Raw genomic sequence first — 57671 nt, 5'->3', positions numbered from 1 at the left:
CTTGAGCGCCTGGAAGCTGCCGATCGGACGACCGAACTGGACCCGCTCCTTGGTGTATTCGACTGTCAGTTCCAAGGCCCGGGTGGCGGCGCCGATCTGTTCGGCGGCCAGCAGCAGCAACGCGATATCGGCCAGGCCGGGGTCGGTGCCGAGAGCGACGGTGTCGGTGGCCTGCACCTTCGCCAGCCGCCGGGTGGGGTCCATCGTCGACAGGGCGTCCGTATCGAAACTGGTCCAGCGCTGCAGTTCCCCGTCGTTGGCAGCGACGACGATCTCGGCGGTGTCGCCGTTGAGCACATAGTCGGGGTCGAAGACGACGGCGCCGATCACCGCGCCGGCAGCGAGCTGTTCCAGTGCATCAGCGTCTGGGTCTTCTGACGCCAGCAGTGCCAGCTCGGCCAGGGTGGTACCCAACAGCGGCGTCGGGACCAGGTTGCGTCCCAGCTCGGCCATCACCGCGGCCGCGTCCGCCAGCTCGCCGCCGGCCCCGCCGTGTTCCTCCGGTACGACGAGCGCGGCGACCCCGACCTGTTCGCACAGCATGGTCCACAGCGCTTCGTCGTACCCGCGCGCGGAATCCATCGCAGCGCGAACTGCCTCCGGCCCAGCATGTTTGGCGACCAGGTCCCGGACGGTCTGAGTCAGCAGCGTGCGTTCCTCGCTCATGTGAATGCCTCCAGTACACGTCGGCGGTGGGTGGTGGGATCGCCCCAGGCCGAGCGCAGCGCCTGCACCCGCAACAGCAGCAGCGAGAGGTCGTGCTCCTGGGTGAAACCGATGGCGCCGTGGGTCTGCAATCCGGAGCGGGCCGCCAGTAACCCGGCCTCGGCGGCCGCGACTTTGGCGGCGCTGACATCGCGGGCGGTGTCCGACGACCCGGAACCCAGCGAGAGCGCCGCGCCGTACACCAGTGGTCGGGCCAACTCCACGGCGATGTGGACGTCGGCCAGCTTGTGTTTGATCGCCTGGTAGGAACCGATCACCCGGCCGAATTGTGTTCGCTGCTTGGCATATTCGACGGACTTGTCCAGCAGCGCCTGGCCCGCTCCCACCAGTTGAGCGGCCGTTGCCAGCACGCCGAACTCGACGGCCCGGTCCACATCGGCATCCCACGGATCGCCAGTTGCGGTGACGTCGAACAATCGACGACTCGGGTCCACCGAGGCATGGCTGTCCGCCGCGGCCGCGGCACTGGCCCGGCCGTCGGCGGTGGCCAGGATCAGACCGGCGAAGTCGGCGTTGACCGCGCGCGGTTGCAGGGGAGGTGCGGCGACGGTGGCAATGAGTTCACCGGAGACGAGCTCTCCACTGCGCTCATCTGCAGTGAGCAGAATCGGTGCAACAGCTACGGATTCAGTGATGGGACCCGGTACGCCCCAATACCCGAGGCGCTCGCAGGCCACTACCAGATCCGTCGGGTGAGCACCGATGCCGTCGTAGTCCTCGGGCACCATCAGCGCGGTGACGCCGAGATCGGCGAGGGTGGACCAGATCTTGCGGCCGGGATCGGTGTTGCCGTCGGACCAGGCGCGTACTGCGGCGGGCACGTCGGCCGCGCCCAGGGCCGCATCGATGCTGGCGGCGAAGTCGCGCTGCTGGTCGTCCAGATCGAATTTCACTTCGCCCCCTTCGCTTCCCGTGGCAGGCCAAGAAGCCGCTCGGCGATGATGTTTCTTTGAATCTCGTTGGTACCGGCATAGATCGGGCCACCGAGGGCGAACAGATAGCCTTCGGTCCACGAGTCGGCCAGCTCGCCGTCGGCGCCGCGCAGGTCCAGCGCGGTCTGATGTAACGCGACGTCCAGGTCGGACCAGAACACTTTGGTGATGGACGATTCCGCTCCGAGCTCACCGCCCGCGGCGAGCCGGGTGACGGTGCCGAAGGTGTGCAACCGGTAGGCCTGCGCCTTGATCCAGGCGTCCGCGACGCGGTCGATGAAGGCGGGATCTTTCTCTGCCTGCCACAGCTGCACCAGGCGCTCGGCCGGTGCCAGGAAACGGGCCGGGCTGCGCAGTGACATCCCGCGCTCGTTGCTCGATGTGCTCATCGCCGAGCGCCAGCCGTCGTTGGCCTCGCCGATGATGTCGTCGTCGGGAACGAATACATCGTCGAGGAAGATTTCACCGAACCCGGTATCGCCACCCAATTGGGCGATCGGCCGAACCGTGATGCCGTCGGCTTTGAGGTCGAACATGAAGTAGGTCAGCCCGTGGTGGCGTTGCGCCTCGGGGTCGGAGCGGAACAGACCGAACGCCCGGTCGCCGAACGGTGCCCGCGAACTCCAGATCTTCTGCCCGTTCAGCTTCCAGCCGCCGTCGGTCTTCGTTGCCGTCGAGCGCAGCGACGCCAGGTCGCTACCCGACTCGGGCTCTGACCATGCCTGCGCCCAGATCTCTTCTCCGCTGGCCATTTTCGGCAGCACGCGGTCGAGCTGTTCCTTGGTGCCGTGCGAGAACAGCGTCGGGGCCAGCATCGAGGTGCCATTGGCGCTGGCCCGGCCGGGCGCGCCGGCACGGAAGTACTCTTCCTCGTACACGATCCACTCCAGCAGGGTCGCGTCGCGGCCGCCGTACTCCTTGGGCCAGGCGATCACCGACAGTCCGGCGTCGAACAGCACCTTGTCCCAGCGTCGGTGCTGTTCGAAACCCTCGGCGGTGTCATAGGACTCGGTCGGGAAGTGCGCCTTGTTCGCGGCCAGGAAATCGCGGACTTCCGTCCGGAATTCGTCCGCAGAGTCACCAAAGTCGAGGTCCATCAGGCCCTTTCCCGTAGCAGTGGTTTGACGACCTTGCCGCCGGGGTTGCGAGGCAACACCTCGACGAACCGCACCGATCGTGGTGCCTTGAAATTGGCCAGATGCTCACGCGTGTAGGCGATCACAGACTGCTCGTCGAGTTCCGCGCCGGGTCTACGCACGATGAACGCCCGGCCGACCTCACCGAGACGGTCGTCGGGCACGCCGATGACGGCGGCGTCGGCGACGCCGTCGAGACGGGCGAGCACCTGCTCGATTTCGGCGGGATAGACGTTGAAGCCGCCGCAGATGTACATGTCCTTGAGGCGGTCGGTGATCCGCAGATTGCCCGCCGCGTCCACACCGCCGACGTCGCCGGTATGCAACCATCCCTCGCTGTCGATGGCCGCTTCCGTGGCGGCCGGGTCGTCGAGGTAGCCGAGCATCACGTTGGGTCCGCGCAGCAGCACCTCGCCGGTGCTTGGCTCCTCACCGTTCGTCGCTGCCCCATCGATGCGCAGTTCGAAATCCGCGATCGGGCGCCCGCAGGTGGTGGCCACGGTGACCGCGTTGTCGTCGGACCGGCACATCGTGCCGAAACCACTTGCCTCGGTGAGCCCGTAGGCGGTGAGCACGATGTCGATGTCGAGTTCGGACTGCATCCGTTCGATCAGCACCACGGGCACGGTGGCAGCTCCGGTCACCGCGAACCTCAACGAAGACAGGTCGTAGTCGCCGCGGCGCGGATGGTCGAGCAGTGTCTGGTAGATCGTCGGCGGTCCGGGCAGCACGGTGGCCCGATGGTCCTGGACTGCGCGCATGGCGCGTTCGGGATCGAAGGTCAGCATCGGGATCAAGGTCGCGCCGGTTTGCAGGCAGACCAGGATGCCGGCCTTGTAGCCGAAGTTGTGGAAGAACGGGTTGATGCACAGATAGCGATCGGCGCTGGTGACCTCGCCGCAGGCGGCCCATGCCGCCGGTGCCGACAGCGACTGACGGTGTGCGCACAGCACGCCCTTGCTGCGCCCGGTGGTACCGGAGGTGAAGAGGATGTCGGAGACGTCATCGGGAGCGACAGCCGCCGCGCGGGCGTCGGCGGCGTCCAGGTCGACCCCGCGCGCCACGAACTCGTCCCAGTTGCCGTCATCGCTGTCCAGCGGCACCCGGACGATATGGCGCAACGCAGGCAAGGCCGCGCGGTCCAGATCGGCGACGCGGTCGGCGCCGAGGAACTCACCCATCGCGATCAGCAACGGCGCCTCGGTGCGGGCGAGAATGTCGCCGGCCTCGCTGGCGGTGTATCGGGTGTTGAGGGGGACCACCACAGCGCCGGCGTAATGCGTGGCGAGGCAGGCGACCACCCAGTGCCAGGTGTTCGGTGACCAGATCGCAACCCGGTCGCCGACGCCGACACCGAGGTCGATCATCGCTGCCGCGGCCTGACGGACCTCGGCCCGCAACCCGGCATAGGTGAGGGTTTTCTCGGCTGTGACCAGCGCATGGTGATCGGGAAGCTCGCGTGCGATGCGGTCCAGCACGGCGGGCGTGGTCTGCTGACCGCTCGTCATCGATAGTCCCCTAACAAAGCAAGTGCTTGGTAGGTTAGCCTACAGGTTATGGAAGAGGTCCAGAAGTTCCGGGCCGAGGTCCGCGAGTGGCTGGCCGACAATCTTGTCGGCGAATTCGCGGGACTGAAGGGCCTTGGCGGCCCCGGCCGCGAGGATGAGGCGTTCGAGGAACGGCTGGCGTGGAACCGCCATCTCGCCAAGGCGGGCCTGACCTGCCTGGGCTGGCCGGTCGAGCACGGCGGTCGCGGTCTATCGGTTGCCCACCGGGTGGCCTTCTACGAGGAGTACGCCCTCGCCGACGCCCCGGACAAGGTGAACCACTTCGGCGAGGAGTTGCTCGGGCCGACGCTGATCGCCTACGGAACCCCTGAGCAGCAGCAGCGGTTCCTACCACACATCCTTGACGTGACCGAGCTGTGGTGCCAAGGCTATTCGGAACCCGGAGCGGGGAGTGACCTCGCGAATGTCTCCACCACGGCGGTGCTCGACGGTGGGGGTGAGCAGTGGCTCATCAATGGCCAGAAGGTATGGACGTCGATGGCACACCTGTCGCAGTGGTGCTTCGTGGTCGCCCGGACCGAGAAGGGGTCCAAGCGGCACGCCGGTCTGTCCTATCTGCTGGTGCCGCTGGATCAACCCGGCGTCGAGATTCGCCCGATCGTCCAGCTGACCGGGACTGCGGATTTCAACGAGGTCTTTTTCGACGACGCCCGTACCGATGCCGATTTGGTGGTCGGTGCGCCCGGTGACGGTTGGCGTGTCGCGATGGGTACGTTGACCTTCGAGCGTGGCGTGTCCACGTTGGGCCAGCAGATCCGTTATGCGCGTGAGCTTTCCGGCTTGGTCAAGGTGGCCGAGGGCAACGGCGCAGCCGATGATCCGCTGATCAGGGAACGCCTCACCAGATCCTGGATGGGGCTGCGGGCGATGCGCTCCTATGCGCTGGCCACGATGGACGTGGAACGTCCCGGGCAGGACAACATTTCGAAACTGTTGTGGGCGAACTGGCATCGCGACCTCGGCGAGTTGGCCATGGACATCAGAGGTAAAGCTGGGCTGGTGGCCTCCGGCGGTGAGTTTGACGAGTGGCAACACCTGTTCCTGTTCTCCCGCGCCGACACCATCTACGGCGGTTCCAACGAGGTCCAGCGCAACATCATCGCCGAGCGGGTGCTCGGCCTCCCGAGGGAAGTCAAGGGCTAATGAGTCTCGCCGAGGTACCGAAAGAGATTGACGGACACGGACTTCTGATCGGCAAGGTGGTCCTCGTTACCGCGGCTGCGGGGACCGGGATCGGGTCGTCCGCCGCCAGGCGCGCCCTGGCCGAAGGAGCCGACGTGGTGGTCTCCGACTTCCATGAGCGGCGGTTGGGGGAGACGCGCGACGAGCTCGCCGGGCTCGGGCTGGGTCGCGTCGATGCGGTGGTCTGCGATGTGACGTCGACTCCCGCTGTCGACGCACTGATCGCCGCCGCCGCCGAGAAGATGGGCCGGATCGACGTACTGATCAACAATGCGGGCCTCGGGGGCCAGACTCCCGTCATCGACATGACCGACGACGAGTGGGATCGCGTGTTGAACGTGACGTTGACGTCGGTGATGCGGGCCACCCGGGCCGCGCTGCGCTATTTCCGCGATGCCGGCCACGGCGGCGTCATCGTCAACAATGCCAGCGTGCTGGGCTGGCGCGCGCAGCATTCGCAATCTCACTACGCGGCGGCCAAAGCCGGTGTGATGGCGTTGACCCGTTGCAGCGCAATCGAAGCCGTCGAGTATGGCGTGCGGATCAACGCCGTGTCTCCGAGTATTGCCCGACACAAATTCCTGGAGAAGACATCGTCGGCCGACCTGCTCGATCGGTTGGCGTCCGACGAAGCCTTCGGCCGCGCGGCCGAACCCTGGGAGGTGGCGGCCACGATGGCATTCCTGGCCAGCGACTACTCCAGCTACTTGACCGGCGAAGTGATTTCGGTGTCCAGCCAGCGGGCCTGATCGTCAGGTGATCATCGCGGTAGCCAAGCAAGCGCTTGGTTGATACCCTTCAGTGATGGACAAGGAAGCGCCGACCCGTCGCGACGAGCTGCTCGGGCTCGCCGCGACGATGTTCGCCGAGCGCGGCCTGCGTGCGACGACGGTGCGGGACATCGCCGATTCCGCGGGCATTCTGTCCGGCAGCCTGTATCACCACTTCTCCTCGAAAGAGGAGATGGTCGACGAGGTGCTGCGCGGCTTCTTGGATTGGCTCTTCGAGTCCTATCAGCGGATCATCGACACCGAGCCCAATCCGATGGAGCGGCTCAAGGGTCTGTTCATGGCCTCGTTCGACGCGATCGAGAACCACCACGCCCAGGTCGTGATCTATCAGGACGAGGCCAAACGCCTGTCGTCGCAGCCGCGGTTCGCCTATGTCGATGAACGCAACAAAGAGCAGCGCAAGATGTGGCTCGATGTCCTCAATCAGGGCATCCAGGAGGGTTATTTCCGGCCCGATATCGACGTCGACCTGGTGTACCGGTTCATCCGCGACACCACCTGGGTGTCCGTGCGCTGGTATCAGCCAGGCGGGCCATTGACGGCCGTCGAGGTGGGGCGCCAGTACCTGTCCATCGTTCTCGGCGGAATCACCACAAGCAGAAGGAGTGAGGACTGAGATGACCTCAACGTCGCAAGCGTATGTCGTCGAAGCTGTGCGCACGGCAGTCGGAAAGCGCAACGGAGGGCTGGCCGGTGTGCATCCGGTCGATTTGGGCGCGGCGATCTGGCGCGGACTGTTCGAGCGCACTGACGTCGATCCCGGTGCGGTGGACGATGTCATCGCCGGCTGTGTCGACGCCATCGGCGGTCAGGCCGGCAATATCGCCCGGCTGTCCTGGTTGGCCGCCGGGTTCCCCGAAGAAGTGCCAGGGGTCACGGTGGACAGGCAGTGCGGCTCCAGTCAGCAAGCCATTTCCTTTGGGGCACAGGCGATCATGTCCGGCACGGCTGATCTGATCGTGGCCGGCGGCATTCAGAACATGAGTCAGATCCCGATCTCCTCGGCGATGATCGTCGGGGAGCAGTTCGGCTTCACCTCGCCCACCAACGAGTCGAAGAGCTGGCTGCATCGCTACGGCGATCAGGAGATCTCGCAGTTCCGCGGCTCGGAAATGATCGCCGAGAAATGGGGTCTCTCCCGTGAGGAGATGGAGCGGTACTCGCTGACCAGCCATGAGCGGGCATTCGCCGCGATCCGGGGCGGGCACTTCGACAACGAAATCCTCCCGGTGGATGGCTTCGCGATCGACGAGGGGCCGCGCGAATCGTCACTGGAGAAGATGGCCGGCCTCAAGACGCTCGTCGAGGGTGGTCGGTTGACCGCAGCGATGGCCAGCCAGATCTCTGACGGTGCAAGTGCGGTGCTCTTGGCATCCGAGCAGGCGGTAAAGGACCACAACCTCACGCCGCGTGCCCGCATCCACCACATCAGTGCCCGCGGTGCCGATCCGGTGCTGATGCTGACGGGGCCGATCCCGGCAACGCGTTATGCGTTACAGAAGACCGGCCTTTCGATCGACGATATCGACACCGTCGAAATCAACGAGGCGTTCGCGCCAGTGGTGATGGCCTGGCTCAAGGAGATCAAGGCCGATCCCGAGAAGGTGAATCCCAGCGGCGGCGGGATCGCGCTCGGACATCCGCTCGGTGCGACCGGCGCAAAGCTGTTCACCACGATGCTCAACACTCTGGAGCGCACCGGCGGTCGCTACGGTCTGCAGACCATGTGCGAGGGTGGCGGTACCGCCAACGTGACGATCATCGAACGCCTCTGACCTCAGACCAGGCCCACCCCGGCCAGCGCCAATAGCCAGCTGGCGAAGCTGCCGACCAGGAAGTACTCCGTCACCTCGTCGATCCCCGACCCGCTGCTGTCGGTACCGTCGCGGCGCTGGGCGTTCAGTTCGGGAAACCGGATGATGCCCTTGGCGGCGATCACCGCGGTCGCCGCCGCCAACTGTCCGGCCAGTCCCAGGCAGAGGATGAGTAACCGCTCCATCGGGCCGAGCAGTCGCCCACCCTTGAGCCGGTCCGATGGCTGCGGCTCGCCGGCGGGCCGGACGGCGCCGACCGAGCCAAGGATCAACCGCACCAACTGATTCCCGGTGACGAGCTGGACCAGTACGACCCCTACCACCAGAACCGCGTGAGTGGGATCGATGCTGTTCAACCCGACCCAGGGCAGCCACCGACCGACCAATCCGGCGGCAGGCGATGCCCAGCCCGACAAAATGCCCAGGATGACGATCGCCGCGCCGAACACCAACAGGGGTGCGGTCGGGCGGGTGCCGTCGCGCTCGGTGCGCGCGCAGAGCACCACCCAGCCGACGACGGCGGCCGCGCTGACCACGACCAGCACGAGGTCGCCGAAATGCCACAGTCCGGCCACCAGCGCGCAGCCGAGTGCGGCCACCGGTCCGCAGATCAGCGTCGGCCACCACCTGTCGGTCACGCGTCGGCAGATATCGGCGATCCCTACCGCAACGAAGAAGACGGCAATGGCACTCATTCGACGCGCCGAAGTTCTTGTGACGCAGCCATAATCAGGTCGAGCCCGGCACGGCCGGCGCGCTGCGACACCGCTGATGCGCTGATGCCCTCCGCCACGGCCAACTCCCTTTTCGTCCGGCCCGCCCGCAACCCCGACAGGATCCGTTGCGACCGTTCGTCGAGCGATCCAAGCAGATGGTCCCGACACATCAGCGCCGCGTTGACGGCGTTCGCATCGGGACCGGTGGACTCGTCCGTGCGGAACGCGGTCCGGACCAGGGCCAGACCGGGTTGGGTCTGCGCGGCCGCGGTCCACTCGATGGCCTCACGGGCCGCCCACCACCCTGGGCCGTCCTGGATCCCGGTGGCCTCGTCGAGCACCGTGACGGCACCCCACCCGATACCGAACCGGATATCGACGTCCGGGGCCAGCGCAAGACGGATCGACAGCGCGGCGTCGATGGCATCGCCGACGGTGCGATACGCGCCTTGGAATTCGTCGCCCACCGTCAGCGCCGGCGGATCGATCGCCCGGCCGGCAGCCTCGGCCAGGGCGGCGGTGATCGCCCGGTGCAATCCGGCTCGGTCGGGTGCCGACCGTGAGCCGACGACGTCACCGATGACGGCAGCGTAGAGCCGGGACTGTCCTGGTGAAGAGCTTACCTTCACATCCGTCATATGAAGACTATAGCTTCATTCTGTTCGAATGAAGTAAATAACTTCACCTAGGCGGCGCGAGTGGCAAATCTACGACGTTTCCCGGCTCGAATCCGTCGTGAGATTCACAGTCCCGTCAGTCGACCACCAGGGCCGACGCCGCCTGTAGGTGCTTGATGGCGTCGCCGACGATGGTGTCGATCAGCTCAGCGCAGGAGGGCAGATCGTCGACGATGCCGGCCACTTGACCGGAGGCCAGCACACCGGCTTCGGTGTTGCCCTCGACCAGACCTGCCTTCAACAGCATCGGGGTATTGGCGGCCATCACGATCTGCGACCAGGTCAGCTCTTTGCCGTGGCGCATGGCCAGACCGTCGGAGATCATCGACCGCCAGCTCATCCCCGACATCTTCTTGAACTTCGCCGCGTTGCCGATCGCGGCGCTGAATCCCCGCACGCGGGAGCCGCTTTCCAGCTTTTCGACCAGTCCGGTCCGCAATACGCGGTGCGGCATGCCGTCGACACGCGTCGATACCACTGTGCCGCCTAGCGTGGAGTCGAGATACTGCTGCTTGACCGAATCGGGCACCGTCGAATCGGACGTCAACAGGAATCGGGTGCCCATGGCGACGCCGGCTGCGCCGTACGACAGTGCCGCGGCCAGGCCGCGGCCGTCGAAGAAGCCGCCTGCTGCGATCACGGGAATGCTGTTGTCCTTCAACGCATCCAGCACCGACGGCAGCAGCAAAGTGGTGGCGACCGGTCCGGTGTGTCCGCCACCCTCGCCGCCCTGGACGATGACGGCATCGGCACCCCAGCCGGCGACCTTGCGCGCGTGTTTGGCCGCACCGACTGACGGAATAACCACCAGGCCCGCATCTTTGAGCCGAGCGATCAGGTCGGGCTTCGGTGCCAGCGCAAAGGAGGCGACTTTGACGCCTTCGCGGATCAGCAGGTCGACACGCTCGCCGGCGTCGCCGGCGTCGGCCCGCATGTTGATCCCGAACGGCTTGTCGGTGCTCGCCTTGACCTTCCCGACGGCGACGGCCAGCTCAGCCAGCGTCATGGTCGCCGAGGCCAGGATGCCCAGCCCGCCGGCATTGGAGGTGGCCGCAACCAGGCGGGCGCCGGCCACCCAGCCCATCCCGGTCTGCACGACGGGATGGGCGATACCGAGCAGCTCGGTCAGGGGGGTGCGCAGTGTACTCATCGGACTTCTTTGTCCCGCAGTGACTTCGGGTCGAGTTTGGCCAACAGCTCGAGCTCGTCAGCGGTGGGCAGTCGGGTGGTTTCCGCTTCGTCGAGTCCATGCACCTCGAACGACGTGGCCTCGCGGACGGCGTCCGGCTCCACGCCGGGATGCAGTGACAGCGCGCGCATCTGATGCTCCGGGCCGGAGAAGTCGAACACCCCGAGATTGGAGACCACGCGGAAGACGTTGACGAACCGGTACGCCGGATTGTCGGGGTCGACCTTGTCCCAACCGATACCGGAGACGATGTCGACGGTATCGGTGAACACCCTGGGGGAGTGGTTGCCCACCCAGTAACTGGTGGCGTGGTTGATGGTGTTGCCGGGCGCCCCTCGGACACCGAACATCTGCCGGGTCGGGTGCTGCAGTGGCCCGAATGCCGACAGGTTCTGATTGCCGTACCGGTCGATCTGGTTGGCGCCCATGACCACATGGCGCCGGCCCCAGGCCAGGGTCTCGAAGACCCGGCCGAACGGCATCCAGCCTTCGATGGCCGCGGGTGCGCCGATCGCCGGTGTATCGGCGATCAGCGATGCCTCACCGTCGGAGAGCAGGATGTCGGGCGAAAATGTCAGGCGCGCGAGCCTGGCGCCGATCGACACGACCGTCGTCATCGGACTGACCATGATCTCGCCTGCATCGCGGAACAATTCGGCGCAGGCGATGACGCACACCTCGGCACGGGTCACTTCATTCACTGTTTCTTCTCCTGCGCCTCGGCGAACGCCCGCACCGCCTGCTGGTAGTCGGCTTCGCTGCCCGACAGGTAGGTCGAGACGAACTGTTGCCAGGTCTCGTCGCTGCCAGCTGCTTCGGCGTAATGCCGTTGGAACTTCTCGTCGCGGCCGTAATCGGGTGCGGCCGTGGTGAAGTGCGAACCCAGGGGCGCCTCCACGACGGAGTCCACCATCATCCGGTTGATCAGCAGCGCCTGCGGGGGCACCGACTTCACCAGTTCCTCAGTGGGAACCAGCTTCTCGACCGACAGGAAGCGGCGCTGCGCGGACATCAAGAACAGGTCGTCGAAATACGGATCGATCCCGGTGTAAGCCGCATTACCCTGGGCATCACCGAGATTCATGTGCACGAAGGCGGCATCCAGCGTCAGGGCCGGCATGGCGACCAGCTCTTCGTATTTCTCGGAGGCTGAGCCGTCCTCGGTAGGATACGGCGACTTGACGGTCTTGAGCTCGTCGCCCCAGAACGCCCGTACGTCGCTGCCCAGTCCAGCCCGGATCGGCAGGAACGGTAACCGTTGAGCGGCCGCCTGCAGGCCGCAACGCAGCATCCCCTCGTCCATTTCGCGTGCTTCGATGGCCCCACTGGTGCGGGCCTTGGCGAACCAGGGATCGTAGAACGGGGGCGAGTCCAGGGACACGAAGCCGTAGTAGACGCGCTTGACCTTGCCCGCCGAGCACAGCAGTCCGAGGTCGGGCCCGCCGTAGGTGACCACGGTCAGATCGGTGACGTCCGTGCGCAGTAACGCGCGAACGAATGCCATCGGTTTACGTCGTGATCCCCAGCCGCCCAGTCCGACGGTCATGCCACTGCGCAGTGCGGCCACCGCCTCGTCGAGGGTCGTTCTCTTGTCTTTCACTTCTTCCCCTGTCGCTTCGCTCCTGCCCGCCGAATCATTTCTTTCCTTTAGCCGTTCCCGCGAACGCATCACGGTGTTCATCGGAGACGCCGGCCAGATTGAGTTCGAACGTAAACCCTTGTTCCATGCGGTAACTGGAGTTCACTCGCTGAACGTCGATCAGGTTGAGTGCTTCCTTGGCGGCCCGGATCACCCGGGTGTCCTTGATGGCGATATCACGGGCCACCCGCAATGCGGCTTCATCGAGATCGGCGCGCGGCACCACCTCGTGCACCGAGCCGAAGTGATGCAGCGTGGCCGCGTCGACGGTGGCGGCAGTGAAGAACAGTCGCCGCATCATGTGCTGCGGTACCAGCCGGGACAGGTGGGTGGCGGCACCGAGCGCACCGCGCTCGACCTCGGGCAGCCCGAAGATGGCGTCTTCGGAGGCGACGATGACGTCGGCGTTGCCGACGAGACCGATACCGCCGCCGACACAGAAGCCGTTGACAGCGGCCACCACCGGTACTTCGCATTCGTATACGGCCCGGAAGGCGTGGAAGCAGCCGCGATTGGCGTCGATGAGTGCGCCGAAGCCTTCGGTGTTCTGCATTTCCTTGATGTCGACACCGGCATTGAAACCGCGGCCCTCCGACCGCAGGATCACCACGTGCGTGGAGCGGTCGCGGCCGGCCGCGGTGATGGCGTCGCCGAGTTCGAACCAGCCCGCTGACGGGATGGCGTTGACGGGCGGATAGTCGACGGTCACCGAGACGATGCCCGGTTCGACTGTGGTGGACGTGATCGTCATGGAGATTCCTGGGTCGCTTCGGGGGGTCTAGTACCTGAGCAAGCACTTGCTTGGTACGCTAGCACAGTGACCGAGACGGTTGAGGGCGTTCCGTTCAATCTCGGACTCGCCGGACGGGTGGTGCTGGTAACCGGCGGAGTCCGAGGTGTGGGCGCCGGTATCAGCGCCGTCTTCGCAGGGCAGGGCGCGACGGTGGTGACTTGTGCCCGACGCCCGGTCGAGGGGCTGCCGTATGAGTTCCACTCCTGCGACGTCCGCGACGACGACTCCGTGGCCGCGTTGATCGCCGCCGTCGTGGCCACGCACGGCCGTCTCGATATCGTCGTCAACAACGCGGGGGGATCGCCCTATGTGTTGGCCGCCGACGCGTCGGCGAAATTCAGCACCAAGATTATCGAGCTGAACCTGCTTGGCCCGCTTTTTGTTTCGCAACACGCGAATGAGCAGATGCAAACCCAGCCGGGCGGCGGCACGATCGTCAACATCGCCAGTGTCAGCGGCCGCCGGCCGACCCCGGGGACCGCGGCCTACGGAGCGGCCAAGGCCGGAATCGAAAGCCTCACCACCACGCTGGCTGTCGAATGGGCGCCGAAGGTGCGAGTCAATTCCGTGGTGGTGGGCATGGTCGAGACCGAGCAGTCCGAACTGTTCTACGGCGACGCGGAATCGATTGCCGCGATCTCGGCCAACGTGCCTCTGGGCCGGCTCGCGAAGCCTGCCGATGTGGGCTGGGCGGCGGCCTTCCTGGCCTCCGATGCGGCGTCCTATATCAGCGGCGCGTCACTGGAAGTACATGGTGGCGGCGAACCGCCGCACTATCTCGCGACCACCAGCGCTATCAAATAATCAGGGAGACAACAGATATGGGTGTGGTTGACGGCCGGGTCGTAATCGTCACTGGTGCCGGAGGCGGAATCGGGCGCGCACACGCGCTGGCATTCGCCGCCGAAGGCGCCCGTGTGGTGGTCAACGATATCGGTGTGGGTCTGGACGGTTCACCGGCCGGCGGCGGCAGTGCCGCCCAGAACGTGGTGGACGAGATCGTCGCTGCCGGTGGAGAAGCCGTGACCAGCGGGGCGAATGTCGCGGACTGGGAGCAGGCAGCCGGCCTGATCCAGACCGCCGTCGATACCTTCGGCGGCCTCGATGTTCTGGTCAACAACGCCGGCATCGTCCGCGACCGGATGTTCGCCAACACCAGCGAGGACGAGTTCGACGCCGTCATCGCTGTCCACCTCAAAGGCCATTTCGCCACCATGCGCCATGCCGCGGCGTACTGGCGCGCACAGTCGAAGGCGGGCGACGCTGTCGATGCCCGCATCATCAACACCAGTTCCGGTGCCGGGTTACAGGGCAGCGTCGGGCAGGCCAATTACAGTGCGGCGAAAGCCGGTATCGCCGCGCTGACCCTGGTGGCTTCGGCGGAGATGGGGCGCTATGGCGTCACCGTCAATGCGATTGCGCCGTCCGCGCGCACCCGGATGACCGAGACCGTCTTCGCCGACATGATGTCCACCCAGGGCGCCGAGTTCGACGCGATGGCCCCCGAGAACATCTCGCCGTTGGTGGTCTGGCTGGGCAGCGTCGCCTCCCGTGATGTCACCGGCCGGATGTTCGAGGTCGAGGGCGGGATCATCCGGGTCGCCGAGGGGTGGGCGCACGGCGAGGAGATCGACAAGGGGGCCCGCTGGGATCCCGCCGAACTCAGCACCGTCATCCCCGAATTGCTGGCCAAGTCGCGTCCGCCGGTGCCGGTCTTCGGCACCTGAAAGACCACAAAGTCGGCCCCGCCTCATCATGAGGCGGGGCCGACTTCGTATGCACTGTCAGGCAGCGGCTTTCGCTGATCTGGCGCCGGTGCCCTTCTTGCCAGACGGGGCGGGCTTGGTTGCTGATCCCGTGTTACCGTCGTCGGCGGCGGAGGCCTTGTCGCCGGTACTGGCGGCTGCCTTGAGCGTGGATATCGGCGTCGACTTGTTGCCATCGCTGAGGTCGGTTGCGCCGGTGGACTTCGTCCCCGAAACCTTGGGCTCCACCGCGGTCTGGGCGCTGGTCGTGGTCGGCGAGCCGAGCTGAACCGACTTCGTCGCGGCCGGGGGTGCGGTGTTGGCCTGTCCCAGCCCGCCCAGGGCGGCGGCGATGTCCTGCACGCTCTTGACGACGAATGTGCCTGTCGCAGCGACGACATCGGAGACACCCTGCTGGACTCCGGCGACGATGCCGGGGCCGTCGAGGTTCAGGATCGGCAGCCGCAGGTTGTAGAGCGCGGTCTGCGGAGCGACGATCAGATCTCGGAAGTTCACGAACAGCTGCGTCGGCAGTGTCGCCGGTCCGACCGCGGTGCCTGCCCAACTCTTCAGGGTCCAGCCGCCCTGACCATTGCTGTCGACCACGACGACGTCGGTGTTGTTCAGCGGGTGCGTCAGGGCGAGCGTGATATCAGGGTTGTCGACGTTCATCAGCGTCCAGAACATGATTGTCGCGCCGTGGTCGAACACCAACGGGGTTTCGCTGCCGGAATCCTGGATCTGAGCCAGCGCGCCATTGACCCGTGCCTCGAACTCGTTACCGTCCTCGCCGCCCGGGATCCGAGCGAAGCGCAGTCCGAGCGTCCACATGATGGGGGCCAAGATGTAGCCGATCCGTCCGATGCCGCTCGTTTGTGACGAGCCCTCGAAGAAACCGGCGTTGATCTCCTGCAGCCCGTTGAGAACGACGACGTTGTCGCTGAAGACGGGATGGTACGGATCCGTCGAGATCGTGACGGCGTTCTGATTGCCGCCGTGATACTTGTCGGCCGCGAACGGTGTTGCCGTCTGCTGCGTCCGGATCATGGTGGAGGCGAACACCGCATCGTAATCGGCGGGATCAAGTGTGCCGGCAACGGTATTGGCCTGCTCCCACCCCGCGGTGGTGAGCGGCGGTCCTGGCGTCTTGGTGTCGATGTACCCGGAGGCGTTGCCTTCCGACTCGCCGTGCCGGACCCACGTGATCGTCATGGCATCGGCCGGGAGTGCGATTCCGACGAGAAGGGCTAGCGCCGCGATGACAGCCGTGGCCACACCGAGGACCCTCCGGGTGATCGATTCCTGCATCAAATACTCCATCTGTAAGGGCATAGGCATGACCTCACAAACTACGCACAGCTGTGTGGCCGCGATCACACTAACACTTACGCTACGGATGGTAGCGGAATTGCGATTTTATTGGCGCGCAGGTGGGTAAAAAGCTAGATCCACGGCCCGGGAGGCCGTGGATCTTAGGTGTTCGGCTGACGGGTTCGCCCTACGGATCGCAGATGACGATGGGGATTTTGCGGTCCGTGTACGACCGGTAGTTCACGAAATCCGGATACATCTCGTCCAGCTTGGGCCAGTATTCGTCGCGCTCGGCATCGGTGGCATCGCGCGCGGTCAGACTGAAGGTCCCGGCCTTGGTCTGGAATGTCATCGCAGGATTTGCCTGCAGATTCAGGTACCACATCGGATTGGTGGCGCGGCCACCCTGCGACGCGACGAGGATGATGCGCTGGCCTTCTTGCAGGAACAGTAGCGGGCTATCCCGTGGCTCACCGGACTTGCGGCCCGTGGTGGTCAGGATGCCGACCTCGGAGCCTTTGAGGAACTTGTTCCCGAACTTGCCGTTGGTCTTCTTGAAGATGAAGGTCTGCGCCTTCGACATCCACTTGATCGCGGTCCCGACCTTCGCCGAGTTCAGGCTTTCGATCTGTTTGGGCTTGAGTGGGCGGGACGGGTTGGGCAATGGAGTGATCCTCTTTCTTTCGACTGCGAAGTCAGTCGGCTACGAAGTCAGGAACGGCCGGATGGTGGCCCGGATGTGGTGGATCTGCGCCGTGCCGGATACCGAGTCGGCCGGGATGAGGAACACCTCGTCGATGTGCGCACCGACTCGGCGGCCGGCCAGCGACGGTTTGGTCGTCAGGTCGAAACTGGCCCGCACCTCGTCGCCGACAACGGTGAACTCCGGGGCTGTCGCGGACTTGATGACGCGGTACTGCGGACCGCCATTGAGGCTGCGGCGCAGGTGTTCTCCCGAGAAGCCGGTCTTGAGGCCGACCTCGATGCGGACACAGTCCGCAGCGAACGGCACCCCGTCAGCCTGGTGGCTCACCAAGGCGTCGATATAAGACTGTGCGGCCGCGATGCGGTCCGCTTGGGTAACCCCCACTAAATGCGCTCGATGATGGTGCCGGTGGAAAGCGCGCCGCCCGCGCACATCGTGATCAACGCTGTGGACTTGTCGGTGCGCTCCAGCTCGTGCAGGGCGGTGGTGATGAGCCGGGCGCCGGTGCTGCCCACTGGATGTCCCAGGGCGATCGCCCCGCCGTTGACGTTGACCTTGTCCATATCCGGGTTGTGCACCCGAGCCCAGGACAGCACGACCGATGCGAAGGCCTCGTTGATCTCGACCACGTCGATGTCGCCCATCTTCATCCCGGCCTTCTCCAGCACCTTGGCGGTGGACTGCACCGGGCCGTCGAGGTGGTAATAGGCCTCGGAGCCGACGTTGGCCTGGCTGACGATGCGGGCCCGTGGTTTGAGGCCGAGTGCCTTGGCTTTGTCTTCGTCCATCCATAGCACCGCTGCCGCGCCGTCGGAGATCTGCGATGACGTGCCCGCGGTGTGGATACCGCCTTCCATCACCGGCTTCAGCTGGGCCAGGCCTTCCAGCGTGGTGTCACGCAGCCCCTGGTCGCGAGTCACGGGCGCGAGATCGGCTGTCGGGCGCTTGTTCTCGTCGAGGACCGGCGCGACGATCGGTGAGATCTCCCGGTCGAAGCGGCCTTCGGCCCAGGCCACCTTGGCCTTCTGCTGGGAAGCGAAGCCGAAGGCGTCGATCTCCTCACGGGTGATGCCGCGCCGTTTGGCGATGCGTTCGGCGGCGGTGAACTGGTCGGGCATGTCGATATCCCATGACTTCGCACGAATGATCGACCGGTCCGGTCCCGCATTGGCGCCCAGCCCGACGCGGCTCATCGCCTCGATGCCGCACGCGACGCCGATATCAATGGCGCCGACGGAGATCAGGCCGGCGATGAGGTGGTTGGCCTGTTGGGCGCTGCCGCACTGGCAGTCGACCGTGGTGGCGCCGACGTGTTCTGGCAAGCCCGCCGTCAGCCAGCTCACCCGGGTGATGTTGTTGGACTGTTCGCCGTATTGGGTGACGCAGCCGCCGATGAGTTGTTCGACGTCACCGGCGTCGATGCCGGCCTTTTCCACCACCGCCTTCTGAACGGCTCCGAGGAGTTCGGTTGCATGCAGGCCGGAGAGCCAGCCGTTGCGCTTCCCGATCGGGCTGCGGGTGGCTTCGACGATGACAGGGTTACCCATTCCGCCAGGCTAGAACACGTTCCATTACTCTGACAAGCGAGGATGTAGCCACGCCTTTGATCTGCGATGTAGCCGTGTTTTACTGGAACTAGAACACGTTGCAATTGAGGAGAGCCCACCGTGACTTCCCACATCATCCCGGCAGAATTCGACTTCCTGGACCCTGACGTCAATCTTGCCGCATTGCCCGTGGCCGAATTGGCCGAGCTCCGCACGTCCGAACCGATCCACTGGGTGGACATACCCGGCGGCGCAGGCGGATTCGAGGACCACGGCTACTGGCTGGTGACCAAGCATGCCGACGTCAAGGAAGTGTCCCGCCGCAGCGACGTCTTCTCCAGCTGGCAGAACGGGGCCATCCCGACCTGGCCGAAAGAGATGAAGCGGGACATGGTCGAGATGCAGCGCAGCGTCATGCTCAACATGGACGCGCCTCATCACACCCGGCTGCGCAAAATCATCTCCCGCGGGTTCACACCGCGGGCCATCGGTCGGCTGGAAGAAGAACTCGCGCAGCGCGCCCAGAACATCGCCAAGGCCGCGGCAGCCGAGGGCAGCGGCGACTTCGTCGAGCAGGTTTCTTGTGAGCTGCCGTTGCAGGCCATCGCGGGCCTGCTCGGCGTGCCGCAGGAGGACAGGGACAAACTGTTCCGCTGGTCCAACGAGATGACCGGCGGTGAGGATCCGGAGTACGCCGACGTCGATCCGGCGCAGTCCTCGATGGAACTGATCATGTACGCGATGGCGATGGCCGACGAGCGCGGTAAGAACCCCACCGAAGACATCGTCACGACGTTGATCCAAGCCGATATCGAAGGCGAGAAGCTCTCCGATGACGAGTTCGGCTTCTTCGTGATCATGTTGGCGGTGGCCGGCAACGAGACCACCCGTAACTCGATCACCCACGGCATGATCGCGATGGCGGACAACCCGGATCAATGGGAGCTCTTCAAGAAGGAGCGCCCCAGTACCGCCGCCGACGAGATCGTGCGCTGGGCCACCCCCGTCAGCGCCTTCCAGCGCACCGCCCTCGAGGACACGGAACTGGCTGGCGTGCAGATCAAGAAGGGCCAGCGGCTGGTCATGTCGTACCGCTCGGCGAACTTCGACGAGGACGTGTTCGAGGATGCGACTTCTTTCAACATCCTGCGGGATCCGAACCCGCACGTCGGGTTCGGCGGCACCGGAGCGCATTACTGCATCGGTGCCAACCTGGCCCGGATGACGATCAACCTGATCTTCAACGCGGTCGCCGACCACATGCCGGATCTGCGTCCCATCGGTGAGCCCGAGCGGCTACGGTCGGGATGGCTCAACGGCATCAAGCATTGGCAGGTGGACTACACCGGCGCCTCCGCTGGTTAGTGGTTCGCTGACCGTTTTTTGTTCAATCTCCATAGAATCAAGGAGGATTCGGGTGGACTTCAGTCCGGACGAAGGGCAGCAGGCGGTCGCCGACGTGGTGACGTCGGCCCTCGGGCGAGACAACAGTTGGGCCGCGCTGGTCGACGGCGGCGTCATCGCGTTCGGCGTACCGGAACGGCTCGGCGGCGACGGGCTCGGACTCCCCGAGATCGCGACGGCACTGACCGAGATCGGTCGCCACGGCACCCAGGGGCCTGCGCTCGCGACGCTCGGACTCGGGCTGGTGCCCCTGCTCGACCTTGCTTCTGATGAACAGCAGGACCGCTTTCTGGCTGAGGTGGCCAAGGGCGGTGTGCTCTCTGCGGCCTTGAACGAGCCCGGTTCCTCCCTGCCTGAGCGACCAGCAACGGTCTACGGCGAGGGCAAGCTCACGGGCACCAAGATCGGCGTTCCGTTTGCAGAGCAATCGGATTGGCTGGTGGTGACCACCGACAGCGGGGTCGTCGTCGTGTCCCCTGCGGCCGACGGCGTGAGCCTGGTGAGGACCCCTACTGCCAACCACTCCGACGAGTACGTCGTGACCTTTGACGAAGTCGCGGTGCCGGACACCGATGTCCTGGCCGATGCCGCCGTGCACCGCGTCAACCAACTCGTGTTGGCGACGACGGGCGCGTTCGCCGCCGGCTTGGTGGCGGGGGCACTGCGCCTGACGGCGGATTACGTCGGCACTCGCGAGCAGTTCGGAAGGCCGCTGTCGACCTTCCAGACCGTGGCCGCGCAACTCGCCGAGGTCTACATCGCCTCCCGCACCATCTCGTTGGCATCGACGTCGGTGATCTGGCGGCTGGCCGAAGGACGCGACGCCGATGACGATCTCGACGTCCTGGGCTATTGGCTGACCTCGCAGGCACCGCCGGTGATGCAGACGTGTCACCACTTGCACGGCGGCATGGGGATGGATATCACCTACCCGATGGACCGCTACTACTCCGCAGTCAAAGACCTCACGCGGCTGCTGGGCGGCCCGGCCTATCGGCTCGAACTGGTGGGAGCGCAATGTACATCGAACTGACCCCCGAGCAGCGTCAGCTGCAAGCCGAACTGCGGCAGTACTTCTCGAACCTCATCACGCCTGAAGAGGCCGCGGCGATGGAGTCCGACCGCCACAACGAGGCGTACCGGGCGATCATCAAGCGGATGGGCACCGACGGCAAGCTCGGTGTCGGCTGGCCGAAAGAATTCGGCGGTCTGGGTTTCGGGCCGATCGAACAGCAGATCTTCGTCAACGAGGCGGCCCGGGCCGACGTTCCGCTACCTGCGGTCACGCTGCAGACAGTCGGGCCAACGCTGCAGAAGTACGGCAGTGACGTGCAGAAGAAGAAGTTCCTGCCGGGCATTCTCGCCGGGGACGTGCACTTCGCCATCGGTTACTCCGAACCCGAGGCCGGCACCGACCTGGCCTCACTGCGGACCACTGCGGTACGCCACGGTGACGAGTACATCGTCAACGGACAGAAGATGTGGACCACCGGTGGCCATGACGCCGACTACCTGTGGCTGGCAGTTCGCACCGATCCGGAAGCCGTAAAGCACAAAGGCATTTCGATCCTGATCGTCGACACCAAGGATCCTGGCTACTCGTGGACGCCGGTCATCCTCAGCGACGGCGCGCATCACACCAACGCTACCTACTTCAACGACGTTCGAGTGCCCGCCGACATGCTGGTCGGTGAGGAGAACGCCGGCTGGCGTCTGATCACCACCCAGCTCAACCACGAGCGCGTGATGCTCGGTCCGGCGGGCAAGGTGGCGGTCATCTACGACAGGGTGCATGCGTGGGCGTCGAAGCCGGGCGGCAACGGCGTCACTCCCATCGACCATGACGATGTCCGACGGCTGCTCGGTGAAATCAAAGCGATCTGGCGGATCAATGAGCTGCTGAACTGGCAGGTCGCCGCAGGTGGTGAGACCATCGAGGTCGCTGATGCCGCTGCGACGAAAGTCTTTGGTACCGAACGTATTCAGAAGGTCGGCCGGCTGGCTGAGGAAATCGTCGGTAAGTACGGCAATCCCGCCGAGCCCGAGACCGGTGAACTACTGGAGTGGCTCGACAGCCAGGCCAAGCGCAACCTCGTCATCACCTTCGGTGGAGGTGTCAACGAGGTGATGCGCGAGATGATCGCCGCAGCTGGTCTCAAGGTACCGAGGGTTCCACGATGAGCGTTGTAGACGACATCAAGGCCGCAGCCGAGAAGGTCAAAGCCGAAGGCAAGAGCAAGCCACGCGGCGGTCGTCATCCGGTCAACCAGCCGATGGTGGACCACTGGACCGACGCCATCGGCGACAAGAACCCGATCTATTCCGACGAGGCGGCGGCGAAGGCGGCTGGTCATCCGGGCGTCGTAGCACCGCCGGCGATGATCCAGGTCTGGACGATGATGGGCCTCGGTGGTGTCCGGCCCGATGACGATCCGCTGGGCAAGATCCTCGAATTGTTCGACGACGCAGGCTATATCGGTGTGGTTGCCACCAACTGCGAGCAGACCTACCACCGCTACCTGCGTCCCGGCGAAGAGGTCAGCGTGGCCGCCGAATTGACCGATGTGGTCGGTCCGAAGCGCACCGCGCTCGGTGAAGCGTTCTTCATCACGCAGACCATCACCTGGTCGGTGGGCGACGAAGATGTCGCCGAAATGATGTGGCGCATCATGAAGTTCATCCCATCCGAGAAAGAGGGAGAAGACAAGGACGGGGCCAAAGAGTCGGCAGTTTCCACGGTGCCCGATGACCTCGACGCGGATTCCGCCATGCGCCCCGCGTCGTCGAAGGACACCAAGTTCTTCTGGGACGGCGTCAACGCACACGAACTGCGCATCCAGAAGCGCGCAGACGGCTCACTGCAGCACCCGCCTGTCCCGGCTTTGTGGTTGGACAAAGAGCAGGAGACCGATTACGTCGTTGCCAGCGGCAATGGCACGGTGTTCAGCTTCGTCGTGCACCACGCACCGAAGGTGCCCGGTCGTACCCTGCCGTTCGTGATCGCACTCGTCGAACTCGAGGAGGGGGTGCGGATGCTCGGCGAGCTGCGCAACACGGACCCCTCGACCGTAGAGATCGGAATGCCGGTGCGCGCCACGTACATCGACTTCCCGGCCAACGATGTCGGGCCGGCCTGGACCAACTACGCCTGGGAGCCTGCGAAATGACCGCGCCCACAATTGAAGTCGGTACCAAGCTGCCCGAACTCGAGCTCTACGGCGACCCGACATTCATCGTCTCCACCGCGATCGCGACCCGCGACTACCAGGATGTGCACCACGACCGGGACAAGGCGCAGGTCAAGGGGTCTAAGGACATCTTCGTCAACATCCTCACCGATACCGGTCTGGTGCAACGGTTTATCACCGACTGGGCCGGACCCAGCGCCGTCATCAAGAAGATCGGCCTGCGGCTCGGGGTGCCCTGGTATGCCTATGACACGGTGACGTTCCGCGGTGAGGTCACCGCGGTCGAGGATGGGCTGATCACGTTGAAAATCATCGGCAGCAACAGTCTTGGCGATCACGTCATCGCCACTGCGGTGCTCACGATCGGAGACAACGCCTGATGGGCGAGCTTTCGGGCAAGGCCGCGATCGTCGGTATCGGTGCCACCGACTTCTCGAAGAATTCCGGCCGCAGCGAGTTGCGGTTGGCCGCCGAGGCGGTGCTCAACGCCCTCGACGACGCGGGGCTGACCCCCGCCGACGTCGACGGTATGACGACGTTCACCATGGACTCCAACACCGAGGTGGCCGTCGCACGGGCCACCGGCATCGGAGAGCTCAAATTCTTCTCCAAGATCCACCACGGCGGCGGTGCGGCCTGTGCCACCGTCCAGCAGGCGGCGATCGCGGTGGCCACCGGTGTCGCGGATTGTGTTGTGGCATATCGCGCTTTCAACGAACGCTCCGGCATGCGATTTGGCCAGGTACAGATGCGGCTGGTCGAGAACGCGGATTCCACCGGGGTGGACAACTCGTTCTCCTACCCCCACGGGCTCTCGACGCCCGCTGCCCAGGTGGCGATGATCGCCAAGCGGTACATGCATCTCTCAGGTGCGACGAGCAGAGATTTCGGCGCGATCTCGGTCGCCGACCGCAAGCACGCCGCGAACAATCCGAAGGCGTACTTCTACGAGAAGCCGATCACCATTGAGGAGCACCAGAATTCGCGGTGGATCGCCGAACCACTGCGCCTGCTGGACTGCTGCCAGGAGACCGACGGTGGCGTGGCGCTGGTCATCACCTCACCGGAGCGGGCCAAGGATCTCAAACACCGGCCCGCGATCATCGAGGCGGCGGCGCAGGGATCGAGCCCCGATCAGTATTCGATGGTCAGCTACTACCGACCCGAGCTGGACGGCCTGCCCGAGATGGGTCTGGTCGGTAGGCAGATGTGGGCGCAGTCCGGACTCAAGCCGACTGATATCCAGACCGCCATCCTCTATGACCACTTCACTCCTTTCACGTTGATTCAGTTGGAGGAGTTGGGCTTCTGCGGGTGGGGTGAGGCCAAGGACTTCATCGCCGACGGTGCGATCGAGATCGGTGGGCGGCTGCCCATCAACACCCACGGCGGCCAGCTCGGCGAGGCGTACATCCACGGGATGAACGGCATCGCCGAAGGAGTCCGACAGCTGCGCGGAACGTCGGTTAACCCTGTGCCCGACGTCGAGCATGTGCTCGTCACGGCGGGCACCGGCGTGCCGACATCGGGTCTGATCCTGGGCTGACGTCGGAACCGTCCGGATTTGCTCGATCCGCGTCGGCGAGTGCCATTTCCTCGCTGCTGTCCGCTGTAGTTAGTTGCTGGCAAATTTTGGGTTGATGTTTCTAACCGTCCCGGCGAGGGTGTGCTGGTGCCGTATGAGATCCTCCTGGGCGCGCCAATCTTGAATTGGCGACAACGGGCCAGTTCAAGACGTTGATGGATACAAATATCACCGTTGTGTAAGGATCCCAGCGAGGCTGACGGCCGGAATCGGGAGTATCAGTGTGACGGATGGGGCAGTTTTGGCAACTAATTGACACCAGCGCTGGGAGTTTGCTGTAAATGCATGCCCATTCGTAGATTCGATGTGACAATGCAACAAGCACGTCGATCAAGCCGAGTCGGACGCCCCGGGAGTGATCAGTATGCAGAGAGGAACGTCCCCTTGCGTGCCGGTGTCGCGTGGCGATCGTCGACATCAGTTAGATACGTGGCGACTCCGAAGCCCCGGCTTGAATGGACTGCCCGCCGCACAGCGTGCTCTACCGGAAGCGGTGCCAGCGAGTCCGTCTGCGTCAGCGACGGGTACCAGGCCGATGTCGATAGCGGGTGCGCGGGAGCTCTCACCAGACGCGCGAATTCTCATCGTCGACGATTGCACACTGTTTCGGGAGAACCTGGTCGCTGCCGTCGAATCGAAATGGGCGGTCACTCTGCGGGTCGCCTGGGATATGCAGTCGCTAACGAGCGTGCTGGAAGAGGCGACTCCAAGCGTCGTGCTGTTCAACATGGCGACCAGCCACAGCACCGCGCTGCTGCGTAGGGCGATGCAGATCAGTCCTGACGTTCGGGTGATCGTGCTGGGCGTTGCGGAGGATGATGAATCGCAGATAGTGGCCTGCGCAGAGGCTGGTGTTGCTGGATACCACACCCGCAATGAGTCTCTCGAAGATCTGTTGGCTCTGATTCGCAAGGTTGCTGTCGGCGAGTCGTTGTGTTCAGCGCGCGTCTCCGCGATCTTGTTGCGCCGACTGTCTGCGCTCGCTGCCCAGAGGCAACCCGCGGCCCAGAGCCTCGCCCTGACAGACCGGGAGATCCAGATCCTCCAGATGCTGGAGATGGGCCTGTCCAATCGTGAGATCGCCGATCAGCTCTATATCGCGATTCACACCGTAAAGAACCATGTTCACAGCGTGCTGGCCAAGCTCGGAGTCAGTAACCGCGCCGAAGCCGCCTCCCGCTTTCGGGCAGTTGGGATCAGCGAGATCCAATCCGAGAACTAGATCTAGGACCCCGGAGAAGTTCATTCCAACGGTCCATGTACGGGGCGCCAGACGTGCCTGATAGTGGACTAATGCGCGGAGTGTTAGCACACAGTATCGGCCTTGATGAACTGATCTCGGTCCGAGGCCTCGAATCATCTTGTAGTGCAAAGGATTCGGAACTTCAACAACCTCGTGCACGCTCGAGGGATGGCGTTGATCGTCGGGTATTGGCAGCAGGAGCCGGGCTGGTGGATCCGAATCCTCTCTGCGGCCGCCGAGCACTGCATCACCAGTCATCACCCCGGGCGTCCATGGCCGTGCGATGACACCGTCCTCGGAGGGGAGCGCGAATTTCGTTGCCCATGACGTAATTACGGACGCATGGCGGGCACGTCCGGCACCGGCGCGCCGTGGCGGCCTCGACCTCGGCGCGCGTACACCGCCGCGTGAGTTACATCTGGCCAGCGCTGTCGAACCCGAGTCGCGGCTGCCATCCGCAGCAATCTTGATCGCCGATGACTCGACCCTGCACCGCGAAGGTCTTGTCGCAATGTTCACCGCCAGAGGCGCTTCGATGCTCTCCGCTGTGTGGGATCTGAGGTCCCTGCGTGCATCGCTGAGCGAGCTCACACCCGATATCGTGCTGGTGAGTCTGACCGCCCGCGATGCCGAAGCGCTGGTCACCGTGGCACGGCAGGGCTGGCCCCGCGCGAAGGTGATTGTCATCGACGTATCCGAAGACGACGAAGCGGGAATCGTCGGATGCGCCGAGGCTGGAGTCGCGGGCTATCACTTGAGGTCAGAGTCGGTCGATGATCTCCTCGATCTCATGGCAAGGATACTCAACGACGAGTCCTATTGTTCGCCAGGGGTTTCTGCAGTGCTCATCAAGCGACTCTCTACATTGGCCGCGCATCGGAAGCCTGAACCGAAGGAACTGGTTCTCACAGCGCGCGAGGTTCAGGTCCTGCAGATGCTGGAGATTGGATTTTCCAACCGAGACATTGCTGACCGCTTGTGTATCGCGCTTCATACAGTGAAGAATCACGTACACAGCGTGCTGAACAAGCTCGGCGTCAGCACCAGGGCACAGGCGGCGGCGTATTCGAGGTCACTCCGACTCGACGTCGGTGGACTAGGCACGCTGTCGCCATAAATGACTCCAATGGTCCATGTACGACTGCCCGAAGCCGGGTGAATAGTGATCCGGTGCAATATGAAACACAAAGGGGCTTCGGTCAGGGAACTGCCGTCGACCTACACTGCAGTCAATTCTCTTCTGAGACAACACGACCGCTAGGGCGCGCTGGTGGGAACGATGGCTGCCGGCGCTCTGAGGTGCGGTCGGGAAGTCAACGGCGGGGAGCGCGTAGTCCCGTGTCGCCTGATCCTTCGATGTGGACCCGCACGTGGGTGAACTCGCACGGCTCCGGTCGACTCGCATCGAACGGCGAACGAAGGGCGCTGTGAGCACAGTTACCTCGGCGCTTTCGAGAGGAGCTGTGACGACTGTGCCAACCACACGAGCAACTGTTGAAGTGTGTGACCAGAAGATTCCTGAACAGGCCGTCGCTACTGGTCGGCGGTCGACCGTCGATGGCCATTGAGAACGGTCCCGGCTTCGTGTCGATCAGATCGGGAGCAGGGGGGAGCGCGGATCCCGGCACCGTTCCCGACAGCCGAGTCATCTTGATTGTCGACGACTGCATGCTCTATCGCCAGACTCTGGCCGCCGCCTTCGCGGTGGAGAAAAGATACCGCCCCGTCGTGGCATGGGATCTGTCCTCGTTGGTGCTGGCCCTGGAAAGCGCCAAACCGGTCGTCACCCTGGTGAATATGGCAAGTCGGGGCGGGCACCTGTTGTTGCGGGTGGCGTCTGAACTGAATCCGGACGGAGAGGTCATCGCACTGGGTGCCGCTGAGGATGATGAAGCCGGAATTGTCGCCTGCGCCGAGGGGGGCGCAGCGGGATATCACATGAAGACGGATTCGCTTGACCAGCTGTTTGAATTGATCGACACCGTGGAAGCCGGACGGTCAGGTTGCCCACCGCGGGTGGCGGCTATCTTGCTGCGCCAGGTTTCAGCCTTGGCTGCCCAGTCGAAACCCGCTGAGGCGGAGCCAATTATCACAGCGCGGGAGGCCCAGATCCTGCGGATGCTGGAACTGGGTCTGTCCAATCGTGATATCGCGGCCCATCTCAGCATCGCCGTTCACACGGTAAAGAATCACGTCCACAGCCTGTTGACCAAGCTCGGAGTCAGCACCCGAACCGAGGCCGCGGCACTCTCCCGGGCGATTCGGACAGGCCGTGGGACCACCACAAGATCTAGACCGCGGTCTAATCAAAATTAGATCTGATTGACCATGGACGGCGCCGATCCCGCCGCAGATAGTAAACGGGTGATCTCACTGTTAGCTCAGGACCATCCCGCGGACTATCTGGCGAATGTGCCTACATGCCGATCAGTCGGGCGCTTCCTGGCGGCACGGCGGGTCTGCTGATGTGCGGGATCATTGCGTGCCGCACCCACGCGCCGGCCGTCGACTATCTGCTTGTCGCACTCCGCAGGCTGGAGTACCGGGGCTACGACTCGGTCGGGGTGGCCGTGAAAACCACTGGTGGCCAGGTAGTTCGGATCCGGACGGTAGAACGTATCGATGCGCTGGACCGCGCGATCCGCGGCGGCACCGGATATGAGCTCGACCGTGTCGGCATCGGCCACACGCGGTGGGCGACACACGGGCCGGCGACAGAGGCGAACGCACACCCGCACACCGACTGCACTGGCCGGATTAGTCTGGTGCACAACGGAATTATCGAGAACGCGCACGAACTCAGGCAGGCGCTGTCGATCTCGGGTCACCACTTCGCTACCGGTGTCGACAGTGAGGTCCTGTGTCACCTGATCGAAGATTGTCTGACCATCTCAGGTGACTTACTCTGCGCGGTGCAGGCCGCTCTGGCTTCGATCGAAGGGTCCTGGGCCATAGCGGTTTTGGAGGAGCGCACGGGTCGGGTGGTAGTAGCCGCAAACGGCTCACCGCTACTCGTCGCGCGCACTGAGCACGGCGATTTCGCTGCCAGCGACATCGCCGCCATCGCCGAGTGGACTGATGACTTTACGGTCCTCGGGGACGGCGACGTCATCGAGCTGTCGGTGAGCAGTGCCGGCCAGTCGGCCGGTAAGAACGGGCGCAAACCTGTTGTTCGGCAGTGTATCTGGCGTAACGGCGAGGATGGCCTCAACGGACATGCCGACTTCATGGCCAAAGAGATCGATGAGCAGCCCACCGCGGTGTCGCGGGTTCTCGACGAGTTAGGTCCAAATATCGCCAACGGGCGACTCTGGCACAGCCTAGGGCTGGCGCCGTTCAACAGACTGCAGGTGATCGGTTGCGGCACGTCACTGAATGCAGGGCAGGTGATCTGCAATCTGTTGCGGCGGGTGGGAGGAGTGCCGGCCAGCTTCAGCGTTGCCAGCGAGTCCGCTGGGGAGATCGTGGAGCCCGGTGCCCTGTGCCTTGCGATCAGTCAGTCCGGCGAAACCTCGGATGTCCTGAATGCGATCGTCTCCAGGCGAGCGGTCGATCCGGCGATGTTGGCTCTTACCAATAACCCGCACTCTACGTTGGCCCGGCGCGCAGATGCGGTCGTGAACTGCTTGGCAGGGCCAGAAATCGGTGTGGCGGCGACGAAGACGTTCGTGTGTCAGGTTGTAGCCGGCGTCGCAGTGATGGTCTCGGCACTGGCTGCCAATGGCTGCCTCGGCAGGTCCGCGGCAAATCGGTTGGTCGATGACCTTCGGCGGATACCGGCTCAGCTTTCGTCGGCGGGAACTGTGGCCAAGTGCTTGGTACCCCCGATCGCCGAGGAGCTGGCGGACGCCCCGGGGTTCATCTTCATCGCCAGGGGCACCGGGATACCGTATGCGGCCGAGGGCGCGCTGAAGTTGAAGGAACTCAGCTACCGATGGGCCGAGCACTATCCGGCGGGTGAGCTCAAGCACGGCCCGTTGGCGTTGATCAGTTCAGGCACCCCGGTGGTGGTCGTCGACAACGCAGACTCCAAGCTGGCCAACAACATCGCTGAAGTTCAGGCGCGCGGGGGTCGCATCATCAGCGTCGGTTCCCTCGGGAGCACCGTCCCCGTGACAGGTGAGCTGTCCGCTCCCTGGGGTCCGATAGAGACCATTGTGCCGCTGCAGATACTGGCCCGGAATCTGGCTCTCTTCTTGGGCTTCGATGTTGACAAGCCAAGGAATTTGGCCAAATCCGTGACGGTGGAGTGACTCGATGGCGTAGTGGCGGACAGTCCGGAGCCGGACAGGGCACCCAGGGTGTCGTTTCATGACAATCAGCGTTCAAAAGCAACCAGTTGGGGGAAAACAGTGCGTGCTTTGGTAACCGGCGCGGCCGGCTTCATAGGATCCAACTTGGTGGATCGGCTTCTGGCTGACGGTCACTGGGTAGTCGGGCTCGACAATCTCAGTACGGGTGTCGAGGCCAATCTGGCGCGGGCCGAGCGCATCAACGAGTTCTACCCAGGACAGTTCAGGCTGGTTCGGGGCGATATCACTGCGCCAGAACTGACTGGCATAGTGGCAGGCAACAATCCGGACATCATCTTCCACCTCGCGGCTCAAGTCGATGTCCGAACATCGGTCTCCAACCCTCAATTCGATGCTGCCAAAAACATTTTGGGGACAATCAATCTGTGTGAGGCGGCCCGGCTCGCTGGGGTACGGCGGATCGTGTACGCCGCGTCGGGTGGGTCCCGTTACGGTGCGCCGGCCTATCTGCCCGTCGGTGAAGAAGTGCTGCCGGCTCCCTTGTCACCGTACGGTGTATCCAAGCTGGCCGGTGAGATGTACTTGGGTGCCTATGCGTGGATGTATGGGATGGCGCCAATCTGCCTGGCTTTGGCAAACGTCTACGGCCCCAGGCAGAATCCGTACGGCGAGGCAGGCGTGATCACCATCTTCGGTAAGGCCATGATCAACGGCGGGCCGACCATCATCTATGGCGACGGCACCGCCGCGCGCGACTACGTCTTTGTTGGCGATGTCGTGGACGCTTTCGCCCAGGCCGGTCAAGCACCTGCGGATGTCACGGGCACCTTCAACATCGGTACCGGGCAGCAGACCACCGTCGCTGAGATTCACCGTGTCGTCTCTGAGCTTCTTGGTCGAACGTCACAACCACGACACAGCGCGGCCAGGACAGGCGAGGTGCGGGCCATCGCGTTGCACGCCGCCAAGGCCGAGAGTGAGCTCGGCTGGAAACCCGGTGTCGACCTCGTCGACGGGGTCCGGCAGACGATCCAGTGGTTGCGTGCCGTCCTCGACCCACAGCCAGGCCCGCCCGCGCAGCTCCCTGCTGCTGACAGCGAACAGATCGGAGTCTAGGCATGACCACTCAGTCAGCCGAAGATGGGCATCAAAATGGGTCCATTTCAACGGCATTCGTGAGATCGGCCGTTCACGTACCTCCTGTCACACCGACACCGGTGGTGCGCAAAAGGCAGAGCAAGCGTGCGCACCCAACCCTGGTTTCGCCGAATCCGACAGTCAGCCTGGTGATCCCGGTCCGAAACGAGGCTCGCAATATTGCCTGGGTACTTGAGCAGATCGCCGACGATGTGGACGAGATCATCCTCGTCGACGGCGACTCGACCGATGCAACGCTGATAACTGCCCGTCGGTATCGACCCGACGTCAAGGTGGTGCCACAGGAGGGGGTCGGGAAAGGGTCCGCCCTCCGGACCGGATTCCTGGCCGCCACCGGCGACATCATCGTGATGATGGACGCCGACGGCAGCATGGCACCCCAGGAAATTCGCCATTACCTGCATTTCCTCAACAACGGCTACGACTTCGTCAAGGGGTCGCGCTTCACCGGTGGCGGAGGCTCACTGGACATCACCCGGTTTCGACGGTTGGGTAACCGGTTTCTGCTGGCTGTCTTCAACAGCCTCTACGAGGCTGACCTGACGGACCTGTGCTACGGATTCTGCGCGTTCCATCGCCGCTATCTCAACCTCCTGGATCTCACCGCGACCGGGTTCGAGATCGAGGCTGAAATGACCGTGCGCGCAATGAAGGCTGGCCTTCGTGTTGCCGAGGTGCCGAGTCTGGAGATGCCGCGGCGGTCAGGCAAGTCGAACCTGCGTGCCATCCGCGATGGTGTCCGCGTTCTGCAGACAGTCCTGGACGGCAACGATGACGGGCTTGCAGGAAATCTCGCGCGGGCGCTGGCAGGCGGCTCCGGTGCCCGGGGACCCGCCGCACCAAAGCCGCCTCTCGGGTCGGTACGCCGATGATGGGCTCGTCGCCGAGTCCGTCAGCCGGGCGAAGGTTGACCGCATCTGTGGTCATCTGCGCCTACACACTCGACCGGTGGGACGACACACTGGCCGCGGTGGAATCGGTCCGCGGCCAGACGGTCCCACCTGAGCGCATCCTCGTTGTCGTCGACTACAACCGCGAACTCTTCGATCGCTTGCGCAGTGCCCTGCCGACGGTGACGGTCGTCGAGAACCGGCACCAGAAAGGGCTCTCGGGTGGTAAGGACACGGGTGTCGAGCTGACCACCAGCGATGTAGTGGCCTTCTTGGACGACGACGCGGTCGCCCACCCTGATTGGTTGGGGAGCCTGCTCGCTGCCTACGTCGATGAGCAGATTGCCGGAGTCGGGGGAACCACCCTTCCGCGGTGGGCATCGGATCGGCCGCGGTGGTTCCCGGAAGAGTTCGACTGGGTGCTGGGCTGTACCTTCACCGGCCGAGATCCTGGCCAGGTCCGAAACCTTCTAGGCGGCAACGCTTCCTTTCGCCGTGAGGTCTTTTCGGTAGCTGGTGGGTTTCCGAGTCACATCGGCCGGACTTCCGCACAGCGGCGTCCGCTGGGCTGCGAAGAGACCGAGTTCTGTATTCGAGTGAACCAGCATCGTCCCGAGTGGAAATACGTCTTCGAGCCGAGCGCAGTGATCTGGCACCGCGTCGGTACCGAACGGGAGCGGTTCACCTACTTCCGATCTCGATGCTTCGCCGAGGGATGGTCGAAAGCCGCCGTGACGCGCAGTGTCGGTGTTGCGGAGGGACTCTCGACTGAGCTTCGCTACACCACCCGGACGCTGACACGCGGTGTCATCCGGGGGATCGGTGAGACGCTTCGAGGAGATCGGTCCGGGGTCGAACGGTCTTATGCCATCTCTGTCGGATTACTGGCTGCCGCGACGGGCTACGCGCGCGGCGGCATCGCCGCCCGCCGTCAGCAAGCGATAACGGTGCGCAGTGACGGCCTCGGTCCGCAGATGCCAGTTCCCTGCGGTCCCCGAGTAGATAGCGGAATCTCGTGATTCGCACAGGCGAACAACCACTTCGAGTCGCGATGGTGTCAGCCCTCGCACTACCGGAAATGGGAGGAATCGAGACTCACGTCCACGAGGTTTCGAAGCGCCTCGCCGGTGCCGGCGTTCACGTGACCGTCCTGACGGCCGATCGCGCCGGCCAATTGCCGGCCGCGGAGCAGTTCCCCGGCTACCAGGTGCGAAGGTGGCGCACCTATCCCGGATCTCGGGACTACTGCCTGGCCCCTGGACTGCTGCGGCACTTGATATCCGAGCCCTACGACGTCGTGCACGTTCAAGGGATCAGGACATTGCTCGCGCCCACAGCTCTTGCGGCCGCCAGGCGGGCGAAGGTCCCATCAGTCCTGACCTTGCACACCGGAGGAAACCGGTCGGCTCTACGACAGTCGTTGCGACCGTTGCAGTTTCGGATCTGCCTACCTATGCTGCGGCATGCGGCGGCGGTCGTCGCCGTGTGTGAATACGAGCGTCACAACTTTGCCTCGCTTCTCGGTGTCGGCGACGATGCCATCCGACTCATTCGCAACGGCTCTGACCCGCTGCCGATTGATCCGTTTGCGGAGAAGGAGATCGGCAGTCCGCTGCTGGTATCGGTAGGTCGACTCGAACGCTTCAAAGGCCACCACCGAATACTCGGCGCGATGCCCAACATCCTGGCACAGGCGCCCGGTGCGCGCCTGGTACTCGTCGGCGACGGGCCCTACGAGAAGGCGCTCCACGCCATGGCAGAACGGCTCGGCGTGGCCGATCGGGTGTCCATCTGCTCGTTCGGTCCTGAGCGGCGGGGCTCGCTGGGCCGGCTCGTCGCCGATGCGGATCTGTTCTGCCTTCTCAGCGAGAGTGAGGCCCATCCGATCGCCGTCATGGAAGCGGTCGGCGCGGGGACGACCGCGCTTGTCGCGGACACGACGGGACTGTCCGAACTGGGGCGGGCCGGTCTCGTCAACACGATCGCGCTCAAGTCTTCAGCCGAGGAGATTGCCACTGCCGCTCTCGATCTCGCGGCTGCACCGCGGATTGCGCCACCCCATCTGCTGAGCTGGGACGAATGCGCTGAGCAACTGCACCAGCTCTATCGCGAGATTGCGACATGAAAGTTCTTCTGCTCGCCCAATTCCTACCGCCGATCATCGGCGGCGTGGAACGGCATGTGTGGACCCTGGCGAAGGCACTCGCAGCCAGGTCGCATGAGGTAACACTGCTCGGGTTGTGCACGGGCGACGAACAACCGGGCGAGAGCCATTCGGACGGCGTGCGCATTGTCCGGGTCCGTACCGCCGCCTCTCACCTGCCGTTCCTGTACAGCGATCCACGGCGCCCGCATTCGTTGCCGGTGCCGGATCCACTGGTGAGCCGCGCGATCCGTCACGAACTGTCGGCTACCCGTTTCGATGTCATACATGCCCACAACTGGATCGTGAACAGTGCCCTGGGGCCCGCCCGGCGGGCGGGTGTCCCGGTTGTCGTGACACTCCACGACTACAGCCATTTCTGCGCGACGGCCCGATTGATGGAGAAGGGCGAGCAGCGGTGCCACGGCCCGTCCGCGGCGCGCTGTCTGGCTTGCGCAGCATCACATTTCGACCCGATCAAAGGCCCGATCGTCGTCGCCGCCAACACCTGGTCGGCCAGGCAGAGACGCCGTCGGGTTGCACGCGTCGTGGCTGTCAGCGCCGCGGTGGCGAGCGCCGTGGACGGACATGACAAGCCAGTCTGGCTCAGAGGCGCGGGCCTCGACGCGGAAGTCATCCCGAATTTCATCCCGGACGAGATCGTTGTCGACGACATTGTGCCGGCACGTCCCGATGCGCCGCTGCTTTTCGCCGGCGATCTCACTCCGGACAAAGGGGTCCCGATCCTGTTGGAGGCGTACCGGTTGCTCGACAATCCGCCGCCATTACTCCTGGCAGGCCGTCCGACGCCTGAAGTGGCGCGGATGGTTCCAGACGGTGTGCAACTCCTGGGCACTGTCCCGCATCATCAGGCGCTTGAGCTGTTCCGGTCCGCGCGCGCCGTGATCGTCCCATCCGTGTGGTCTGATCCCTGCCCGACCGTTGTGCTCGAGGCGATGGCGGCGGGTCGCCCCGTCGTTGCCGCAGCCTCCGGAGGGATCCGCGACATGGTCGTCGACGGTGTTACCGGACTCCTGGTGCCGCCTGGTGACATCCCGGCGCTCGCGCACGCGATAAACGCGATACTGAGTAATTCTCAGACAGCCAAGGCATTCGGAGTCGCCGGCCGTAATCGGGTGCGGGAATTCACCGTCAGTGCGGTCGTCGATCGAATAGAGCGGATGTACGCAGGCGCTATTGCAGAAGTCAGTCCGGAGGTGGCGGCTCGTGCTGGCTAGACTTCGGGCCCGGCCCAGCGGACTGTTGGGGGTGTTCGGCTCGCTGGTGGGGTCACACGCCAGCGGGGCCGTAGCGGGCCTCGTCTTCTGGATGGTTGCCGCACGCACATTGTCTCCCGAACAAGTCGGGCTCGGAGCTGCGCTTGTGGCGGCCATGACTCTGCTGTCGATGTTGGGGTTGCTCGGTGTCGGCACACTGCTGCTCGAGCGCTTCAAATCGGTGGAGGTAGTCGATCGGTGGCCGCTGTTCAGCACCGGATTGGCCATCGCCGCAACGGGTGGTGCGTTTGTCGCGGCGGCGTGGCTGGTGGTGTCCGGGTTCGCACATCTCGATGGCGTCCTGGGGGGACTGTCTTTGCGCACCTTGCTGTTACTGGTCGTGGCGACGGTAATCGCGTCGACGTGCGCAGCCTTCGATCAGGCGGTGATCGGGATGGGCGCGAGCGGTGTCCAGCTGCGCCGCAATCTGATCGCGTCCTTCGTTCGCATCGGGTTCCTCTGTGGCGCCTTGGCTTTCGGCTTCAGAAGCGGGGAGGTCATTCTCGTTTCCTGGATGGTCGGACTGGGCGTCTCGCTGCTCGTCAGCCGGCTACGGAGCCATGTGCTGCCACGCTCCGGCGTAACGAACCGGGAACGATGGCTCTTGGTTCGCGACTGCTGGGCCGCGGCCGTCGGCCACCACGGCCTCACCTTGGCCATGGTGTCGGGCAGCCTGCTGCTCCCCGTAGTGGTCGCGTTGACGATGTCGGCGGAAGAGACGGCGTATTTCTCACAGGCCCGACTGGTGGCCGATACGGCACTTGCCGTTCCCTATTTCTTGACGATCGCCCTCTTTGCGACAGTCGACGATCTTGGCAAGTTCGGCCGAAAGGCACGTAGCACCATCATCCTCGGGATGGTGCTAGCCCTGGGCCTTATCGGCGGTGCCGCGGTCGTCGGTCAGCCTCTGCTGGGGTTGTTCGGGCCGGTATATGCGCAGCAATCGTTTCCGCTGTTGTTGCTGCTACTGGCCGCCGGTCCGATTCTGGTGATCAAGGACCATTTTGCCGTGCTGCGCCGGCTCCAAGGCAGGCGGATGGCCGGTGCGGTGACGATGGCACTGTGGACCGCAGCAGAGTTGATCGGTGCGATCGCGGGCAGCGTGTTGGACAGCCCGGCGGCGTTGTGCGTCGGGTGGCTGACGATGTCAGCGGGATGTGCGCTGATCGCGCTCCCGGCGTTGCTCAGAGGTATGCGTGAAACGACGACGACGGCAACGCAATCTGACCATAACGCCGCAGTCCAGGCGGACCGGGCGCTGGCGGCATTTTGGAATGCCTACGTCGACGCCGGCCGTGGCGGGATTCGCTATGTCCTGCGCAACCCGATAGATGTCCTGTGTGCAGTCCTCGACCTGCAGGATCTTCCGGTCCTGCGCACCGCTCGTCCGTCCGTTCGGGCCGGCGGGCGTGCAGTGCGGGAGGTCCTGAAGATCGCCGGGCCGTTGGCGACGCCGGCCCGGTGGTGGGGAACGGCGGCATTGGCCATACCGGACGACGCATCCACGTACACCTCAGGTGCACATGCGCAGACGTTGCGGCGCAAGATCCGTGCCGCCGAGCGAAGCGGAATCTCCTGCCGCCTGGTGCGCGCAGCTGAGCGCGAGGACTTGTTGGCGTTGGCGACGTTCGCCCAACAGACCCATCGCGACGAGCGGTACCGGGTGCCGACGCCGCACAATGACGACCTGCTGCTGCACGACCTCTGGATGGTGGCCGAGGACTGCGCAGGGAAATCGCTTCTGCTGGCGGTGATCCCGATCGACGGCGAGCTCGCCACACTGCGCTACTTCCGCACTCTCGGAACTGGTGACGCTCACTCGCTGAGCCGATACCTGGCCACGCAGGCCCTCGTCTCGGAACTCTCCAAGCGGGGAGTGCACTGGCTGCTGGACACCTCACCGCCGGGTGCGCAGACAAACGGAGTGCGGCACTTCCAACGTATGGTCAACTTCCGCTACGTGCGGATTCGATGCACATCACGTAGCCATCGCGCAGCGGAGCCGGCGTTCTCGCCCGGGTTCACCTCCGCCCCTATCAATCTCGATAGACCCAGACCGTTGGAGTCTGAGCGGGACGGTGTCGCCGATCTGCCCTTGACCGTGACTCTCCACGTCGTCGGCCCCTCGATCGATGCCGGTCTCAGATGACGTGCGTGGTGGCCGACGACGCGTCGTTCGGCACGGACACCATCGGTGCGTCACGAATGCAAGGAGGGACGGGCCAGGCCGTCTGGGTGTTGCTCGCCGTCCAGGCAATCGCCGTGATTCTGCAGGTGATCTCGGTGAGCTTCGCCTGGCACGGTGCAAGCGCATTCGGAAACGTGTTGTCCTGTTTCGGGTTAGGGCTCACCTTCGCAAGTGCGGTGTGGGCACTGACCCACACGCGGCTGGACCGGTCTCTGCGAAATGCCGCGGTCGTATGCCTCGGGATCACGACGGCCCTGCAATGGCGGATGAATGATCCCCTTCTGTTCAGGGGCTATGACGAACAGCTGCACATGCGGACGCTGAACGATATCGAGTCCTCGCACGGCCTGTTTCAGCCCCATCCGATTCTGGCAGTCAGCTCGCGGTACCCGGCGCTGGAATCTCTCACGGCGCTCTTTCATGAATTCGGCCTGCCAACGATGGCCGCGGCGACGGCCGTCGTGCTCCTGGCACGGCTGGCATTGGTCCTGGCGCTCTGTGCCGCCGTCGAACATGTCACCGGGAGTCCCCGGGCAGGAGGACTGGCCGTTGCGGCGTACTCCGTTTCGCCCCAATTCGTCTTTTTCAACTCCCAGTTCTCTTATCAGACACTGTCTTTGCCGCTGGCATTGGCCGCGGTGGCCTTCATCGCCCGCGCTCGCTGGGCACAGAACCCGGTTCCACTGTTTTGTGGTGCCACCATCTGTCTGCTCGCCGTCGCAGTGACCCATCACCTGACCAGCTGGCTCACTGCGACATTCCTGGTGATCTGGACTCTCGCCGAGCGCCACTCTCGGTCACGCCGCCGCGTATTCTGCGGGGCGGTGGTGGCTTTGCTTGCCGGCGTAATCTGGGCGGCGATCCAGTGGTCACTACTTCGCGATTACTTCGGACCGATGATCGACGACGTGACCTCGCAGCTCCACGGCGCAGGTAATCGGGAGTTGTTCACGGAGACGAGCAGGGAGGTGAAGCCCCTGTGGCAGCGGGGCCTGCTCGTGTACTACGCCATTGCTGTTACCTCTGCGGTGGCATGGCTGATCTTCATTCGTATCCGGCCAATTCTCCCTTATCTACGCGGCACTTTGGCTGCGAGGCGCAGCGGACGTAAACGGTCTGCCTGCCCAGAACTCCCGGCGACACTCGGAGGCAGGCATGGTGGTGCCGATGACGCGGAGTGGGACACTCTCCGCTGGGGCCCGCCAACATTGCTCCTGATCATGGTGACGGCAATTCCGGTGCTGTTCGCCGCCCGGGTGATGCCCAGTCTCGGCGAGATCGGTGATCGCGCCAGTTCATTTCTGTTTCTGCCGTTCAGTTTGCTCATTGCGGCGGCCGGAGTGAACTACCGATCGGGACGGCACACCCATGCAGAGCGGCTGACCTCGACGAAGAAAGACCTGCGTGCGCGTTGTGCCACGCCCGTTCGGCTGTTCGCCGTGGCGCTCGCCACGGCAGTCTTCCTCGGCGGCTACCTGTTGGGTAGTGGGTCCGACTGGGCACGGCTACCCGGTGGATATCTCCCCGGCGCCGATGGGCGATCGATTGACGCTGAAGCGCTCGCGGCGACGCGCTGGGCACACGATCGGCTGCCACCTGGAAGTCGTATCGGCTCCGACCGAGTCACTTCGACACTGCTGGCCAGCGGGGCCGGCCTGTGGCCGATCATCAAGGACGTGGGGCCGGCGCTGTACCGGGAGGAATCCTGGGGTCAGGCGCAGACGGATACCGTGCGTGACCTGCGCCTGCGCTACCTCTATGTCGATCGGCGAATCGCCGACCAACCACCTTATGTCAGTGGATATTTCGATGAGAGATCACCGCCGCTGGCGATCACTCGAGCCGCATTGGCGAAGTTCGACAGCGTGCCAGGAATTCACGAAGTCTACCGGCATGGACCGGTTTCCATCTACGACTTGAGCGAGCTCGGAATCGCGGAGCAACGGAACGGGTGGGTTGGTGGACAGACTCCGACGATCGGCAGCCCAGCGCAGGTGCTACTCGGACTATTGCTGGGCGGCGTGCTCGCGCTTCTCCGGCCCTCCGAAATCGGATGCAACAGTATGAGATTCGTGAGATCGATATACAAGGCTGCAGGAGCATCATTGACCTATGTGTGCGCGCTGGCAGCGCTGTGCATCGCGTCGATCCTGATGCTTCTGGCCGGGATCTGGGTAGGACCGATGTTCTTTATCTCGGCGGCGGTGGTCATGTTGATGGCGAATCCGCGATGGGCCGGGTACCTCCTGAAGAGTGGCCTTGCGCGATTTCGCTGGACGCGGTTCGTTGCCACCGCGACGGTCACCCTGGCTGTCGGGACCGCGATCGGCTTTTCAGCACACGAGGCGGCAATGGCCCATCAACTCAGTTCCGCGGCAGACACGCAGTGTCGGATCGGGGCGTGCGATGCCTTCCGATAACGAAACCCCGCCCGTAGGTGGCCTCATTGTGCCGATCTCCCACAGCCAAGATGTGAGGCGTCGAGTGACGAGCCGGTCTGCCCTGATCCTCATGTACCACGATGTGGCGGAGTGCCCGCCCCCGGCGACCCGCCGGCTTTCTGTGACACCGCGAGCAATCGAGGGGCAGCTGGCCTTCCTCGCCAGGGAAGGCTTCACCGGGATGACCTTTGCGCAACTGGGCGAGGCATTTCGGACCGGCGTGGAGCTACCGGAACGTCCAGTGGTCCTCACCTTCGACGACGGATACGCCGGTGTAGCCAAGGATGCATGGCCACTTCTTCGGAACTACGGTTTGCCTGCAACGGTTTTCGTCACGACGGGTTGGATCTCCGATGCCGGCCGGGACGCCTCGGGTACGCCGCTAGGGGAGATGCTGAACTGGACCCAGATTCGCACGATGGCCGCCGCGGGCATCGAGATCGGAGCCCACAGTCACAGCCACCCCGAATTGGATCAGCTCGATAACGCCGCACTGTGCGGCGAGCTTCGGCACAGCCGCGCGATGCTCGAGGACGGGATCGGCGCCGCGGTCCAAGCACTTGCCTATCCCTACGGATACTCGAGCGCGCGGGTACGACTCGCCACAAGGGCGGCTGGCTACTCCTGCGCAGCAGTAGTCGGCAATGTTCGGGCAACCCATTCAGATGACCTCTTCATGCTGCCGCGTTTGACCATCAGTCGCGCGACCGATCAGGCTGCGTTCGAGGCGATCGTCGCAGGTCCCGATGGCCGGATGTTGCGACGAGAACGTGCGCTGACGGCGGCCTGGGCACCCGTGCGCCGTGCCCGTAGGGCCGCGAAGTGGGTGCTCAATCATGGGTGAGGATGGAAAGGCGACCCGCCGCAGTCTGCGCGCCCGCGTTTTATGTGTCATCACTGCAGCTCATTTCGCTGTAGGGGCGATATTCCCCACCGGTTGCGCATCGGCGTCTACCGCGGTTTTCGATGATTTCAACGGGCCTGCCGGGGCCGCCCCGAATCCGGGGTGGTGGAGCAACGTCACCGGGGGTGACTGGGATTCCGGCATCGAAACCTACCGGGCCGCCGATGCTGTCCTCGACGGTCAGGGCAACCTCGCCATTCGTGCCGTCGAGACCGAACACGGCTTCGAATCGGGACGGGTTCAGACGAAGAACAAACTGAGCCTGGGGTACGGGAAGATCACTGCACGTATCAAGATGCCGTCGGGACAGGGCCTTTGGCCGGCGTTCTGGCTGGTCGGAGCGGACGAGGACACGACGCCCTGGCCGAACTCCGGCGAAATAGACGTGATCGAACTCGTGAGCAATGCCAACACATATCACTCGACCATCCATGGCCCGAACAACGGCAACTCGGGCACCTATCAGGTTGCCTTCAGTGGCCCCATACCCGACTTGTCGACCGCCTTTCACGAGTACTGGGTGAAACATGTGCCCGACGCCATCACTATCGGCATCGATGATATGACGATTGGCACCTTCACGCCGGATTCCCTTCCGGCAGAGGCTCGGTGGATTTTCAACCGACCGATGTACGCCATCTTGAACCTGGCGGTCGGGGGCGACTGGGCCGGCCCACCCGACAACTCGACCCCACTGCCGGCGACCATGCTGGTCGACTGGTTTCGCTGGGAGCCGATGTGAAGACAATCCCCGAAACCGATGACGTGGTAATGGACTTCGCTGCCGCGGCTCGCAACTGGCCAGATCGTCCGGCTGTGATGCACGGCGACATCGTGATCACCTACCGCCAGCTGGCGAATCGCGTCCGGCTCACCGCATCCCGCTATCGAGCTCGGGGCTTCGGCGGATCGCCACGCCTGATCGGTGCATTGGTCACTCACACGCCGGCGGTGGTGGAACACCTTCTCGGGATACTGCAAGCCGGAGCCGCCTACTGTCCTATCGACGCCGCCTTTCCGGACGCGAGGAAGCAGGACCTGACAGCTGTACTGGCCCTGGACCGGCTGTACGCGGTGGCCCCAGGTCTCTGTGCGCCTACGAACGTACGAATCGAGACACTCGACGGGGACAACCCACTAGCGGACGACGGCATCTGGGAAAGTACTTGCCAACCAACGGATGCGGCATACGTTCTCTGCACTTCCGGGTCGACCGGCAACCCGAAGCCGGTGGCGGTCTCGCGACTCGCCCTGACTGTCACTGTGCGCGCACTGCGGGAGCTGTTTGCGCTCACTCCGGAGGATCGAGTGCTCCAATTCGCCTCGCTCGGTTGGGACACTTGCCTCGAGGAGATGCTTCCCGCACTGACCGCAGGGGCCACAATGGTTTTCGACGATGTGGCGCACTGCGGGTCGCTGCCGCTGTTTGTCCGCATGCTGGCGGAGCGAAAGATCACCGTGCTCGACCTGCCAACCGCATTCTGGCACGAATTGGTGCTGTTCCTGGACGAGGAGCAGATGGCCCTGCCGGACTGTGTGCGACTTGTGGTTATCGGGGGTGAGCGGATCGATCCGACTCGATTGGGGCAGTGGAGAGATCTCGTTACCGGGCACGCCAGGCTGCTGAACACGTACGGGTGCACCGAAACAACGATGGTGACTCACGCGGTGCAGCTGACCGGTCCCGATACCGAGCCAGAGTTTGAGTCCCGCACCTCCGAGATTTCACTGGGGCGTCCATTACCCCACGTACGTGATCACGTCACCGCTGAGGGTGAACTGTGGATCTCTGGGCCTGCGCTGGCTACCGGCTACCTCGGGCTCCCCGAGCTCACTGCCAGAGGATTCCCCTTCGTCGATGACGGCTCGGGACCGGTCCGCTGGTTCCGGACCGGCGATATCGTCAGCCGGGGCCAGAATCAGTTGCTGTACTCCCGCGGACGCACCGATGAGCAGGTGAAAGTCGCTGGTGTGCGTGTGCATCCGGCCGAAGTAGAGGCGCAGCTCAATTCTCACCCCGCGGTCTCGGGCGCTGTCGTAGTCGGCGAAAGACGACTCGGGCGGACCGTGCTGGTGGCGTACGTGGCGCTGTCCGGCATCGTCAGTACGGCCGATCTCAAGGAGTATGTCCGGAGCCGTCTACCGATTCAATTCGTCCCTGCCAGAGTCCAATTCGTATCTCGTCTGGCCTACACGGCCAGCGGGAAACTTGACCGGACGGGAACCCGTCGCGCCGCTGCAGAACACGACAACAAAGGAGCAGACCGATGAGCCCCGACCATATGGTCCACATTTTCCGAAGGATACTTGACACAGACGAGGTGGAACCGAACTCCGATTTCTTCGACCTCGGCGGCGACTCGCTACTGGCCACGCGGGTCCTCAGCGCAATCGCGCGCGATTTCGGCATCGAGTTGATGTACGACGACTTCCTCGAAAAGCCCTCTCCTGAGGGACTGTTCGATAGAGTCGCGGGTGCGAAGTTATGACCGGCACCGGTATGCGCGTTGTTGTCGTCGGCGCCGGGCTGGCCGGTTTGACCGCCGCGGTCGATCTTATGGCGGCGGGCGCGGAGGTCAAGGTGCTCGAAGCCCGGGATCGGGTCGGCGGCCGAATGCATGGTGTTCCGATATCGACGAGCGTCATGGCGGACGCGGGCGCCGCCTATCTGGGGGCGCGGCACACCGAGCTACTCGCGATGATCGAAGAGTACGGGCTGGATTTGGTCGCTACCGACATGGTCGGGGGCAGCACTTTCCTGGTGTCCGATCAGCGCAGGACCAGCGCGAGCCGGCTACCCCCACTGGACGTGGTTGCGCTCGGCGATCTGTTCGACCGGCTCGAAGGGTTGGTCACTCAGGTACGGCCCGATGCTCCGTGGCAGAGCCAGGACGCGAGCCGTCTCGACCGGCTGACGGTCGCGCGGTGGCTGGAGGACGAGGTCGAGCATCCGGACGCGCGTATTTTCTGCCCCCTGTTCCTCGGCGAGATGATGGCCGCCGACCCCGCAGAGATTTCCGTTCTGCACATGGCCTTCTACCTACGCTCTGGCGGCGGGATCCGGTACCTCAATGCTTTCGAGGGCGGCGCTCAGCAATGGCGGATCGACGGTGGTGCACACCTGCTCTGTCTGGCCCTGGCGGACCGGCTCGGGGATCGGGTGCAGTTGGGCGTTCGGGTCTGCGCGATCAAGCAGGACGTCGACGAGGTTGTGGTGCAGTGTGTTTCGCCCGGCGATGGCGTCAGCTCAGAGTATCGAGCCGACCAGGTCGTCGCTGCCATACCGCCGTTGCTGGCGCAAGGCATCGATTTCCGACCCGGACTGCGGGTGCCGCGGGCCACGGGGGCCACGGGCCGAGGGTGCGCGATCAAGGTGCATCTGAGTTATCCGGCTCCGATCTGGCGTGCGCAGGGGTTGTCCGGGTGGTCGGTGAGCGACCAGGGGCCCTTGCTCTCCACGGTCGATGATTCCCCGCCGGACGAATCGGCAGGAATTCTGACCGGATTCGTCACCGGCGCAGCAGCATCGGCGTTCAGTGTGTTATCGCCGAACGAGCAGCGCGTCGCAGCTATATCCCAAATCAGTCGGCTCTTTCCGACCCTGCCGCCGCCGACCGGATACTCGGTCACCGACTGGCTGGCTGACGAATACAGCCGAGGGTGTTACGCCGCATTGTTCGGCCCCGGTGACTGGTTGCGTCTGGGGCCGACACTGACCGAACCGCATGGTCGGGTCCACTGGGCAGGCACCGAAACCAGCCTGGAGTTCTTCGGGTTGATGGAGGGCGCGATCAGATCAGGCCGACGGGTAGCCAGTGAATTGATCCGCGGCGCCGAACTGGTCGCCGATACCAGAAAGGTTATGACGCATGACATTAGTCGATGAGCTCGCCGAGTCTGCCACTTCCGGCTTTACCGCCGTCACCGAGCAGCCGTATCGCTATGTACGCACGACGTTGTCCGAACCGGATTGGCGGCGATATCCCGGCTGGGCGACGGTGACCGAATCGGAGTGGCGAGATCCCCAATGGCAGCGGGCACACTCGGTCAAGAACGTCGGTCAGCTGCGGGCGGTGGTAGGGGAGCTGCTCGAAGAGCGGTTCTACGCCGACCTGACCGCAGATCAACAGCAGCGGGCCACCATGTCGATGCTGCTGCCGCCGCAGATGCTGAACACTATTGCGCCGCATCACGAACCGAATCGGCACGGGCTCGCCGATGCCTTCTATGCCGATCCGATCCGCCGATACATGCTGCCCGTACTCAGTGACCGTGAACAGGAATGGTGTTCGCATCCGTTTGCTGAGCGAGATTCGCTGCACGAGAGCGACATGTGGGTGGTGGAGGGACTGACCCATCGGTATCCGACCAAGGTGCTCGCCGAACTGCTGTCGACCTGCCCCCAGTATTGCGGGCACTGCACTCGGATGGATCTCGTCGGAAATTCCACACCGACGGTCAACAAGGCCAGGCTGGCACTGCAGCCCGCCGAGCGGCAGGAGCGAATGTTGGACTACCTGCGTACCAACCCCACGGTGCGTGATGTCGTGGTGTCCGGCGGTGATGTGGCCAACGTTCCCTGGCGACGATTGGAATCGTTTCTCCTGCGACTGCTGGAAATCGACTCCATCCGTGATATCCGGTTGGCGACCAAAGCCCTGGCCGCCCTGCCGCAACACTGGCTGCAGCCAGACGTGATCGACGGAGTGAGCCGTGTCGCGCAGACCGCATCCAGCCGTGGGGTCAACCTGGCGCTGCACACCCACATCAACCACGTGCAGTCGGTGACGCCCATGGTCGCGGCCGCCACGAGGGCCCTGCTGGACGCAGGGCTACATGACATTCGCAACCAGGGGGTGTTGATGCGCGGGGTGAACGCTACCGCCGACGACCTGCTCGATCTGTGCTTCGCGCTACAGGGTGAAGCGAGTATCCTGCCGTACTACTTCTACATGTGCGACATGATCCCGTCCGCCGAGCATTGGCGGATCGCGCTGTGGGAGGCCCAGGAGTTGCAATTGGCCATCATGGGCTATCTGCCCGGCTTCGCGACGCCACGACTGGTGTGCGATGTTCCCTACGTAGGCAAGCGATGGGTCCATCAGGTCGCGCGCTATGACCGGACTCGCGGCATCTCATACTGGAGTAAGAACTACCGAACAGGTTTGGAGGCAACAGATGTCGATGCGCTGAGCCGCGTCTACCCCTTCTACGACCCGATCGATAGTCTACCGGCGGCAGGTCAGGCGTGGTGGCGAGCGAATTGCCGCGGTCCGGGCGGCACACGTTCGGTTGCGCCGGAAGGGCTCGTGAGGTGACCGTCGAGTTGGCTCCCATCACCGGCGCGGATGTCGGCGCTGTGGCGGACTTCCTGCGCACCAATCTGAATGACAGCGTGCCTTGGGAGATGGCATGTTCCACGGTGCCGTGGAGGGGAGAGGCGCCGAACCACGGCTTCATGCTGCGCGACGGGCAGCGCGTCGTCGGGACTTTGTTGGCGCTCTACTCCGAGCGGCTGATCGCCGGACGGGTGGAGCGGTTCTGCAATCTGGGATCGTGGTGTGTGCTACCGGCGTACCGGTCCAGGAGCATATCGTTGCTCTCAGCCCTGCTGGCGCAGAGCGACTTTCACTTCACGGTATTATCGCCCGACCGTGGCTCGCAGGAAATCTTGCCCTGGCTGAAGTTTCACTTCCTTGATACGTCGGCGGCGCTGATCCCCAACATGCCGTGGCCCAGCGTACCGCGCCGGACCAGGATCAGCGCGAAGCCGGAGGTTATCGAGAGAACGCTGACCGGGTCGGAGTTGAAGATCTATCTTGATCACGTCGGATCCCTTGCGGCGCAACATCTCGTACTGATTCGCCGTGGGGAGCACTGCTTTGTGATGTACCGGGAGTTCAAGTACCGGGATGTGCCGGTATTTGCGGTAGTGCTCCACGTCAGCAACCCCGGCCTGTTCCGGCTAGCCCTGCCCCAGTTGGGCCGGCACCTGCTGGTTCGGCACCGATTGGTGGCCACCATGGCTGAGCTGCGGATCATCGAGCACCGGCCTCGCCTGTCCTTCAGGCTCGACGACTGGCCCAAGCTGCTCCGCAGCGCCAGTTTGGAACCCGAGCAGATCGACTATCTCTACAGCGAGCTCGAGTGCGTGCCCTGGAGTCGCGGCAGTTTTCCGGGGAGGAGGTCGAAGGTCGTCGGTGCGCAAGGCGGCCCGCGGCACGCGGCCAAACCCAGCCGTCGATTCGACGATGAGAAAAAGGCCGCGTCGCTATGACCGCGTTTGCCATTGCCATTGCCATTGCCATTGCCATTGCCATTGCAGTGCCTCTCGCTTTGCTGCTTGTCAACGTCCTTCTTTTCAGGGCTCTCAAATCTGGCATTCCACAACGTAGCCTGGCGAATCCTGTTGTTACGCAGGATAACGAAGTCCGCACTCGGGACTAATACGATGGCTCGAACAGTGATGCGAGAGCAACGTCGCCCCCGGAGGGTGACTCAATTACTCACGCCCACAAGGGCAGGTGCATGCACGCTGTTCGTCGCAGTCCTCATTGCTCATGTGCTGATGGTCATCGCTGTCGGGAACCGTGGCTGGGATGACGGTTCCATCACCGCCGCGTTCGCCAGAACCTTCGCTGATACGGGCAAGATTTCGCTGACGCCGTTCAGCGAGGTCGTCGAGGGCTTTTCCAGCCTCTTCTGGTTTGCTCTCCTGGCAGCGACCGACAGCCTGGTGCCACTCGATTTCGACGGCATGATCGCCGCCAGCCAACTCTGGTCCGCTGTTTTCAGTGCAGTGGGTGCAGTTATCTTGTTTCGACTGTTACGCGTGGTATTGAGGCGTGCTGCAATGGCTTTGAGTTTCGTCGTCTTTGTCTCCGCAGCCTTCCTCAGCGAGACAGCCAACGGGATGGAGATGACGGTGCTGTCGGCGCTTGCGCTGTCGATGGTCTGGGTGATCGGGCGGCGGCAGCTTCATCCCGTCGCGTTGATCTCATTGGGCGCGGTGGCGCCCTGGGTCCGATTCGAGGCGGGGGCCTATCTCCTTGTCGCGGCTGGAACGTTCGCCATGCTGAGTCGTGACTATCGCCGCGCGGGCGCAATCGCAGGCGGTGCCCTGTCGTCATTGATCGTCATCACCGCAGTGCGGTTGAGCGTGTTCGGCTCAGCCGTGCCGAACACGATGCTCGCCAAGAGGTGGGCCCCATATCCCAAGGGCGGCTCAATCGGTGAGCAATTACTGGGGTCCAAATACGTCGTCGAAGAACTGATCTTCGTCATGGCCCCCGCTGTGATCCTGGCCGTGGTCGCGCTCGCGGGTACTCGCCTTCCGCACCGGCGCATGTGGTGGGCGCTGTTCATCGCACGGTGTCGGCAACCTGCCGTCGGATTCATCCTTGGCTACGTCGTTGCGGTGGCCGGTTTCAATCTGGCCATCGGTCCGAACTGGGGCTATCTCGGGCGGATGGAGCAGTCAGTCCTACCGTTGATGGTGGTTCTTGTGGTCTATGGACTACCCGTGGCCATGCCGGCACTCGAAGTACCGTGGCGCCTGGCGACTGCAATCGCGGCTTTGCTTGTTCTCACCGTTGCAGGTTTGGGGCTGCAGGGGCTTGCTCTACGTTGGCATCCCGAACGCTTCGATCACGTGACGCCGGCGGCTATCCGAGCGACAGGGCAGGCGGTTGACGAATTACGGGTGCGACTTGGCCTGCCCACAGTCACCGTGTTGATGCCTGATGTGGGCGGCTCCGGCCTCTGCTGCAGACAGTTGGCGATTCTGGACCTCGGCTTGCTGACCAACAGCGAACTCGCACACAACGGCTATTCGTCGTTGGAACAAGTGATCGAGACCAGGGCACCGGATGTCATCCAGACACACAGCGTGTGGTCTACCGCGTCCGGTATCTACGCCCTCGGCTATTTTCGTGAGAACTACACGGCCGTCGTCGTGAATCGGTCTTGGCTCTACCTGCGCAACGATCACCTTGCCGCTCTCATCGGGGATTGTCACCCGATCCTGGCGAAGACGGGCGACTTCATGTACGGCGCGGACGCCATCGATGAGCAGTACGCCCGGGCCCTCGGCAGGAGATTCGTCTGTCAGCTGGAATAATCACGTCACACCACAACGGACACGACCACACCCAGATGATCCGAGCCGGGAATCGTGACCGTACGGAGCGAGGTGGCGGTGCAGTTACGGGTCAGCACATGATCGATGGCCACGAAGGGCGGTGGCGGCCAATCGGCCGGGAATGTGGGCTTGATGCCGGCGCCGGATTGTTCGGCCGCATCCCGATAGCCGCTACCTAGCAGAGCGCGAAATGTGCGCATGTCACTGGTGCTGTTGAGATCTCCCGCAGCGATCACGGCGCCGCCGGACGCCGCCGCGGCCGTCTCATCCAAGGTGGCCGGCAATCGGGTGATGTCACGACGCCAGTCGTCGATAGGTTGGGGCCACGGGCCCGGCAGATGCATGACGAGCACGGTCGGGTCGATTGCTCTGTCGCCGAGCCGTATTCGCCCGCTGACGAGTGCCATGGTGTATCCGCCGATGCGCTTGTTGTCATACGTCGGGAACCTGCTCCACAAGCCGCCGCCCGACGCGCCGGGTCGCGGATCGAGCCAGCGGTACCGGAACGTCGCGTCCAGTCCGGCGTCATTCAGCCGGGCGACCTCTCGGGGGGTTAGTTCTTGGACTGCGAGGATATCCGCTTGCGCGTCAGCCGATTTCACGAATTGCCCCGCGTCGGCCAGCCCCAACCGAAGATTCGCCGTCATCACTCGAATCGTTATGCCGTCTGGTTGTGCGGTATCCGATGACAGGTAAAGGGGAAGCTCGACCGCGAGCATGGCCGCGGTCGACGCGACGGCAATCGTGACAAGCCACCAGCGCCCGGCGAGCAGCAACACGATCGCGGCCACCGGTGCGCCGACCATGAGGTACGGCGACAACGCGGCCGAGAGTAGGACCAAGTGGTTGGTGACCGGAAGGTACCGCGAAGCCAGTGCCCAGCATGCAATGGCGAGTGCGACGAGGCCGATTGCCGTCTTGGGCACCTCAAAAGCCTAGACCCCTACTACCCTCGTACCGGACGCACCGGAGCGGAACGGGGGAGTTGCCAGTCGTGATTGTCAGTCGTACCGGGGTACGTCTGTGAGCGTGCCACCCTCGGATCCCGCTGCCGATGATTGGCTGGAAAACGCCGACACGGAGCCGATGCCCCACCTGCTCTCGTACCCAGGAGTTTGGGGCAAGGTGGCTGCCGCCACCCCCCGGCCGCCGGAGCAACCGGCGCCCCGACAGGAGCCGCCACAGGAGCCGCCGGTATCGGGTGTCCCTTTCACTTTCCCCACCGGTGCGCGTCGGTCAGGGCGGAACCGACAGGCGGTCATCTCAGCCGTCGCCGCGGTGCTTGCGATTCTGTTCGTCGGTGTGGTGGTGTGGTCCGTTGGGTCCAGGGGCGACGACCAGGCGTCGAACGGTGACGGCACAACCACGGCTACACCCGCGCGGGACTCCGCCGCGGAAGCCCGGCTGATGGCCATGCTGCCCAAGGGCTATCCGGCCGACTCGTGCACGCCGGTCGATCCGCCGAAAGGTGCCGTGGCCCAGGTGGAATGCGGCGGTAACACCGACGCCGGCGGACCGCCCAAGGCGGCATATATCCTGGCGGCAGACCCGACCGCGCTGAAGTCCATGTTCGACAGGGTGGTCAGCTCGACGACCATGGTGAACTGCCCCGGCAACCTTCAGTCGCCCGGGCCGTGGCGACGCAATGCCACCCCACAGCAGGTCAGCGGCACCCTGTTCTGTGGGTTGCAGCAGGGGCATGCGACGGTGGCGTGGACCGACGATGCCAAGCTGCTGCTGGCGGCCGTCAGCTCAGATCCGCCGGACCCCAACCTCGATCAGCTCTACGCCTGGTGGTCGATGCATTCCTGACCGGAAGGTCAGGCGCCCGGTACGGGGAGGACGGTGGTGGTGGGCGTCGCCGCAGGACCGCCGGTGACCGGTGTGCCGGTGCTGCCTGTCGCGGCCGGTGCCACGGCCGGGGCGCCTTCGACGGCGGGAGTGCCTGCGCTGCCGGGTACCGCCGCGGGAGCGGGTGTGGCCGGGCTGCCTTCGACGACGGGTGTTCCGGTGCTGCCGGGCACCGCGGCCGGCGCCGGAGTGGTGGGGCTGCCTTCCACGATCGGTGTTCCGGTGCTGCCCGCGGGCAGCGGGGTGCCTGAGCTGCCCGCCGGCGCCGGAGTGGCGGGCACGCCCGCGACGGCAGCAGCTGCCGGGGTACCGGGGGCAGGGGTCGCCGCGGCTGGTGCGGCGGTGCCTGGGTTGCTCGTGGCAGGAGTCCATCCCCGGCTGGAGCCCGGGGGCGGGCTAGTGGGAGCTGGTTGCACCCATACCGCCAGGTCAGCACCGCCGGCGTTGTAGACGACGCTGTCGGGGGCATCACCGGTGACGTCGAAGTACACCTTGCCGGTGGTCTGCTCGCCCTGGGCCAAGGTCGCCGGGTTGACGCCCTGTGGGGTGGCGACGCCGAACAGCACGCGGTAGGTCTCACCGCTGCGGGCGCGGGCGTTCAGGTTCGACACGATCGGTGTCACGGAGCCCGCGATGGCCTGGTCGTTGGCGGTTGCTTCCCACAGTGCGCCCTGCACGGGGTAGGGGATGGTGTCCGAACTTGGCCTCAGATTGGCCACGGTCCAGCCTTGCACGATGTTTCCGTCGACCAGCTTCGCCTGCGAGCCGAGGTTCGTGACGTCGGGATCTGCGGAGGCAATCGGTGCGCTGATGATGCCGATGGCTCCGACGGCCAGAGCCGAGGCTGCGAGTGCGGTGATCTTCACGGTTGTGTGCTCCTGGGTCGTCCGTTTAGACGACATCCCCCCGGTTAGCGGGGACGCCGCCGCAAACGAAACTATCAGCTCGGTATGACGGGATGGGCAAAGACGCCAAACGTTATGCGGGCGTCAGTTCCAGATCGGATAGCACGATGGCACCGTCGCGGGACGGGGCGGTGACGGTGCCCGTGTAGCCGCTGTCGCTCTTCCACGCACTGACACGCAGCGTCTCGCCCGGGAAGACGACGCCGGCGAACCGGGCCCCGTAGGAGGCGAGTCGGGTGGCATCACCGCCGAGTGCCGCGTCCACCAGTGCCTTGCAGGCCATGCCGTAGGTGCACAGTCCATGCAGGATCGGCTTCGGAAAGCCTGCGGCGGAGGCGAATTCGGGATCGGAATGCAGCGGGTTGCGATCACCGCACAGCCGGTAGAGCAGGGCCTGCTGCGGCAGCGTAGGAACGTCGAACTCGAGGTCGGGGGCCCGATCGGGGACGGATGACGTGCTCGACGGCCCTCGATCGCCACCGAAACCACCCTCGCCGCGGGCGAAGATCGAACGCTTCTGCGTCCACAGCAGGGTGCCGTCTGGCGCGGTCACCGTGGTCTCGGACCAGATGACGGCGGCCTTGCCTTTGTCCCAGATCTCGGTGAACCGGGTGACTGCGGTGCCGGTGCCGGACGGTGGAATCGGGCCGGGCACGGTGATCGCCTCGCTGGCGTGCAGCACCTTGGACAGCTCGATGTCTATACCGGGGAACTGCACGGTCGGTGCCTCGGTCATGTGGAAGCTTTGCGCGACATTGCCGAAGGTCGGCAGCACCTGCGGGGTGTTGTCGGTCAGGTAGCGCAGCTCGCGCAGGCTCAGCGGATCCGCGCCCGCACCGAGGCCCAGGTGATAGAGCTGGATATCCGAGCTGGTCCAGCTGAACTCCGTCGGCTCCAGTTCGGCACCCAGTGCGACATCGAGATCGATTGGCATAGGTCAGGCTCGTCCCTCTTGTGATCCGGCGATGTGCAGCGCGGCAAGGTAGCCGAAGGCCATCGCGGGCCCGATCGTACCGCCGGGCCCCGGGTAGGTGTGTCCCATCACCGGGGAGCTGACGTTGCCCGCGGCGTACAGGCCTTCGATGATCGAGCCGTCATCGCGCAGCGCGCGCCCGTGCACGTCGGTGCGCACGCCGCCCTTGGTGCCGAGGTCGCCCGGCACCATCTTGGCCGCGTAGTAGGGCGCGTGGCTCACCTCGCCCAGGTTCGGGTTGGGCTTGTTGGTCGGGTCGCCGTAGTACCGGTCGTAGGCGCTCTCGCCGCGGTGGAAATCCTCGTCCCGCCCGGTGCGAGCGAAGCCGTTGAACCGGGCCACGGTCTCGGCGAGCTCCGCCGCGGGCAAAGAGGTCAGCTCGGCCAACTCGTCGAGGGAGTTGGCCTTGACCACCACGCCCGACTCCAGCCATTTCTTCGGAATGCGCTGTCCGGGTTGGAGTCCCGCGAAGATGTAGCGGTCGCGGTACTGCTGGTCGAAGATCAGCCAGGCCGGCACGTTCTCACCGGGGCCGGGCCCCTGGCCGTATTTGCCGCCGTACATCCAGTGGCAGGCCTCGACGTATGGCATCGATTCGTTCATGAACCGCTTGCCGGACATGTTGACGATGATCGACCCGGGAGAGTTGCGCTCTGACAGGGCGAACCATGGCGCGCCGACCAGCGGCACCGTCGGTCCCCACCAGGCATCCTCCATCAATTCCAGTGCGGCGCCCAGCTTTTCGGCCGCCACGATGCCGTCTCCGGTGTTGGCCGCGGCGCCGACGGTCCATTCGGTGGTGATCGGAGCACGTTGGTACTTGACCCGCATCTGTTCGTTGTGCTCGAACCCGCCGCTGCCCAGGATGACTGCGCGCCGGGCCTTGATCAGCCGGGGCTCAGCCGATTCCGGCCCGGTGCTGTCGCGGACGTACACTCCGCGGACTACACCGTTTTCGACATAGAGGTCGGTCAGTGCGGTGTTGAGCAGCACCGGCACGCCGGCGTCGCGTAGGCCGATGCGCAGCGGACCGATCAGGGCTCGGCCCATTCCGACAAGAGCCTTGCCGGTGGCTTTACCCCACATCGTGCGGGCACCGATCTTCAGGCTGCGCAGCACGCCCTTGCGGTGCCGCTTGAGCATGTTGAGCCGCACATAATCCTGCTGCATGACAACCACATTGAGTGGCACCTTGCCGTACGGCGGCTCCAGCCCGGCCATGTCCTCGCCGAGCTTCTTGGCGTTGAACGGCCGCGGTTCGATCGACCGGCCGCCGGCCCGGCCGCCAGGCGCCTCCGGGTAGTAGTCGGAGTAGTTCGGCACCCAGCACATCTTCAGCGGCGAGTGCGCCAACACGAAGGACAGCATCTCCGGCGCCCGCTTGAGGTAGGTGTCGATCCGTTCCCGCTCGACGACGTCGCCGACGATCCCGTGCAGGTATTGCGCGGCTGCTTCAGGCGTGTCCTTGACCCCGTCACGCTTGAGGATCTCGTTGTTCGGGATCCACACGCCGCCACCGGACCGCGCAGTGGAACCGCCGTAGTGTGCGGCCTTCTCAACGACTACTGTGGATAGTCCCTGGTGAGCGGCAGTAAGAGCAGCGACCATGCCGGCGCCCCCGCTGCCAACCACCACGACATCGAACTCCTGCTCCGTCATGTAGAACACGTTATAGAATTGCCCGGCCTGGGAACAACTGCCCCGGTCGAAGAAACGAGGGGACTTCACAAAAATGCTCGCTTCCCAGACGCGCGCAGAACTCGCCGCCAGCCTTGTTGAGGCGGAGCGGAGCCGGGTGCCGTTGGATCCGTTGACTGCGGGTTATCCGGGTATTGATGTGGTGGATGCGTATGAGATTCAGTTGGCCGCCAGCCTTGTTGAGGCGGAGCGGAGCCGGGTGCCGTTGGATCCGTTGACTGCGGGTTATCCGGGTATTGATGTGGTGGATGCGTATGAGATTCAGTTGATCAATATCCGTGCGCGGGTTGCTGGGGGTGCTCGGGTGGTGGGGCACAAGGTGGGCCTGTCGAGCGAGGCCATGCAGAAGATGATGGGTGTTGAGGAGCCTGATTACGGCCACCTGCTGGCCGATATGGAGGTGTTCGAGGACAAGCCGGTGCTGGCGGGCATGTTTCTGTACCCGCGGGTGGAGGTGGAGGTTGGCTTCATCCTGGCCGACGATTTGCCGGGTGCCGGTTGCACCGAGGACGACGTGTTGGCGGCGACGGCAGCGTTCGCCCCGTCGATCGAGCTCATCGACACCCGCATCAAGGACTGGAAGATCAAACTGTGCGACACCATCGCCGATAATGCCTCGTCAGCGGGATGGGTGCTCGGCGAGGAACGGGTGTCCCCGAAGGACATCGACATCCAGAACATCGACGCTGTGTTGACCCGCAACGGAGAGGTCGTGGCGGAAGGCCGCAGTGACGCGGTGCTGGGAAATCCGGTCACCGCAGTGGCGTGGCTGGCGCGCAAAGTGGACAGTTTCGGAGTGCGATTAAAGGCCGGTGACGTGGTGTTACCGGGGTCGTGTACCCGGGCGATCGATGCTCGTGCTGGTGATGATTTCGTCGCCGACTTCGCTGGGCTGGGTTCGGTCCGGCTGTCATTCGAATAAGGGAGATGACAGATGCCGAAAAAGGCTTCGGTGGCCATTGTCGGGTCGGGCAATATCAGTACTGATTTGTTGTACAAGCTGCTGCGTTCGGACTGGCTTGAGCCGCGCTGGATGATCGGGATTGACCCGCAGAGCGAAGGCCTGGCGCGGGCCCGCAAGCTCGGTCTGGAAACCAGCCACGAGGGGGTGGGCTGGCTGCTCGGCTTGGGCGAGAAGCCCGACATGGTGTTCGAGGCGACCAGTGCCTATGTGCACCGGGACGCGGCGCCGAGGTACGCCGAGGCGGGTATCCGGGCGATCGATTTGACGCCGGCGGCGGTGGGGCCGGGGGTGATTCCGCCGGCGAATCTGCGTGAGCATCTGGATGCGCCGAACGTCAACATGGTCACCTGCGGCGGTCAGGCCACCATTCCGATGGTCTACGCGGTGTCGAGGGTGGTCGAGGTTCCTTACGCCGAGATCGTGGCATCGGTGTCCAGTGCCTCGGCGGGGCCGGGGACGCGCGCGAACATCGACGAGTTCACCAAGACCACCAGCGCGGGCGTACGCACCATCGGGGGGGCTCAGCGGGGTAAGGCGATCATCATCCTCAACCCGGCTGATCCGCCGATGATCATGCGCGACACCATCTTCTGCGCCATTCCTGAGGACGCCGACCAGGACGCCATCACACAGTCCATCAAGGACGTGGCGGCCGAGGTCCAGACCTACGTGCCCGGCTACCGGTTGCTCAACGAACCGCAGTTCGATCCGCCGTCGCTGCACTCGGGCGGGCAGGCCGTGGTGACGGTGTTCGTCGAGGTCGAGGGGGCGGGCGACTACCTGCCGCCCTACGCGGGAAATCTGGACATCATGACCGCGGCGGCCACCAAGGTCGGCGAGGAGATCGCCAAGGAGTCACTCGCAGTCGCAGGAGGTGCGCAAGCATGAGCGCAGAGGTGTGGTTCGACCCGAGCTGGGATGTCCGGATGACCGATACGTCTTTGCGGGACGGGTCTCATCACAAGCGTCATCAGTTCACCACCGACGAGGTGCAGTCCATCGTGGCTGCGTTGGATGCGGCGGGGGTGCCGGTCATCGAGGTCACTCACGGTGACGGCCTGGGTGGGTCGTCGTTTAATTACGGGTTTTCCAAGACCCCGGAGCAGGAGTTGATCAAGTTGGCCGCGCAGACGGCCACGAATTCGAAGATCGCGTTTTTGATGTTGCCGGGTTTGGGGACTAAGGACGACATCAAGGAAGCGCAGCACAATGGTGGTTCGATTTGTCGGATCGCGACGCATTGCACTGAGGCGGATGTGTCGATCCAGCATTTCGGGTTGGCTCGTGAGCTGGGGTTGGAGACCGTGGGGTTTTTGATGATGGCGCATACGATTCCGCCGGAGAAGCTCGCCGCGCAGGCCCGGATCATGGCTGATGCGGGCTGTCAGTGTGTGTATGTGGTGGATTCGGCCGGCGCCCTGGTGTTGGAAGGGGTGGCCGATCGGGTGGCGGCGCTGGTCGCGGAGCTGGGTGCGGATGCGCAGGTGGGTTTTCATGGGCATGAGAACCTCGGTCTGGGGGTCGCGAACTCGGTGGAGGCGGTGCGGGCGGGGGCTAAGCAGATCGATGGCAGTACCCGGCGGTTTGGTGCGGGTGCGGGGAATGCGCCGGTCGAGGCGATGATCGGGGTGTTCGACAAGATCGGGGTGAAGACCGGGATCGATTTCTTCGAGATCGCTGATGCTGCTGAGGATGTGGTGCGCCCGGCGATGCCCGCGGAGTGTCTGCTGGATCGTAACGCGTTGGTGATGGGCTATTCGGGGGTGTATTCCAGTTTCCTCAAACACGCCATCCGCCAAGCTGAGCGTTATGACGTGCCCGCGCACAAGCTGCTGCACCGGGCCGGGCAACGCAAACTCATCGGCGGCCAGGAAGACCAACTCATCGACATCGCCCTGGAAATCAAACGCGAACAACAAGCCGCCACCACCTCCTAACCGAGCCTGAAACCCACCACGCATTTCCTGCCAAACACACCGCCAAACTCACAGTGG

53 protein-coding genes (1 of these 53 running past the window's edge) are annotated in these 57671 nt (G+C 64.2%); 35 read left to right on the top strand and 18 right to left on the bottom strand.

The annotated features are described in order from the left end of the window. The 4 genes in view from ipdE2 to fadD3 are tightly spaced (each overlapping or abutting the next) and all read right to left on the bottom strand, a layout consistent with a single transcriptional unit that may run on beyond the window. Positions 1 to 666: the 5' portion of an acyl-CoA dehydrogenase IpdE2 gene (gene ipdE2, locus H7J73_RS27330; protein WP_264070932.1), read on the bottom strand. 297 nt of this gene lie to the left of the window's left edge; only the first 666 of its 963 coding nucleotides appear in the window; the start codon lies at positions 664 to 666; its stop codon lies off the left edge, out of view. Continuing rightward, positions 663 to 1619: an acyl-CoA dehydrogenase family protein gene (locus tag H7J73_RS27325; protein WP_264070931.1), complete on the bottom strand. Its 957-nt coding sequence runs from the start codon at positions 1617 to 1619 to the stop codon at positions 663 to 665. The genes ipdE2 and H7J73_RS27325 overlap by 4 nt, the downstream gene beginning before the upstream one ends. Then, positions 1616 to 2755, bottom strand: coding sequence for an acyl-CoA dehydrogenase family protein (locus H7J73_RS27320; protein ID WP_264070930.1), 1140 nt, complete (start codon positions 2753 to 2755; stop codon positions 1616 to 1618). Before H7J73_RS27320 ends, H7J73_RS27325 begins: the two co-directional genes overlap by 4 nt. Next, entirely contained in the window at positions 2755 to 4302 is a 1548-nt protein-coding gene (gene fadD3, locus H7J73_RS27315) for a 3-((3aS,4S,7aS)-7a-methyl-1,5-dioxo-octahydro-1H-inden-4-yl)propanoate--CoA ligase FadD3 (RefSeq protein ID WP_264070929.1), read from the bottom strand. Before fadD3 ends, H7J73_RS27320 begins: the two co-directional genes overlap by 1 nt. A 48-nt stretch (positions 4303 to 4350) precedes the next feature. Between fadD3 and ipdE1 the strand changes: the two genes are divergently transcribed. From ipdE1 to fadA6, 4 genes are read left to right on the top strand one after another with little or no spacing between them, the layout of a single operon-like run. Continuing rightward, the gene (ipdE1, locus tag H7J73_RS27310; protein WP_264070928.1) at positions 4351 to 5505 is read left to right on the top strand and encodes an acyl-CoA dehydrogenase IpdE1; all 1155 of its coding nucleotides are present in this window, start codon (positions 4351 to 4353) and stop codon (positions 5503 to 5505) included. Continuing rightward, on the top strand, positions 5505 to 6293 hold the full coding sequence (gene ipdF, locus H7J73_RS27305; RefSeq protein ID WP_264070927.1) for a (5R,7aS)-5-hydroxy-7a-methyl-1-oxo-2,3,5,6,7,7a-hexahydro-1H-indene-carboxyl-CoA reductase: 789 nt from the start codon (positions 5505 to 5507) through the stop codon (positions 6291 to 6293). Before ipdE1 ends, ipdF begins: the two co-directional genes overlap by 1 nt. Before the next feature lie 55 nt (positions 6294 to 6348). After that, positions 6349 to 6951 carry a TetR family transcriptional regulator KstR2 gene (kstR2, locus tag H7J73_RS27300; protein WP_264070926.1) on the top strand — a complete coding sequence of 201 codons (603 nt, stop codon included), beginning with the start codon at positions 6349 to 6351 and terminating at the stop codon, positions 6949 to 6951. 1 nt (position 6952) lies between these two features. Beyond that, positions 6953 to 8110, top strand: a complete 1158-nt coding sequence (gene fadA6, locus H7J73_RS27295; protein WP_264070925.1) for a steroid 3-ketoacyl-CoA thiolase FadA6 — start codon at positions 6953 to 6955, stop codon at positions 8108 to 8110. 2 nt (positions 8111 to 8112) lie between these two features. Here fadA6 and H7J73_RS27290 read toward each other — a convergent pair whose 3' ends face one another. From H7J73_RS27290 to echA20, 6 genes are all read right to left on the bottom strand, one after another. Beyond that, positions 8113 to 8844, bottom strand: a complete 732-nt coding sequence (locus H7J73_RS27290) for a hypothetical protein (RefSeq protein ID WP_264070924.1) — start codon at positions 8842 to 8844, stop codon at positions 8113 to 8115. Beyond that, positions 8841 to 9503, bottom strand: a complete 663-nt coding sequence (locus H7J73_RS27285) for a SatD family protein (protein WP_264070923.1) — start codon at positions 9501 to 9503, stop codon at positions 8841 to 8843. The genes H7J73_RS27290 and H7J73_RS27285 overlap by 4 nt, the downstream gene beginning before the upstream one ends. Before the next feature lie 115 nt (positions 9504 to 9618). Continuing rightward, positions 9619 to 10692, bottom strand: coding sequence for a (3aS,4S,5R,7aS)-5-hydroxy-7a-methyl-1-oxo-octahydro-1H-indene-4-carboxyl-CoA dehydrogenase (gene ipdC / locus H7J73_RS27280; protein WP_264070922.1), 1074 nt, complete (start codon positions 10690 to 10692; stop codon positions 9619 to 9621). Continuing rightward, complete coding sequence (gene ipdB / locus H7J73_RS27275; protein WP_264070921.1) at positions 10689 to 11432, bottom strand: cholesterol ring-cleaving hydrolase subunit IpdB; 744 nt, start codon at positions 11430 to 11432, stop codon at positions 10689 to 10691. The genes ipdC and ipdB overlap by 4 nt, the downstream gene beginning before the upstream one ends. Further along, positions 11429 to 12331: a cholesterol ring-cleaving hydrolase subunit IpdA gene (gene ipdA, locus H7J73_RS27270; RefSeq protein ID WP_264070920.1), complete on the bottom strand. Its 903-nt coding sequence runs from the start codon at positions 12329 to 12331 to the stop codon at positions 11429 to 11431. Before ipdA ends, ipdB begins: the two co-directional genes overlap by 4 nt. Positions 12332 to 12365: 34 nt before the next feature. Then, on the bottom strand, positions 12366 to 13121 hold the full coding sequence (gene echA20, locus H7J73_RS27265; RefSeq protein WP_264070919.1) for a (7aS)-7a-methyl-1,5-dioxo-2,3,5,6,7,7a-hexahydro-1H-indene-carboxyl-CoA hydrolase: 756 nt from the start codon (positions 13119 to 13121) through the stop codon (positions 12366 to 12368). A 66-nt stretch (positions 13122 to 13187) separates the two neighbouring features. Here echA20 and H7J73_RS27260 point away from each other — a divergent pair, with 66 nt between their 5' ends. Together H7J73_RS27260 and H7J73_RS27255 are read left to right on the top strand one after the other, a co-directional pair. Beyond that, positions 13188 to 13967, top strand: coding sequence for an SDR family oxidoreductase (locus H7J73_RS27260; protein ID WP_264070918.1), 780 nt, complete (start codon positions 13188 to 13190; stop codon positions 13965 to 13967). A 17-nt stretch (positions 13968 to 13984) separates the two neighbouring features. Then, positions 13985 to 14890, top strand: a complete 906-nt coding sequence (locus H7J73_RS27255; protein WP_264070917.1) for an SDR family oxidoreductase — start codon at positions 13985 to 13987, stop codon at positions 14888 to 14890. A gap of 57 nt (positions 14891 to 14947) precedes the next feature. Here H7J73_RS27255 and H7J73_RS27250 read toward each other — a convergent pair whose 3' ends face one another. The 4 genes from H7J73_RS27250 to H7J73_RS27235 form a co-directional block, all read right to left on the bottom strand. Beyond that, positions 14948 to 16216, bottom strand: coding sequence for a histidine phosphatase family protein (locus H7J73_RS27250; protein ID WP_264070916.1), 1269 nt, complete (start codon positions 16214 to 16216; stop codon positions 14948 to 14950). 190 nt (positions 16217 to 16406) lie between these two features. Beyond that, positions 16407 to 16883, bottom strand: a complete 477-nt coding sequence (locus H7J73_RS27245; protein ID WP_276031824.1) for a nitroreductase family deazaflavin-dependent oxidoreductase — start codon at positions 16881 to 16883, stop codon at positions 16407 to 16409. A gap of 39 nt (positions 16884 to 16922) precedes the next feature. Next, positions 16923 to 17309, bottom strand: coding sequence for a DUF8021 domain-containing protein (locus tag H7J73_RS27240; RefSeq protein ID WP_264070915.1), 387 nt, complete (start codon positions 17307 to 17309; stop codon positions 16923 to 16925). Next, entirely contained in the window at positions 17309 to 18472 is a 1164-nt protein-coding gene (locus H7J73_RS27235) for a steroid 3-ketoacyl-CoA thiolase (protein WP_264070914.1), read from the bottom strand. Before H7J73_RS27235 ends, H7J73_RS27240 begins: the two co-directional genes overlap by 1 nt. Before the next feature lie 120 nt (positions 18473 to 18592). Between H7J73_RS27235 and H7J73_RS27230 the strand changes: the two genes are divergently transcribed. The 25 genes from H7J73_RS27230 to H7J73_RS27110 all read left to right on the top strand — a co-directional run bounded on the left by H7J73_RS27230 (position 18593) and on the right by H7J73_RS27110 (position 49265). Continuing rightward, a complete protein-coding gene (locus H7J73_RS27230) occupies positions 18593 to 19837 on the top strand; it encodes a cytochrome P450 (RefSeq protein ID WP_264070913.1) in 1245 nt (414 codons plus the stop codon). Positions 19838 to 19889: 52 nt separating this feature from the next. Further along, complete coding sequence (locus H7J73_RS27225; protein ID WP_264070912.1) at positions 19890 to 20909, top strand: acyl-CoA dehydrogenase family protein; 1020 nt, start codon at positions 19890 to 19892, stop codon at positions 20907 to 20909. Further along, on the top strand, positions 20894 to 22057 hold the full coding sequence (fadE29, locus tag H7J73_RS27220; protein ID WP_264070911.1) for an acyl-CoA dehydrogenase FadE29: 1164 nt from the start codon (positions 20894 to 20896) through the stop codon (positions 22055 to 22057). The genes H7J73_RS27225 and fadE29 overlap by 16 nt, the downstream gene beginning before the upstream one ends. Next, positions 22054 to 23043: a bifunctional MaoC family dehydratase N-terminal/OB-fold nucleic acid binding domain-containing protein gene (locus H7J73_RS27215; protein ID WP_264070910.1), complete on the top strand. Its 990-nt coding sequence runs from the start codon at positions 22054 to 22056 to the stop codon at positions 23041 to 23043. The genes fadE29 and H7J73_RS27215 overlap by 4 nt, the downstream gene beginning before the upstream one ends. After that, complete coding sequence (locus tag H7J73_RS27210) at positions 23040 to 23444, top strand: MaoC family dehydratase (protein WP_264070909.1); 405 nt, start codon at positions 23040 to 23042, stop codon at positions 23442 to 23444. Before H7J73_RS27215 ends, H7J73_RS27210 begins: the two co-directional genes overlap by 4 nt. Then, positions 23444 to 24610 (top strand): 17-hydroxy-3-oxo-4-pregnene-20-carboxyl-CoA lyase, encoded by a 1167-nt coding sequence (gene ltp2, locus H7J73_RS27205; RefSeq protein ID WP_264070908.1) that lies wholly within the window; start codon positions 23444 to 23446, stop codon positions 24608 to 24610. The genes H7J73_RS27210 and ltp2 overlap by 1 nt, the downstream gene beginning before the upstream one ends. 574 nt (positions 24611 to 25184) lie before the next feature. Further along, positions 25185 to 25871 (top strand): LuxR C-terminal-related transcriptional regulator, encoded by a 687-nt coding sequence (locus H7J73_RS27200; protein WP_264070907.1) that lies wholly within the window; start codon positions 25185 to 25187, stop codon positions 25869 to 25871. A gap of 487 nt (positions 25872 to 26358) precedes the next feature. Beyond that, positions 26359 to 27009, top strand: coding sequence for a response regulator transcription factor (locus H7J73_RS27195; protein WP_264070906.1), 651 nt, complete (start codon positions 26359 to 26361; stop codon positions 27007 to 27009). A gap of 440 nt (positions 27010 to 27449) precedes the next feature. Further along, on the top strand, positions 27450 to 28208 hold the full coding sequence (locus H7J73_RS27190; RefSeq protein ID WP_264070905.1) for a LuxR C-terminal-related transcriptional regulator: 759 nt from the start codon (positions 27450 to 27452) through the stop codon (positions 28206 to 28208). A gap of 149 nt (positions 28209 to 28357) precedes the next feature. Beyond that, positions 28358 to 30145, top strand: coding sequence for a glutamine--fructose-6-phosphate transaminase (isomerizing) (gene glmS, locus H7J73_RS27185; protein ID WP_264070983.1), 1788 nt, complete (start codon positions 28358 to 28360; stop codon positions 30143 to 30145). Between the two features lie 99 nt (positions 30146 to 30244). Next, positions 30245 to 31261: an NAD-dependent epimerase/dehydratase family protein gene (locus tag H7J73_RS27180; protein ID WP_264070904.1), complete on the top strand. Its 1017-nt coding sequence runs from the start codon at positions 30245 to 30247 to the stop codon at positions 31259 to 31261. A gap of 2 nt (positions 31262 to 31263) precedes the next feature. Further along, a complete protein-coding gene (locus H7J73_RS27175; RefSeq protein WP_264070903.1) occupies positions 31264 to 32175 on the top strand; it encodes a glycosyltransferase family 2 protein in 912 nt (303 codons plus the stop codon). Positions 32176 to 32210: 35 nt separating this feature from the next. Beyond that, positions 32211 to 33212, top strand: coding sequence for a glycosyltransferase family 2 protein (locus H7J73_RS27170; protein WP_264070902.1), 1002 nt, complete (start codon positions 32211 to 32213; stop codon positions 33210 to 33212). Positions 33213 to 33271: 59 nt separating this feature from the next. Then, positions 33272 to 34318: a glycosyltransferase family 4 protein gene (locus H7J73_RS27165; protein WP_264070901.1), complete on the top strand. Its 1047-nt coding sequence runs from the start codon at positions 33272 to 33274 to the stop codon at positions 34316 to 34318. Continuing rightward, the gene (locus H7J73_RS27160) at positions 34315 to 35574 is read left to right on the top strand and encodes a glycosyltransferase family 4 protein (protein WP_264070900.1); all 1260 of its coding nucleotides are present in this window, start codon (positions 34315 to 34317) and stop codon (positions 35572 to 35574) included. The genes H7J73_RS27165 and H7J73_RS27160 overlap by 4 nt, the downstream gene beginning before the upstream one ends. After that, the gene (locus H7J73_RS27155; RefSeq protein ID WP_264070899.1) at positions 35564 to 37762 is read left to right on the top strand and encodes a lipopolysaccharide biosynthesis protein; all 2199 of its coding nucleotides are present in this window, start codon (positions 35564 to 35566) and stop codon (positions 37760 to 37762) included. Before H7J73_RS27160 ends, H7J73_RS27155 begins: the two co-directional genes overlap by 11 nt. Positions 37763 to 37767: 5 nt before the next feature. Continuing rightward, positions 37768 to 40221: a glycosyltransferase family protein gene (locus H7J73_RS27150; protein ID WP_264070898.1), complete on the top strand. Its 2454-nt coding sequence runs from the start codon at positions 37768 to 37770 to the stop codon at positions 40219 to 40221. A 64-nt stretch (positions 40222 to 40285) separates the two neighbouring features. Next, positions 40286 to 41086 (top strand): polysaccharide deacetylase family protein, encoded by an 801-nt coding sequence (locus H7J73_RS27145; RefSeq protein WP_264070897.1) that lies wholly within the window; start codon positions 40286 to 40288, stop codon positions 41084 to 41086. Then, complete coding sequence (locus H7J73_RS27140) at positions 41079 to 41888, top strand: glycoside hydrolase family 16 protein (RefSeq protein WP_264070896.1); 810 nt, start codon at positions 41079 to 41081, stop codon at positions 41886 to 41888. Before H7J73_RS27145 ends, H7J73_RS27140 begins: the two co-directional genes overlap by 8 nt. Next, positions 41885 to 43417 carry an AMP-binding protein gene (locus tag H7J73_RS27135; protein WP_264070895.1) on the top strand — a complete coding sequence of 511 codons (1533 nt, stop codon included), beginning with the start codon at positions 41885 to 41887 and terminating at the stop codon, positions 43415 to 43417. The genes H7J73_RS27140 and H7J73_RS27135 overlap by 4 nt, the downstream gene beginning before the upstream one ends. Beyond that, positions 43414 to 43635 (top strand): acyl carrier protein, encoded by a 222-nt coding sequence (locus tag H7J73_RS27130; RefSeq protein WP_264070894.1) that lies wholly within the window; start codon positions 43414 to 43416, stop codon positions 43633 to 43635. The genes H7J73_RS27135 and H7J73_RS27130 overlap by 4 nt, the downstream gene beginning before the upstream one ends. After that, the gene (locus tag H7J73_RS27125) at positions 43632 to 45032 is read left to right on the top strand and encodes a flavin monoamine oxidase family protein (protein WP_264070893.1); all 1401 of its coding nucleotides are present in this window, start codon (positions 43632 to 43634) and stop codon (positions 45030 to 45032) included. The genes H7J73_RS27130 and H7J73_RS27125 overlap by 4 nt, the downstream gene beginning before the upstream one ends. After that, complete coding sequence (locus tag H7J73_RS27120; protein WP_264070892.1) at positions 45016 to 46464, top strand: KamA family radical SAM protein; 1449 nt, start codon at positions 45016 to 45018, stop codon at positions 46462 to 46464. Before H7J73_RS27125 ends, H7J73_RS27120 begins: the two co-directional genes overlap by 17 nt. A 41-nt stretch (positions 46465 to 46505) precedes the next feature. Next, positions 46506 to 47423, top strand: a complete 918-nt coding sequence (locus H7J73_RS27115; protein WP_264070891.1) for a hypothetical protein — start codon at positions 46506 to 46508, stop codon at positions 47421 to 47423. A 6-nt stretch (positions 47424 to 47429) separates the two neighbouring features. Then, positions 47430 to 49265, top strand: a complete 1836-nt coding sequence (locus H7J73_RS27110) for a hypothetical protein (protein WP_264070890.1) — start codon at positions 47430 to 47432, stop codon at positions 49263 to 49265. A gap of 5 nt (positions 49266 to 49270) precedes the next feature. Here H7J73_RS27110 and H7J73_RS27105 read toward each other — a convergent pair whose 3' ends face one another. Next, complete coding sequence (locus H7J73_RS27105) at positions 49271 to 50212, bottom strand: endonuclease/exonuclease/phosphatase family protein (RefSeq protein ID WP_264070889.1); 942 nt, start codon at positions 50210 to 50212, stop codon at positions 49271 to 49273. A 97-nt stretch (positions 50213 to 50309) separates the two neighbouring features. Here H7J73_RS27105 and H7J73_RS27100 point away from each other — a divergent pair, with 97 nt between their 5' ends. Then, positions 50310 to 51098 carry a hypothetical protein gene (locus tag H7J73_RS27100; RefSeq protein ID WP_264070888.1) on the top strand — a complete coding sequence of 263 codons (789 nt, stop codon included), beginning with the start codon at positions 50310 to 50312 and terminating at the stop codon, positions 51096 to 51098. A gap of 8 nt (positions 51099 to 51106) precedes the next feature. Here H7J73_RS27100 and H7J73_RS27095 read toward each other — a convergent pair whose 3' ends face one another. The 3 genes from H7J73_RS27095 to kstD all read right to left on the bottom strand — a co-directional run bounded on the left by H7J73_RS27095 (position 51107) and on the right by kstD (position 54674). Next, the gene (locus H7J73_RS27095) at positions 51107 to 52003 is read right to left on the bottom strand and encodes an MPT63 family protein (RefSeq protein WP_264070887.1); all 897 of its coding nucleotides are present in this window, start codon (positions 52001 to 52003) and stop codon (positions 51107 to 51109) included. Positions 52004 to 52115: 112 nt separating this feature from the next. Next, complete coding sequence (locus H7J73_RS27090) at positions 52116 to 52976, bottom strand: enoyl-CoA hydratase ChsH3 (RefSeq protein ID WP_264070886.1); 861 nt, start codon at positions 52974 to 52976, stop codon at positions 52116 to 52118. A 3-nt stretch (positions 52977 to 52979) separates the two neighbouring features. Further along, the gene (gene kstD / locus H7J73_RS27085; protein ID WP_264070885.1) at positions 52980 to 54674 is read right to left on the bottom strand and encodes a 3-oxosteroid 1-dehydrogenase; all 1695 of its coding nucleotides are present in this window, start codon (positions 54672 to 54674) and stop codon (positions 52980 to 52982) included. Positions 54675 to 54747: 73 nt separating this feature from the next. Here kstD and H7J73_RS27080 point away from each other — a divergent pair, with 73 nt between their 5' ends. Genes H7J73_RS27080 through dmpG form a run of 3 tightly spaced genes read left to right on the top strand, consistent with a single transcriptional unit; the run spans position 54748 to position 57614 of the window. Beyond that, complete coding sequence (locus H7J73_RS27080; protein WP_276031822.1) at positions 54748 to 55635, top strand: 2-keto-4-pentenoate hydratase; 888 nt, start codon at positions 54748 to 54750, stop codon at positions 55633 to 55635. A gap of 12 nt (positions 55636 to 55647) precedes the next feature. After that, entirely contained in the window at positions 55648 to 56565 is a 918-nt protein-coding gene (locus tag H7J73_RS27075; protein ID WP_264070884.1) for an acetaldehyde dehydrogenase (acetylating), read from the top strand. Then, positions 56562 to 57614 (top strand): 4-hydroxy-2-oxovalerate aldolase, encoded by a 1053-nt coding sequence (gene dmpG / locus H7J73_RS27070; RefSeq protein ID WP_264070883.1) that lies wholly within the window; start codon positions 56562 to 56564, stop codon positions 57612 to 57614. Before H7J73_RS27075 ends, dmpG begins: the two co-directional genes overlap by 4 nt. The last annotated feature ends 57 nt before the right edge of the window (positions 57615 to 57671 follow it).

It is taken from the genome of Mycolicibacterium komossense, from assembly GCF_025822605.1.
Classification (GTDB): domain Bacteria; phylum Actinomycetota; class Actinomycetes; order Mycobacteriales; family Mycobacteriaceae; genus Mycobacterium; species Mycobacterium komossense.
The sequence above is the reverse complement of the archived record's forward strand: the minus strand, read 5'-3'. Positions and strand labels throughout refer to the sequence as shown.

Bases quoted from the DNA above. Each gene is read 5' to 3' on its own strand.
- H7J73_RS27320 (WP_264070930.1), bottom strand. From the start codon at position 2,755: ATGGACCTCGACTTTGGTGACTCTGCGGACGAATTCCGGACGGAAGTC.
- fadD3 (WP_264070929.1), bottom strand. From the start codon at position 4,302: ATGACGAGCGGTCAGCAGACCACGCCCGCCGTGCTGGACCGCATCGCA.
- ipdE1 (WP_264070928.1), top strand. From the start codon at position 4,351: ATGGAAGAGGTCCAGAAGTTCCGGGCCGAGGTCCGCGAGTGGCTGGCC.
- ipdF (WP_264070927.1), top strand. From the start codon at position 5,505: ATGAGTCTCGCCGAGGTACCGAAAGAGATTGACGGACACGGACTTCTG.
- kstR2 (WP_264070926.1), top strand. From the start codon at position 6,349: ATGGACAAGGAAGCGCCGACCCGTCGCGACGAGCTGCTCGGGCTCGCC.
- fadA6 (WP_264070925.1), top strand. From the start codon at position 6,953: ATGACCTCAACGTCGCAAGCGTATGTCGTCGAAGCTGTGCGCACGGCA.
- H7J73_RS27290 (WP_264070924.1), bottom strand. From the start codon at position 8,844: ATGAGTGCCATTGCCGTCTTCTTCGTTGCGGTAGGGATCGCCGATATC.
- H7J73_RS27285 (WP_264070923.1), bottom strand. From the start codon at position 9,503: ATGACGGATGTGAAGGTAAGCTCTTCACCAGGACAGTCCCGGCTCTAC.
- ipdC (WP_264070922.1), bottom strand. From the start codon at position 10,692: ATGAGTACACTGCGCACCCCCCTGACCGAGCTGCTCGGTATCGCCCAT.
- echA20 (WP_264070919.1), bottom strand. From the start codon at position 13,121: ATGACGATCACGTCCACCACAGTCGAACCGGGCATCGTCTCGGTGACC.
- H7J73_RS27255 (WP_264070917.1), top strand. From the start codon at position 13,985: ATGGGTGTGGTTGACGGCCGGGTCGTAATCGTCACTGGTGCCGGAGGC.
- H7J73_RS27250 (WP_264070916.1), bottom strand. From the start codon at position 16,216: ATGCAGGAATCGATCACCCGGAGGGTCCTCGGTGTGGCCACGGCTGTC.
- H7J73_RS27235 (WP_264070914.1), bottom strand. From the start codon at position 18,472: ATGGGTAACCCTGTCATCGTCGAAGCCACCCGCAGCCCGATCGGGAAG.
- fadE29 (WP_264070911.1), top strand. From the start codon at position 20,894: ATGTACATCGAACTGACCCCCGAGCAGCGTCAGCTGCAAGCCGAACTG.
- H7J73_RS27215 (WP_264070910.1), top strand. From the start codon at position 22,054: ATGAGCGTTGTAGACGACATCAAGGCCGCAGCCGAGAAGGTCAAAGCC.
- H7J73_RS27210 (WP_264070909.1), top strand. From the start codon at position 23,040: ATGACCGCGCCCACAATTGAAGTCGGTACCAAGCTGCCCGAACTCGAG.
- ltp2 (WP_264070908.1), top strand. From the start codon at position 23,444: ATGGGCGAGCTTTCGGGCAAGGCCGCGATCGTCGGTATCGGTGCCACC.
- H7J73_RS27200 (WP_264070907.1), top strand. From the start codon at position 25,185: ATGTCGATAGCGGGTGCGCGGGAGCTCTCACCAGACGCGCGAATTCTC.
- H7J73_RS27190 (WP_264070905.1), top strand. From the start codon at position 27,450: ATGGCCATTGAGAACGGTCCCGGCTTCGTGTCGATCAGATCGGGAGCA.
- glmS (WP_264070983.1), top strand. From the start codon at position 28,358: ATGTGCGGGATCATTGCGTGCCGCACCCACGCGCCGGCCGTCGACTAT.
- H7J73_RS27175 (WP_264070903.1), top strand. From the start codon at position 31,264: ATGACCACTCAGTCAGCCGAAGATGGGCATCAAAATGGGTCCATTTCA.
- H7J73_RS27165 (WP_264070901.1), top strand. From the start codon at position 33,272: ATGGGAGGAATCGAGACTCACGTCCACGAGGTTTCGAAGCGCCTCGCC.
- H7J73_RS27160 (WP_264070900.1), top strand. From the start codon at position 34,315: ATGAAAGTTCTTCTGCTCGCCCAATTCCTACCGCCGATCATCGGCGGC.
- H7J73_RS27140 (WP_264070896.1), top strand. From the start codon at position 41,079: ATGGGTGAGGATGGAAAGGCGACCCGCCGCAGTCTGCGCGCCCGCGTT.
- H7J73_RS27130 (WP_264070894.1), top strand. From the start codon at position 43,414: ATGAGCCCCGACCATATGGTCCACATTTTCCGAAGGATACTTGACACA.
- H7J73_RS27125 (WP_264070893.1), top strand. From the start codon at position 43,632: ATGACCGGCACCGGTATGCGCGTTGTTGTCGTCGGCGCCGGGCTGGCC.
- H7J73_RS27120 (WP_264070892.1), top strand. From the start codon at position 45,016: ATGACATTAGTCGATGAGCTCGCCGAGTCTGCCACTTCCGGCTTTACC.
- H7J73_RS27090 (WP_264070886.1), bottom strand. From the start codon at position 52,976: ATGCCAATCGATCTCGATGTCGCACTGGGTGCCGAACTGGAGCCGACG.
- kstD (WP_264070885.1), bottom strand. From the start codon at position 54,674: ATGACGGAGCAGGAGTTCGATGTCGTGGTGGTTGGCAGCGGGGGCGCC.
- H7J73_RS27080 (WP_276031822.1), top strand. From the start codon at position 54,748: ATGCTCGCTTCCCAGACGCGCGCAGAACTCGCCGCCAGCCTTGTTGAG.
- H7J73_RS27075 (WP_264070884.1), top strand. From the start codon at position 55,648: ATGCCGAAAAAGGCTTCGGTGGCCATTGTCGGGTCGGGCAATATCAGT.
- dmpG (WP_264070883.1), top strand. From the start codon at position 56,562: ATGAGCGCAGAGGTGTGGTTCGACCCGAGCTGGGATGTCCGGATGACC.